This is a genomic window from Streptomyces sp. IBSBF 2435, from assembly GCF_036815005.1.
GTDB lineage: Bacteria > Actinomycetota > Actinomycetes > Streptomycetales > Streptomycetaceae > Actinacidiphila.
Genome location: NZ_JAJSYW010000015.1, coordinates 1 through 45735, shown reverse-complemented (window position 1 = coordinate 45735; position 45735 = coordinate 1). Strand labels below are relative to the sequence as shown.

31 protein-coding genes and 6 pseudogenes are annotated in these 45735 nt (G+C 71.5%); 24 read left to right on the top strand and 13 right to left on the bottom strand.

All coding sequences use genetic code 11. The features are described 5' to 3' along the window. Window positions 1–215 precede the first annotated feature (215 nt). The 8 genes from V7E46_RS05200 to V7E46_RS05165 all read left to right on the top strand — a co-directional run bounded on the left by V7E46_RS05200 (window position 216) and on the right by V7E46_RS05165 (window position 18206). Window positions 216–2855 (top strand): SDR family NAD(P)-dependent oxidoreductase, encoded by a 2640-nt coding sequence (locus tag V7E46_RS05200; RefSeq protein ID WP_443053989.1) that lies wholly within the window; start codon window positions 216–218, stop codon window positions 2853–2855. A gap of 103 nt (window positions 2856–2958) precedes the next feature. Then, window positions 2959–10368, top strand: coding sequence for a beta-ketoacyl synthase N-terminal-like domain-containing protein (locus V7E46_RS05195; RefSeq protein WP_333767295.1), 7410 nt, complete (start codon window positions 2959–2961; stop codon window positions 10366–10368). Window positions 10369–10424: 56 nt separating this feature from the next. Next, window positions 10425–12089 carry a PfaD family polyunsaturated fatty acid/polyketide biosynthesis protein gene (locus V7E46_RS05190; protein ID WP_333767294.1) on the top strand — a complete coding sequence of 555 codons (1665 nt, stop codon included), beginning with the start codon at window positions 10425–10427 and terminating at the stop codon, window positions 12087–12089. After that, a complete protein-coding gene (locus V7E46_RS05185) occupies window positions 12086–13801 on the top strand; it encodes an acyl-CoA dehydrogenase family protein (protein ID WP_333767293.1) in 1716 nt (571 codons plus the stop codon). Before V7E46_RS05190 ends, V7E46_RS05185 begins: the two co-directional genes overlap by 4 nt. Then, window positions 13801–15594, top strand: coding sequence for an acyl-CoA dehydrogenase family protein (locus V7E46_RS05180; RefSeq protein ID WP_333767292.1), 1794 nt, complete (start codon window positions 13801–13803; stop codon window positions 15592–15594). Before V7E46_RS05185 ends, V7E46_RS05180 begins: the two co-directional genes overlap by 1 nt. A 79-nt stretch (window positions 15595–15673) precedes the next feature. Then, window positions 15674–16519: a 4'-phosphopantetheinyl transferase family protein gene (locus V7E46_RS05175; RefSeq protein ID WP_333767291.1), complete on the top strand. Its 846-nt coding sequence runs from the start codon at window positions 15674–15676 to the stop codon at window positions 16517–16519. Window positions 16520–16530: 11 nt separating this feature from the next. After that, entirely contained in the window at window positions 16531–17838 is a 1308-nt protein-coding gene (locus V7E46_RS05170) for an NAD(P)/FAD-dependent oxidoreductase (RefSeq protein WP_333767290.1), read from the top strand. Between the two features lie 182 nt (window positions 17839–18020). Further along, window positions 18021–18206 (top strand): hypothetical protein, encoded by a 186-nt coding sequence (locus V7E46_RS05165; protein ID WP_333767289.1) that lies wholly within the window; start codon window positions 18021–18023, stop codon window positions 18204–18206. 23 nt (window positions 18207–18229) lie between these two features. Here V7E46_RS05165 and V7E46_RS05160 read toward each other — a convergent pair whose 3' ends face one another. Beyond that, on the bottom strand, window positions 18230–18850 hold the full coding sequence (locus V7E46_RS05160; protein WP_333767288.1) for a MerR family transcriptional regulator: 621 nt from the start codon (window positions 18848–18850) through the stop codon (window positions 18230–18232). Window positions 18851–18936: 86 nt separating this feature from the next. Here V7E46_RS05160 and V7E46_RS05155 point away from each other — a divergent pair, with 86 nt between their 5' ends. From V7E46_RS05155 to V7E46_RS05130, 7 genes are all read left to right on the top strand, one after another. Next, window positions 18937–19359 carry a DUF3291 domain-containing protein gene (locus V7E46_RS05155; protein WP_333767287.1) on the top strand — a complete coding sequence of 141 codons (423 nt, stop codon included), beginning with the start codon at window positions 18937–18939 and terminating at the stop codon, window positions 19357–19359. Between the two features lie 204 nt (window positions 19360–19563). Further along, entirely contained in the window at window positions 19564–21093 is a 1530-nt protein-coding gene (locus V7E46_RS05150) for a DHA2 family efflux MFS transporter permease subunit (protein ID WP_333767286.1), read from the top strand. Window positions 21094–21131: 38 nt separating this feature from the next. Then, window positions 21132–21929 (top strand): TetR/AcrR family transcriptional regulator, encoded by a 798-nt coding sequence (locus tag V7E46_RS33815; RefSeq protein WP_443053988.1) that lies wholly within the window; start codon window positions 21132–21134, stop codon window positions 21927–21929. Between the two features lie 850 nt (window positions 21930–22779). Further along, window positions 22780–24129, top strand: coding sequence for an extracellular catalytic domain type 1 short-chain-length polyhydroxyalkanoate depolymerase (locus tag V7E46_RS05145; RefSeq protein ID WP_333767285.1), 1350 nt, complete (start codon window positions 22780–22782; stop codon window positions 24127–24129). A gap of 31 nt (window positions 24130–24160) precedes the next feature. Further along, entirely contained in the window at window positions 24161–24469 is a 309-nt protein-coding gene (locus tag V7E46_RS05140; protein WP_333767284.1) for a hypothetical protein, read from the top strand. Window positions 24470–24498: 29 nt separating this feature from the next. After that, complete coding sequence (locus V7E46_RS05135) at window positions 24499–24846, top strand: transposase (RefSeq protein WP_333767283.1); 348 nt, start codon at window positions 24499–24501, stop codon at window positions 24844–24846. Window positions 24847–25170: 324 nt separating this feature from the next. Next, entirely contained in the window at window positions 25171–26106 is a 936-nt protein-coding gene (locus V7E46_RS05130; RefSeq protein WP_333767282.1) for a S1 family peptidase, read from the top strand. Window positions 26107–26451: 345 nt separating this feature from the next. Here the strand turns inward: V7E46_RS05130 and V7E46_RS05120 are convergent, their stop codons facing one another. After that, the gene (locus tag V7E46_RS05120; RefSeq protein WP_333767281.1) at window positions 26452–27012 is read right to left on the bottom strand and encodes a hypothetical protein; all 561 of its coding nucleotides are present in this window, start codon (window positions 27010–27012) and stop codon (window positions 26452–26454) included. A gap of 439 nt (window positions 27013–27451) precedes the next feature. Next, window positions 27452–27613, bottom strand: coding sequence for a hypothetical protein (locus V7E46_RS05115; protein ID WP_333767280.1), 162 nt, complete (start codon window positions 27611–27613; stop codon window positions 27452–27454). A 239-nt stretch (window positions 27614–27852) separates the two neighbouring features. On the opposite strand from V7E46_RS05115, the pseudogene V7E46_RS33810 reads away from it, so the two are divergent. Continuing rightward, window positions 27853–28254: pseudogene (locus tag V7E46_RS33810) on the top strand (hypothetical protein); the annotation flags it as partial. Here the strand turns inward: V7E46_RS33810 and V7E46_RS05105 are convergent. The 4 genes and pseudogenes from V7E46_RS05105 to V7E46_RS05090 all read right to left on the bottom strand — a co-directional run. Next, window positions 28185–29378 (bottom strand): alcohol dehydrogenase catalytic domain-containing protein, encoded by a 1194-nt coding sequence (locus V7E46_RS05105; RefSeq protein ID WP_333767279.1) that lies wholly within the window; start codon window positions 29376–29378, stop codon window positions 28185–28187. The pseudogene V7E46_RS33810 and the gene V7E46_RS05105 overlap by 70 nt on opposite strands. An 80-nt stretch (window positions 29379–29458) precedes the next feature. Then, window positions 29459–29611 carry a DJ-1/PfpI family protein gene (locus V7E46_RS05100; RefSeq protein ID WP_443053990.1) on the bottom strand — a complete coding sequence of 51 codons (153 nt, stop codon included), beginning with the start codon at window positions 29609–29611 and terminating at the stop codon, window positions 29459–29461. 539 nt (window positions 29612–30150) lie between these two features. Beyond that, window positions 30151–30476 (bottom strand): annotated as a pseudogene (locus V7E46_RS05095) (aldo/keto reductase); the annotation flags it as partial. Continuing rightward, window positions 30477–30657: pseudogene (locus tag V7E46_RS05090) on the bottom strand (IS1380 family transposase); the annotation flags it as partial. 737 nt (window positions 30658–31394) lie between these two features. Between V7E46_RS05090 and V7E46_RS05085 the strand changes: the two are divergent. After that, window positions 31395–31658: a GlsB/YeaQ/YmgE family stress response membrane protein gene (locus tag V7E46_RS05085; protein ID WP_333767278.1), complete on the top strand. Its 264-nt coding sequence runs from the start codon at window positions 31395–31397 to the stop codon at window positions 31656–31658. A gap of 360 nt (window positions 31659–32018) precedes the next feature. Here V7E46_RS05085 and V7E46_RS05080 read toward each other — a convergent pair whose 3' ends face one another. Beyond that, entirely contained in the window at window positions 32019–33734 is a 1716-nt protein-coding gene (locus tag V7E46_RS05080) for a RecQ family ATP-dependent DNA helicase (protein WP_333767277.1), read from the bottom strand. A gap of 346 nt (window positions 33735–34080) precedes the next feature. Here V7E46_RS05080 and V7E46_RS05075 point away from each other — a divergent pair, with 346 nt between their 5' ends. The 5 genes and pseudogenes from V7E46_RS05075 (at window position 34081) to V7E46_RS05055 (ending at window position 37338) form a co-directional block, all read left to right on the top strand. Beyond that, on the top strand, window positions 34081–34377 hold the full coding sequence (locus V7E46_RS05075; protein WP_333767276.1) for a DUF3253 domain-containing protein: 297 nt from the start codon (window positions 34081–34083) through the stop codon (window positions 34375–34377). Window positions 34378–34568: 191 nt separating this feature from the next. Beyond that, window positions 34569–35939, top strand: a complete 1371-nt coding sequence (locus V7E46_RS05070) for a serine/threonine-protein kinase (protein WP_333767275.1) — start codon at window positions 34569–34571, stop codon at window positions 35937–35939. A gap of 17 nt (window positions 35940–35956) precedes the next feature. Further along, window positions 35957–36235: pseudogene (locus V7E46_RS05065) on the top strand (alpha/beta fold hydrolase); the annotation flags it as partial. Next, entirely contained in the window at window positions 36228–36812 is a 585-nt protein-coding gene (locus V7E46_RS05060) for a TetR/AcrR family transcriptional regulator (RefSeq protein WP_333767274.1), read from the top strand. The pseudogene V7E46_RS05065 and the gene V7E46_RS05060, both read left to right, overlap by 8 nt. Before the next feature lies 1 nt (window position 36813). Beyond that, the gene (locus V7E46_RS05055; RefSeq protein WP_333767273.1) at window positions 36814–37338 is read left to right on the top strand and encodes a hypothetical protein; all 525 of its coding nucleotides are present in this window, start codon (window positions 36814–36816) and stop codon (window positions 37336–37338) included. 165 nt (window positions 37339–37503) lie between these two features. On the opposite strand, the pseudogene V7E46_RS05050 reads toward V7E46_RS05055, so the two are convergent. Then, window positions 37504–37635: pseudogene (locus V7E46_RS05050) on the bottom strand (integrase core domain-containing protein); the annotation flags it as partial. 236 nt (window positions 37636–37871) lie between these two features. Further along, window positions 37872–38516 (bottom strand): hypothetical protein, encoded by a 645-nt coding sequence (locus V7E46_RS05045; protein ID WP_333767272.1) that lies wholly within the window; start codon window positions 38514–38516, stop codon window positions 37872–37874. A gap of 681 nt (window positions 38517–39197) precedes the next feature. Here V7E46_RS05045 and V7E46_RS05035 point away from each other — a divergent pair. Then, a complete protein-coding gene (locus V7E46_RS05035) occupies window positions 39198–40463 on the top strand; it encodes a hypothetical protein (RefSeq protein WP_333767271.1) in 1266 nt (421 codons plus the stop codon). Further along, window positions 40451–40675: pseudogene (locus tag V7E46_RS05030) on the top strand (SDR family oxidoreductase); the annotation flags it as partial. The gene V7E46_RS05035 and the pseudogene V7E46_RS05030, both read left to right, overlap by 13 nt. 108 nt (window positions 40676–40783) lie before the next feature. Here V7E46_RS05030 and V7E46_RS05025 read toward each other — a convergent pair. From V7E46_RS05025 to V7E46_RS05015, 3 genes are all read right to left on the bottom strand, one after another. After that, window positions 40784–42319 carry an ABC transporter ATP-binding protein gene (locus V7E46_RS05025; protein WP_333767270.1) on the bottom strand — a complete coding sequence of 512 codons (1536 nt, stop codon included), beginning with the start codon at window positions 42317–42319 and terminating at the stop codon, window positions 40784–40786. Next, window positions 42316–45003 (bottom strand): class III lanthionine synthetase LanKC, encoded by a 2688-nt coding sequence (gene lanKC / locus V7E46_RS05020; RefSeq protein ID WP_333767269.1) that lies wholly within the window; start codon window positions 45001–45003, stop codon window positions 42316–42318. The genes V7E46_RS05025 and lanKC overlap by 4 nt, the downstream gene beginning before the upstream one ends. Before the next feature lie 129 nt (window positions 45004–45132). Beyond that, entirely contained in the window at window positions 45133–45246 is a 114-nt protein-coding gene (locus V7E46_RS05015; protein ID WP_333767268.1) for a class III lanthipeptide, read from the bottom strand. Between the last annotated feature and the right edge of the window lie 489 nt (window positions 45247–45735).

Here is a 45735-nt window from a genome sequence, read left to right as displayed (position 1 = left end):
TCTCGGTGGAGTCCTCTGCGGGTCCTGAGGCGCTGGCCGAACTGCGCACCCTGCGTGACATCGTGGAGTTTGTTGCTGTGCCGGGTGCGGGTGGTGCGGCGGGTTCGGTGTCTGTCGCGGTTCCTGTTGCTGTGGTTGCGTCGGGTGTGGACGCGGGTGCGGTGGAGTCGGCGTTGTTGGGTGTGGTGGCGGAGAAGACGGGTTATCCGGCGGAGATGCTTGAGCTGGATATGGATGTCGAGGCGGATTTGGGGATCGACTCGATCAAGCGGGTCGAGATCATGGGCGTGTTGCAGCAGCGGTTCTCGGTGGAGTCCTCTGCGGGTCCTGAGGCGCTGGCCGAACTGCGCACCCTGCGCGACATCGTGGCGTTCGTGGCAGGGACGGACGCCTCCGCCACCACCCCGTCAGGCACACCCGCCGCCCCCGCGGCCGCCTCCTCCACCGCCTCTGCCGAGCCGCGCGGCCGGATAGGCCGGGCACAGGCTGCCCTGACCACCCTGCCCGAGCCGGACCGGCTCGTCGGCGCCTACCCGCAGGGCTCGGGCGCACTGCTTGTCGACAGCGGCGGCGACCTCACCCCGATACTCGCCGAGCGCCTGGCGGAGCAGGGCTGGAAGGTGCACGTCCTGCGGCTGCCCGGTGTCCCCGAGCGGGCGTCGGGCGTCCAGGACCACGCGCTCACCGGCTGGGGCGTCACCGAACTGTCCGTCCGCGTCGAGGAGGCGCTCGCCGACCGGATCAGCCTGGTGCTAGACCTCACCACCGCCCCCGGCGGCGACTGGACCGAAGGGGTGCGCCGCCTCGGGCACTCGCTGCTGCTGGCCAAGCACGTCGTCGAGCCGCTGACCGAGGCCGCCGCGTTCGGCAGGGCCGCCTTCGTGGCCGTCACCCGGCTCGACGGCGCCTTCGGACTGCACGGTGTGGCAGCGGATTCGACACCCGCCGGCGGTGTGGCCGGGCTCGTCAAGACCCTCGCGGTGGAGGCCCCCGAGCTGTTCTGCCGCGCGGTCGACCTCGCCCCCGCCCTCGCTCCCGCCGCTGCCGCAACCAAGGTGCTCGAAGAGGTGCACGCGGCCGGCACCGAGCCGGTTCAGGTGGGCCGCGACGGCACCCGGCGGGTCGGCCTCACGCTGGCCGACCGGCCGCTGGCCGCGCCGGGCCGGGCGACCGCGTCACTCGGTTCCGACGACCTGCTGGTGGTCACCGGCGGCGGGCGTGGCATCACCGCCGCCTGCGTCGCCGAGCTGGCCCGGCAGCACCGTCCGGGGCTGCTGCTGCTCGGCCGTACTCCGCTCGGCGAGGAGCCGGCGTGGGCCCGGGGCGTGGCGGACGCCGGCCTGAAGGCCGCCGCCGCGGGCGAGTTGAAGGCGGGCGGCGAGAAGCCCACCCCGAAGCGGGTCGAGCAGCTGTACCGCACCGTGGTGGGCATCCGCGAGATCGCAGCCACGCTGGAGGAGGTGCGGGCCGCCGGCAGCGAGGCGGAGTACCTCGCGGTCGACATCACCGACCAGGCCGCCACCGCCGCCGCGCTGGCGCCCTACCGGGAGCGGATCACCGGCCTGGTGCACGGCGCCGGGGTGCTCGCCGACCAGCTCATCGCCAACAAGAAGGCGTCCGAGATCGAGCGGGTCTTCGCGCCGAAGCTGTCCGGGCTGCGCTCGGTCGTCGCCGCGCTGCCCGAGGACGCGCTGCGCCACCTGGTGCTCTTCTCCTCGGTGGCCGGGTTCTTCGGCAACCGGGGCCAGTCCGACTACGCGATGGCCAACGAGGTGCTCAACGCCTGGGCGTCCGCCTGGAAGCAGAGCCATCCGCAGGCCAGGGTCACCTCGCTGAACTGGGGCGCCTGGGACAGCGGCATGGTCTCCCCGGAGATCAAGGCGGTCTTCGAGCAGCGCGGCATCACCCTGATCCCGGTGGAGACCGGCACCCGGATGTTCGCCGAGCAGTTCTCCGCGGAGCACGCCGACGACGTGGTGACCGTGCTCGGCCCGACCACCCCGCTCTCCGAGCGGGAGGCGGTCGTGCTCGCCTCCGACGTCACCGTCGAGCGCGACCTGGCGGGCCTGGCGGGCGACCCGATCGTCACCGACCACGTGATCGGCGCGGACCCGGTGCTCCCGGCGGCTGTGGCGCTCGGCTGGGCGATCGGCGCGGTCGAGCGGGTCGGCGGCGTCCCGGTCGCCCAGGTGCGGGACTTCGCGGTGCACAAGGGGATCGTCTTCGACGGTACGCAGCCCGAGACCGTACGCCTGGTACTGAGCCCGGCGGGCGACGCGGTACGGGTGGCGATCCGTTCCACCGGCGCGGACGGCAGCCTGCGGCCGCACTACGCGGCCGTGGTCGACGCCAAGGCCGAGCCGGCCGAGGCCGCGCTGGCCGGGCTGCCCGCGCTGGGCGGGGGACAGGACGCCGCCGGGTTCTACGCCGACGGCACCCTCTTCCACGGGCCGTCGCTGCGCGGGGTGCGCCGGGTGCTGAGCGAGGCGCGGGACCGGCTGGTCCTGGAGTGCTCGCTGCCAGAACACCGGCCGGCCGGCGGCGCCTTCGGCGGCTTCCGCTACGCACCCGGCACCTCCGACCTGCTGCTCCAGGCAGGGCTGGTCTGGGTGAAGCTCTTCCACGGCACCGCCGGACTGCCGCTCGCGGTGGGCCGGGCCGACCTGTACCGCCGGCTGCCGGACGGAGAGCCGTTCCTGATCGTGGTGGAGCCCGCCGCAGGCAGCAACGGCAACAGCAGCGCGGCCTCCCTCACCATCACCGCCTGCGCCCCCGACGGGCTGGTCCTGGCCCGCTTCGACGCGGTCTCGGTGGTCTCCGCCCCGCAGCTCGCGGCCAAGTTCGCGGCCAGCTGACCGCCCGCATCCGACGGACACGCCTGACCCGGTCGGTCCGGCCGGCGCCCCGATCACGCCTGCCGGCCGGACCGACTGACCCCAGAAGGGACACCCAGTTCCGATGAGCAAGTACGCCATCGTCGGCCTCTCCTGCCTGCTGCCGGGAGCGGAGACCCCCGCCCAGTTCTGGCAGAACCTCCGTTCCGGCACGGACAGCCGCAAGGACGGAGGCGAGGAGGTCTTCGGCCCCGCCCCCGAGGCCGGGGACGCCGATCCGCAGCACGGCATCTACTGCAGTCGGGGCGGCTTCGTCAGCGGCTTCGACTTCGACCCGACCGGCTACCTCCTCGACCCCGGCCACCTCGCCCGCCTCGACCGGATCTTCCACTGGTCGCTGCACGTCTCCAGGGAGGCGCTGCGGGACGCCGGCCACGCGGATCGGCCCGGGACGCTGGCTCGTACCGGGTTGATCCTCGGCAACTACTCTTTCCCCACACCGACTTCCGCGCAGGTCAGCGTACCCCTGGCCCAGGAGGCGGTGCTGGAGGGCCTGCGCAGGGCCGGGCTGCCCGAGCTGGCCGCGCTGCGGCCGGGCGCGCTCGTCGACCCGAACCGCCTGACCACGGAGGATCTGCGGGTCAGCGGCTCCCCGGCCAGCCTCACCGCCACCGCGCTGGGCCTGGGAGGTCCCCGCTACGCCCTGGACGCCGCCTGCTCCTCCGCGCTGTACGCGCTCAAGCTGGCCTGTGACCACCTCGCGGCCGGCCAGGCAGACCTGGTGCTGGCCGGTGGTGTCTGCGCCCCTGACCCGACGCTGATTCACCTGTCCTTCTCCGACCTGCGGGCCTATCCGCGTGACGGCTTCAGCCAGCCCTTCGACGACCGGTCAGGCGGCATCCTCACCGGGCAGGGCGCGGGCATGCTCGCGGTACGGCGGCTCGCCGACGCCGAGCGCGACGGCGACCGGATCTACGCCGTCGTCGACGGCATCGGCCTGTCCAACGACGGCAGCGGTCGCCACCTGCTGGTCCCGCAGAGCAGCGGCCAACTCGACTCGTACGAACTGGCCTACGCCGGTTCCGGGGTCGACCCGGCCGCCATCGACTACGTGGAGTGCCACGCCACCGGTACCCCGATCGGCGACTCGACCGAGGCCGAGTCGGTGGCCGCGTTCTTCGGCGCGCACGGGAAGGTGCCGCTGATCGGCTCGGTCAAGGGCAACATCGGGCACCTTCTCACCGTCGCCGGGCTGAGCAGCATGCTCAAGGTGGTGCTGGCCATGGCGAACGGGCACATCCCGCCGACCATCGGCGTGGACCGGCCGGTGGCCTCCAAGGACGGCCGGGTGGGCGACGGTGTGCTGGTCAGGAACGGCCGCCCCTGGCCGCAGGGCGACGGGCCGCGCCGCGCGGCGGTCTCCGCCTTCGGGTTCGGCGGCACCAACGCGCACGTGCTGCTCTCGGAGCCGGCCGCCGCCCACAGCCCCGGCGCCGCCGAAGGACCGGGCAGCGCCGGCGGTGCCACCACCGGGACCGCCGCCGTGCTGCCCGCGCTCGACGTGGTCGGACTCGGCGCGCACTTCGGCTCGTTCGACAGCGTGGACGCGTTCGAGCGGGCCGTGCACGCGGGCACCGACGCGATCGTCCCGCTGCCCGAACGCCGCTGGCGCGGTCTGGAGCAGACCCTCGGCGGCTCGCTGGAACAGGTCGCCGGCGTCGGGCCGCAGGATCTGCCGCACGGTGCCTTCGTGGACGGGGTCGGCATCGACCCCATGGACCACAAGATCCCGCCGGCCGACCTGCGCACGTACAACCTCCAGCACGCGCTGGCCACCAAGGTCGCCGACGAGGCGCTGCACGACGCCGGCTTCAGCCGGGTCGTGCCCGAGGGCCGCAGTGCACCCGAGCCGCGCCGGATCGCGGTGGTGGTGGCGATGGAGATGGAGCCGTACACCCACGCGCGGCTGACCCGTTACGGCCTCGGCGGCTTCCTGCGCGAGCAGTTCGCGCAGGCCGACATAGAACTGACCGAGGAGCAGCGGGCCGTGCTCACCGCGGTCGGGCGGGACGCGGTCGTCGACCCGATCGTCGCCAACGAAGTCCTCAGCTACATCGGCAACGTGATGGCCAGCCGGATCTCGTCGCTGTGGAATCTGACCGGACCGTCGTTCACCGTCTCCTCCGACGGGTCGGGCACCGCCGAGGCGCTGGAAGTCGCCCGGCTGCTGCTGCTCGACCCCGGCATCGAAGCGGTGCTCGTCGGCGCGGTGGACCTGGCGGGTTCGGCGGAGAACCTGCTGCTGCGGCCTGACGTCGTCGCGGCGGCCGGACTGACCTTCGGCGAGGGCAGCCGGGGACGCCGGATCGGCGAGGGCGCGGGCGCCGTCGTGGTCACCCGGCCCGGCGAGAGCTCCGGCACGGTCTACGCGCGGCTGGAGTCGATCGCAGTGCGGCACGCGGCCCCGGTCGACGGAGCCCTGCCGGAGGCCGACGCCGAACCGCTGGCGGCTGCGGCCACCGCCGCGCTCGCCGAGGCCGGGATCACCGCCGGTGACATCGGCTACCTGGAGGCCCACGCGGGCGGCACCGAGGTCCAGGACCGGGCTGAACTCGCCGCACTGGCCCGGGTGTACCCCGCCGGCGGCAGCGTCGCACTCGGCAGTGCCAAGGCGCAGATCGGCGACGCCGGCTGCGCCGCGGCCATGGCCGGGCTGATCCGCACCGCGCTCTGCCTGCACCATGGCTACCTGCCGGGCACCACCGGCTGGAACCGCCCGGCGCAGGACCTCGGCGCCGACTTCGCCGCCTCCGCGCTCTACGTGCCGCCGACGTCCCGGCCCTGGCTGCGCCCGGCCAGGGGCGCCCGCCGGTACGCGGCGCTCGACCTGATCGGCGGCGGCGGGGCACACGGACACGCGGTGCTCTCCGCCGACCCCACCCGCGGCTCGGTCGCGCCGACCGACTGGCAGCGAGCCGGCGGCCCCCTGCTGCTGCCGCTCGCCGCGGACACCGCCGACGAGTTGCTCGCCTCGGTCGAGCGGCACCGCGACCTGCTGGCCGGTGGCGCCGACCCGTACGGACTTGCGCGTACGGCGGCCGGCGCCCTGGCCGGGAAGCGGCTGCGGGTGGTGCTGGTCGGCAAGGACGACGCCGAGCTGCAGGCACAGGCGCGGCTCGCGGCCGGCGACCTGCCCGGCGCGCTCGCCCGCGGGGACGAGTGGGCCACCCCGGCCGGGTCCTTCTGCACGCCCCGGCCGATCGGCCGGGGCGGCAAGGTCGCCCTGGTCTACCCCGGCGCTTTCAACACCTACCCAGGACTCGGCCAGGACTTCTTCCGCGCCTTTCCCGGCCTGCTCGACCGCTTCGAGGCACAGGCCGACGAACCCGCCCGGCTCTTCCGCGCCGAGCAGCTCTACCCGCGCACCCAGGTCGCCCCCGAGCGGCGCGACCTGATGCAGCTGGAGACCCGGCTCAGCGAGGACATCCCGTTCATGCTCGCCACCGGCACCAGTTTCGCCATCCTCTACACCGACCTGGTCCGAGAGGTGCTGGGCGTCACCGCGCACGGCGGCCTCGGCTACAGCCTCGGCGAGAGCAGCATGCTCTTCGCCACCGGAGGCTGGCAGCCGGCCGGCCGGCGGGACGACCTGATCAGCGGCACCCCGATCTTCCGGGACCGGCTGTGCGGCCCGCGCCGTACCGTGCGCGAGCTGTGGCAACTGCACGACGCCACACCGGACAAGGACGTCTGGTCCACCTTCGTGCTGCTCTCCGCCGAGCAGCCGGTCCGCGACGCGCTGACCCGCCACGACCGCGTGCACCTCACGCACGTCAACACCCCCGGTGAGCTGGTGATCGCCGGCGACCCGGCCCAGTGTGCGGCGCTGATCGCCGAGTTGAAGTGCCCCGCGGCGCGCTCGCCGGTCAACGTGGTGATGCACAACCCGGTGGTGGACGCCGAACTCGACGGCCTCGCCGGGCTCAACGACTACCCCACCGGGTCGATCGGTGACCTGGAACTTTTCAGCGCCTACGACTACGAGGCGATCGCGGACCTGGACCGGGAGCGGGTCTCCCGCCGGATCGCCCACACGCTGCGCTCGACGATCGACTTCCCGCGGCTGGTCCGCACCGCCTACGACCGGGGCTTCCGCTACTTTCTGGAGGTCGGTCCCAGCGCCACCTGCTCACGGTGGATCCGCGACACGCTCGGTGACGCGCCACACGTCGCCGCGCCGGTGGACCGGCGCGGCGTGTCGGCCACGAAGTCCCTCGCGCAGATGATCGCCCGGCTGGTCGGCCACGGCCTGCCGGTGGACCTGACGGCGCTGCTCGGGCCGGGCGCGGGCCCGGACCGCGGCGCCGCCCGCCGCGCCGGCGCCACCCGGTTCCGGGTGGGCGGCAGCGACCCGATGCCTTCCCGGATCGCCCGCGGGGTGGCTGCGGCAGCGTCCGCCGCCGCCCCCAGCACGTCCGGTGCCCCCGGCGCCGCCGCCGGCCCGCGGTCGGCGCAGCTCCCGCCCAGCGTTCCCGTCCTGTCCGCACCGCCGGAGGAGCCAGCACTCATGCCTGCTGATCCGACCCTCGCCGACCCGGAGGTCATCGCCTTCGACGGTGATCCGATCACGTTTTTGCCGTGGGCGCCCCCGGCGCCGGCCGGGCCGTCGCCGAACGCTGCCGCCACCGGGGGCGGCCACGCCGACGCCCCGGTGCCCGCTCTCGTCCGGGCGGTCCATGGCGCGCAGGCCGCGCCCGCACCCCCTCCGGCCGCCGCGCAGGCCGCAGCCCCGGCCGCCCGGCCCACCCTGGCTGCCGCGACGCCCGCGGCCGGCCTGATCCGCGAGCTGCGCGAGCAGATGCTCGCCTCTCACACGGTGGTCATGGAGACCCAACGGGTGCTCCAGTCCGCGATGTTGGACCGGGCCGAGGCGCAGCTCGAACCGGCCGCCGCCTCCGTGCCGGCCCGGGCCGCCGGGCCGCAGCACGCCGCACCGCAGGCGGTGGCACCCGTGCCCGCCCGACTGTCGCTGGCCGCCGCGGTGCCCGCGGCGGCCTCTCCTCCCGCCGTGACCGCCCCCGCCGTGACCGCCCCCGCGTCCGCGTCCGCTGTCGCGGCGTCCACCGCGACGCAGGCTCGGCCGGGCGTGATCTGGGACGAGGCCGACCTGCTCGAGTTCGCCACCGGCTCCGTCGCCAAGGTCTTCGGCCCCGAGTTCGAGGTCATCGACTCCTACGCCAAACGGGTGCGGCTGCCCGCTCAGCCGTACCACTTCGTCACCCGCGTCACCGCGCTCAAGGGCACGACCGGCGTCTTCGAACCCGCCACCATCACCACCGAGTACGACGTGCCGGAAGACGCCTGGTACGCCGTCGACGGGGGTGTGCCGCCGGCCGTCACGGTCGAGGCCGGGCAGTGCGACCTGCTGCTCGTCAGCTACCTCGGCATCGACTTCCGGAACAAGGGGGAGCGGGTCTACCGGCTGCTCGACAGCTCGCTGATCTTCCACGGCGGCCTGCCGCGCACCGGCCAGACGCTGCGCTACGACATCTCCATCGACCGTTTCGTCCACCAGGGCGCCACCACTATCTTCTTCTTCAGCTACCTCTGCTACGCCGACGGCGAGCTGATACTCGAACTCAAGGACGCCTGCGCCGGGTTCTTCAGCCAACAGGAGCTGGACACCCCGCTCGGCGTGGTGATCACCGCCAAGGAGCAGGCCGCGCGGGCGGCGCTGGTCAAGGGGTACTTCAAGCCGCTCGCCGCCACGGACAAGAACCGTCTGACCGCCGCCGACCTGGAGGTGCTTGCCCAGGGCCGGCCCGGCGACGTCTTCGGGCCGCACCACGCGCAGGCCCCGGGCATCAACCCGGCGCTGCGGCTGCCCGACGAGCGGCTGCGGATGGTCGATGACGTCACCATCGACCGCACCGGCGGCCCGCGCGGCCTGGGCAAGCTGGTCGCGACGAAGCAACTCCGGCCGGACGCGTGGTACTTCGCCTGCCACTTCCCGGACGACCCGGTGCTCGCCGGCTCGCTCGTGGCCGAGGGCGCCGTTCAGCTGTTGCAGATCTACCTGCTGCACCAGGGCATGCACCTGACCCTGCCGGACGCCCGCTTCCAGACCATGACCGACCTGCGGATCGACGTCCAGGTACGTGGCCAGATCACCCCCGCGCACCGCGAGATCCGCTACGAGGTCGAGGTGATGGAGCTGACCCTGCTGCCGCGCGCCTCAGTGGTCGCCGACATCCTCGTCTACCTCGGCGACAAGCCGGTGATCCGGATGCGCAACCTCGGCCTCCAGGTGCGTGAGAAGGAAGGCACCCCCTATCGCCCCGAGGCCGGCGGTTTCCCCGCCTTCCTCGGCCGCACCAACCGCGACGGCGAGCCCGCGATGATCAACGAGATGCACCTCGCGCACGCCGCGAAGGGCGACCTCGGCATCGCGATGGGCCCGGAGTTCGACATCTACCGCACCAGCCGGGCGCCGTACATCCCCAACGGGGACTTCCAGTTCGTCGACCGGGTGATGTCGCTCGACGGCAAGCGCGGCGACCTCAGCCCCGGCTCGGTGATGGTCTGCGAGTACGACTCGCCCGCCGACGCCTGGTACTACCGGCAGAACTCCTCGCCGTACATGCCGAACTGCGTGTATATGGAGTCGTCCCTGCAGGCGGCCATCTTCCTCGGCTACTACCTCGGGGCCACGCTCAACAAGCCCGACGAGCAGTACGCGATCCGCAACCTGGACGGACGCGCCACCCTGGTCAAGGACATCGACCTGCGCGGCAGGACCATCCGGCACACCTCCAAGCTGCTGATGACCAGCGCCGTCTCCGGCGCGGTACTCCAGAACTTCAGCTACGAACTGTCCGCGGACGGCGAGGTGTTCTACACCGGCGAGTCCCTCTTCGGCTACTTCAGTGCCGCCGCGCTGGCCAACCAGGCCGGCCTGGACAGCGGTCGGTTCGTACCGCCGTGGATCGAGCAGGAGCAGGTCGCCGAGGACCGGATCCGGCGGATCGAACTGCCCGCCGGCGCACCGGCCTTCACCGACCCCGCCGGCGGTGAGCTGCACCTGCCCGGCGACAACTTCGCTCTGGTGGACCGGGTCGAACTGGTAGCCGACGGTGGTCGGCACGGCGCCGGCTACGTACACGGTTACCGCTACGTCCGCCCCGACGAGTGGTACTTCGACTGCCACTTCCACCGCGATCCGGTGATGCCCGGCTCGCTCGGCGTGGAGGCGGTGCTCCAGGCGCTGCGGCTGTTCGTCATCGAGACCGGGCTCGCCGAGGGCACGGCACAGCCCCGCTTCGCGATGGCCGAGGGGGTCGAGATGTCCTGGAAGTACCGCGGCCAGATTCTGCGCAACGACGGCGAGATGCAGTTCGACGCGCACATCAAGGAGGTGCGCCGCGAGGCTGACCGGCTGCTGGTGATCGCCGACGCCGACCTGTGGAAGCCGGGCCTGCGCATCTACGAACTCGTCGACGTGGCCATCGAGGTCCGGTCCGCGGCCGGCGCCTGACCGCCCCGCCCGTACCTGCCACCGGCCCCGCCCGCACAGCCCGAGGAGCTTCCCCGATGGAGAACCGACCCCCCATGGAGAACCGGACACCCGTGGACCACCGAGACGTCCCGCTCCGCTGGCATGGCGAGCGGCACCCGAGCAGCGACTCGGCCGGGATCTACCAGGCACTGGCCAACCTCGACGAGCAGTGCAGCATCGTCGTCACCCCCGAGGGCATCGGCGCGGTCTCGGGCGGTGCGGCGGTCGCCGGCGGCGCCGGGCTGCCGCTGCTCGCCTCCGTCCCGCCGCTGCCGCCGCACCGGCTGGGTTCTGCGGCCTTCCGTTCCGCACACGGCGTGCGGCAGCCGTACATGGCCGGCGCGATGGCCGGCGGCATCGCCTCCGCCGACATGGTCATCGCGCTGGCCCGGGAGGGGTTCCTGGCCTCCTACGGCGCCGCCGGCCTGCTGCCCGGGGTCATCGAGCAGGCGCTGACCCGGTTCGCCACCGAGATCCCGGGGCTGCCCTACGCGGTCAACCTGATCCACAGCCCCAGCGAGGACCGGTTGGAGCGGGAGGCGGTGGAGCTGTTCCTGCGGCACGGCGTACGCTGCGTCGAGGCGTCGGCGTTCATGGGCCTCACCCCGCACGTGGTGCGCTACCGCCTGGCGGGGCTGCGCCGCGGCCAGGCCGGGCAGGTCGTCGCCGAGAACCGGCTGATCGCCAAGGTCTCCCGGCCCGAGACCGCCGAGCGGTTCATGCGGCCGGCACCGGCCGTACTGGTCAGCGCTCTGCTGGAGCAGGGCCTGGTCACCGCAGAACAGGCCGCGCTCGCCCACCATGTGCCGCTGGCCGACGACATCACCGTGGAGGCCGACTCCGGCGGCCACACCGACCGCCGCCCGCTGCCCGCGCTGCTGCCGACCATCCTGCGGCTGCGCGACACCGTCCAGCACGAGCACCGCTACGTGGTGCCGATCAGGATCGGGGCCGCCGGCGGGATAGGGACGCCGGACGCCGTCGCCGCGACGTTCGCGATGGGTGCCGCGTACGTCGTGACCGGGTCGGTGAACCAGTCCTGCCTGGAGTCCGGGGCGTCCCCGGCGGCCAAGGCGATGCTCGCCGAGGCCGGCATCGCCGACTGTGAGATGGCGCCCGCCGCCGACATGTTCGAGATGGGCGTGGAACTGCAGGTGCTCAAGAAGGGCACGTTCTTCCCGATGCGGGCCCGCCGCCTCTACCAGCTCTACCAGGCCTACGAAGGGCTGGAGGAACTGCCGGCGGCCGAACGCGCCAAGCTGGAGCAGCAGGTCTTCCGGCGCCCGCTGGACGATGTCTGGAAGGACTGCGTCGGCTACTTCGAGCGCCGCGACCCCGAGCAGCTCACCCGCGCCGCGGGCAGCCCCAAGCGCAGGATGGCGCTGGTCTTCCGCTGGTATCTGGGCATGGCCTCGCGCTGGGCGGTGACCGGCGAGCAGGACCGCGCCATGGACTACCAGATCTGGACCGGTCCGGCGATGGGCAGCTTCAACGACTGGACGACCGGCAGCTACCTCAAGACCCCCGGCAACCGGCGGGTCACCGACGTGGCCCACCACCTGATGCGCGGTGCCGCCTTCCACACCCGGCTGGCACACCTGCGGACCGCCGGGGTGACCATCCCGGCCTCCGCCGCCGACTACCGCCCGGCTCCGCTGGACGCGCCCGTCCTCGGCTCCTCCCCGGCAGGCACCCGATGAGCACTGTCGCGACGAGACCCCTCACCCCCGAGGCACTCGAACTCCTCCTCGGCGACCCGGACGACGCCGACAACCCGTACGGCTTCGCGGCCGCCGTGGACCGCGACGAGCGCGACGAGTTCCCCGACGGACTCTGCGAGGCGCTGCGGTCGGCCGGTTTCCACCTCAATTACCTGCCGCAGGAATGGGGCGGCAGCTTCGAGTCCTTCGACCGCAGCCTGACCCTGGTCAGAGCCGCCGCCCGCCGGGACGTCAACGTGATGCCAGGCACGATGTTCAGCATCATCGCCGCAACCTGCCTGCAACTGCACGGCACCGCGGCCCAGCAGCGCAGGGCCGCGCAGATCCTGCGCCGCGGCGGCGCCGTCGCCTTCGCCCTGACCGAGTCGGACCACGGCAGCGACCTGCTCGCCAACGAGGTGCGGCTGACCCCCGACGGGCTGCTGTACGGCGAGAAGTGGATGGTCGGCCTCGGTCTGCGCTGCGACGCCGTCTACGTGGTCGCCCGCACCGGCGAGCGCGGGCCGGGCGCGTTCTCCGCGGTGCTGCTCGACCTCGCCGGCACCCCGGCCGAGCATCTCACCCGGGTCCCCGCACCCCGCACCAACGGCATGCGCGGCATCGACTTCGCCTACCTGCGGTTCACCGGCCTGCCGGTGCCGGAGGACGCCCTCGTCGGCAAGCGGGGCGAGGCGCTGGAGATGGCGGTCAAGGCCCAGCAGGCGGTGCGGCTGATGAGTATGGCCGGCAGCCTGGGCTGCGCGGACACCGCGCTGCGGCTGAGCCTGGACTTCGTCGCCGACCGCCGCTTCGGCCGGACCACGCTCAGCCGGGCGCCGCACTCCCGGCGCGAACTCGCCGTCGCCTCGGCCGCCCTGCTCGCGGCGGACGCGGTCGCCCTGGCCGCGGCCCGTGGCGTGCACGTGGTGCCGGAGGCGTTCAGCGTGTGGGGGCTCACGGCCAAGCACGTCGTGGCCGACGCCTCCGACGACCTGATCCGGCGCTGCGGATCGGTGCTCGCCACCCGCTCGGTGCTGCGCGACGGGCTCTTCCAGAAGCTCCAGCGCGACTCCGCGGTGGTCCGGGTGATCGACGCCAGCGCACTGGCCAACCTCCGTTCCTACGCAGGTCAGCTGCCCACGCTGATCGAGCAGCGCGGCCAGGCGCGGCCCGGCGCGGTGCGCACCGTCTTCACGCTCGACGCGGAGCTGCCGCCGTACGTCCCGGCCCGGCTCGACCTGTTCGCCCGGGGTCTGGACCCGGTGCTCGCCGCCCTGCCGTCGGCCGCCGCGGTCGCGGCCGAGGCGCTGGCGGACCACCCCGAGGACCTCCCAGCAGCTGTCCTGGTAGGCGAGGTGACCGACGCGGTGGCCGGTCTTGGCGCGCTGGCCGAGGAGGCCCGGCGGCCCGGCGCCGACCCCAACGCGCTGGTCGATCTCGCCGAGCGGTACGCCTGGCTGCACGGTGCCGCGGCCTGCGTCCACCTGTGGTCGGCCAACCGGCACCGGTCGCTGTACGGCACCGAGCCCGGCTCCGCCGGCTGGCTGGGCGCTGTGCTCGGCTACCTGCTCGCCCGCGCCGCCGGCGCGGACCCCCGCAGTCGTGCCGCCGCGCTGTCGCCCGCACTCGATCTCGTCACGGCGCTGCGCGACAGCGACCGGCTGTTCACCGCCTTGCCCGTCCAACTGGCCATGAAACGCGAGGAGTCCTGATGCCCAAGGCCGATCTGACCGCGCTGGCGGCCCGGCTCGAAGCGCACCTCGGCGACCCGCACGACCCGGCCGCCCGGATGCCGTTCACCCAGGTCATGGAGTTGGACGAACGCGAGGAGTACCCGCACGAGTTCGTCAACGATTTGCGCCGTTGGGGGGTCCCGGAGTACGCCCTGCCCGCCGAACAGGGCGGTCTGGCGGGCGACGTGGAGGCCGAGTTCAACCTGGTGCGGCTGATCGCCCGCCGCGATCCGACCACCGCGACCGCCCTGATCATCACGAACCTCAGCTTCATGCCGGTGTGGATCGGCGGGAGCGACGAGCAGAAGCAGCGCGTCGTGGACGCCGTCAAGCACGGAACCCGCCTGTCCTGGGGGCTGTCGGAACGCGGCCACGGCAGCGACCTGCTGGCCAACGACATGATTGCCGAGAAGGTGGACGGCGGCTACCTGCTGACGGGCGGCAAGTGGCTGATCGGCAACGCGACCCGGTCCGACGGAATGTGCGTCTTCGCCCGCACCGGCGAGCGCGGCGGCCCCGGCGGCTTCTCGATCTTCGTCCTGGACAAGCGCAGCACCCGGGCCGGCTCGGTGGTGGAACTGCCGCGTGAACGGCTGCACGGGCTGCGGGCGATGGACATCAGCGGCATCGAGGTGGACCGGGTGTTCGTGCCCGACTCCGCGCTGCTCGGCACCGAGGGCCAAGGCCTGGAAATCGCGATCAAGGCGACCCAGACCGCCCGCGCCCAGATCAGCAGCATCGCGCTGTCGGCCGTCGACACAGGCCTGCGGCTCACCCTCGACTTCACCGAGGAGCGGGTGATCCTCGGCAAGGCGGTCAGCGACATCCCCTACAGCCGCCGACAGCTGACGGAGGTCTTCGCGGACCTGATGGTGTGCGACGCGGTGAGCCTGGGCGCGGTCCGCGCCCTTCAGGTGGTGCCGCAGCAGGTCAGCGTCTGGTCATCGGTGGCGAAGTACTTCGTCCCGACCGTGCTGGAGCGGACCATGTCGCAGCTGAGCGTGGTGCTCGGCGCCCGTTTCTTCCTCCGCGGCCACCCTCACTACGGCGTCTACCAGAAGATGCTCCGCGACCTGCTGGTGGCGAACTTCGCCGACGGCAACACCGTGGTGAACCTGCGCAACCTCGGCAGCCAGCTGGACGCGCTGCTCGCCTCGGCCACCGGCGCGGGCGAGGACGCCAGGGCGGCCGCCGTCGGGCGTGCCGCGGTCCTGTACGGCATCGATCGCGAGATGCCGCCGTACCGGCCCTGGGAGCAGGAACTGCACGCGCGCGGTCTGGACGACGCGGTGCTCGCCGCGCCGGACGGCGTCGAGCGGCTGCGGGCGCTGGCGGAGCAGGCCAAGGAGGACGAGCGGGACCTGCTGCTGCGCGCGGCGGAGGTGGCCGCGGAACTGCTCGGCCGCGCCACGTCGCTCGCCGAGAGCAACGCGGCGCTGCGGGCCGGGCAGGGCCGGGAGTACGCGCAGTCGGCGGAGCTGTTCGACCTGGTCAAGGAGTACTGCCTGCTGCACGCGACGGCCGCGTGCGTGCTCACGTTCGTGCACTCGCACGGCGCGCTGGACGACCCGCTGCCGAACGGGGCGCTGCTGCTGCTCCAGTTGGAGCGCCTGCGGCGCCACTTGCGTCCGCACGAGGCGGTCACCGATGCCGCGGTGACCGACGAGGTGATGCGGGTGCTGCGGCTGCTGTACCGCGAGAACAGGCTCTTCTCGCACTGGCAGTTCCCGCTCGCGGAGCGGGTCGGCGACCTGTCGGCGGCCCGTACCTGACCGGCGTCCCCGTGCCCGTCCCCGTGCCCGTATCCCCGCCCCGAGACCCGGAACCGCGACGCAGACCAAGGAGGCCGCCGTGGCGCGACAGGCGACCCGTTCGAACCGGCCGGGCCCCGAGGGGGTTCGGGCCACGACCCCGGAGGGCCCGGACCCGGACCCCACCCGGTTGTGGCTGCTGCCGGAGCACGCCGTGGCGCGGTTCGCCGTCGAGGTAGGCGGACTTCGGCTGCTCACCGCCGAGGAGCGGGCCCGGCACGCCCGGCTGCCCACCGCCGGCGCCCGGCGCCGCTACCTGGGTGCGCGGCTGCTGTCACGGCACGCGCTCAGTGCCGACACCGGACTGCCGCCCGGGGACTGGCGGTTCCGGCGCGGTGTGGACGGCCGCCCGGAGCCCGAACCGGCCGCCGGCGGCCTCCGGTTCAACCTCTCGCACACCGCAGGACTGATCGCGTGCGTGGTCACCCGGAACCGCGCCTGCGGGGTGGACGTGGAACGCACCCCGGCCGCCCCGGAGGCGGTCGGTGCGCTCGGCCGCCGCCTCGCAGCCGCCGAGCGCGCCGAACTGGCCGCCCTCGGCCCGGCGGAGCGGCGCGGCAGGCTCAGCGAGCTGTGGGTGCTCAAGGAGGCGTATCTGAAGGCCCTCGGCACAGGGCTGACCCGGGATCTGGCCGGCTTCTCCTTCGCCCCCTCCGGCGCCGCCGGTTGCACATCCTCCGACCACGGCCCCGGCGACCGGACGACCATCCGTCCCGCCGGCCGGATCACCGTCGACGACCCGGAGCAGGCCCCGGGGGAGTGCGACCGCTGGTGCTTCGACCTGCTCCATCCGGGCCCGGACCACGTCCTGGCCGTGGCCGCAGTCGACGGGCGTCCCGGCGCCCTGCACTGCACCGATCTCTCTGACCTCCCCGCCGGACTGTGAAGGAAACCGCCATGCCGCTGAACTCCGCCCCACGCGTTGCCATCGTCGGTGCCGGTGCCGCAGGGATCTCCGCCGCCTACCACCTGCGCGACCGCGCGCGGATCACCATCTTCGAACGCGAGAACCGCCTCGGCGGCCACGCCAACACCGTCGAGGTCGAGGAGAACGGCAAGGTCCTCGGCATCGACACCGCGTTCGTGGTCTTCAACCGCCCGGCCTACCCGAACATCTACAGGTTCTTCGAGGAGTTGGGAGTGGAGCCGGTGCAACATCTCGGCGGCTTCAACTTCTTCGACCTCGACAGCGGCTTGGAGTACGGCACCACCGAGCTGGCCTGGAGTATGGAGGAGGTGCGGGCGCACTACGGGGAGAAGCACCCGGAGTTCCTCACCGTCTGGCAGGAGGCCCGCCGCTTCCACACCGAGGGCCGCAAGGACTTCGTCCGCAAGCGCGCTGACATCCCGCTGGGCGAGTACCTCGACCGTGGCGGCTACAGCGAGCAGTTCCGCCACTCGTATGTGATCCTGCTCTGCTCGGCGGTCTGGTCGGTGCCGGCCGAGCTGATCTGGCAGATGCCCGCGGCCACGGTGATCGCGTTCTTCCTGGGCCACGACGAGGGCGGACTGGGAGGGCAGCGGGTGGACTGGCGGACCGTCGGCGGCGGCTCGATCTCCTACGTCCGCAAGGCGATCGCCGCGATCGGCCCCGAGTTGCGGCTGGCCGAGCCGGCCACCGGTATCCGCCAGGAGGCCGACGCCGTCACGGTGACCACAGCGACGGGCAGCGAGACCTTCGACTACGTTGTGCTGGCCGCCCACGCCGACGAGTCGCTGGCCCTGCTGGAGAATCCCGACGCGCGCCAGAGCGCCGTGCTCGGCCCGATCCACTACAACCAGTCCCGGGTCGTGCTGCACACGGATCCCTCCGTGATGCCCGGCACCCGGGAGCGCTGGGAGGCATGGAATTACGGCAAGGTCGCGGTCAACGGTGAGGCGGGCACCTACGTCGCCTACTACATGAACAAGCTGCACGGCTTCACCGCGGAGAAGGACTACTTCGTCACGCTGGACTACCCCGGCGCGATCGCCCCGGACACGGTGATCGCCGAATTCCCGTACACGCACCCGATCATCGACGTCCATGTGCGCGACCTGCAGCGGAACATCTACCAGGTCAACGAAGGCACCCGGGTGAAGCTGTGCGGTTCGTACTTCCACTCCAAGCAGCTGCACTGGGATCAGATCGGCTCCCACGAGGCCGCTTTCTCCTCCGGTATGGAAGCGGCGTTCCAACTCCTGCGCGAATTCCCGGGCGCCTAAGGGCTGCCGGGCAGGTCCCCGCGCCGCCGCGCCGCCCGGCACGCACCTGTGCCGCGTTCCGCCGGTCGCCGATGCCCCGCGCCTGCTCCCACCTCCCGCCCTGCGGTCCTGCCCCTGACGCCGCGCATTCCTCCACGCAGATCCGTACGACAGCCCCGGACCACGAAAGGCGGATACGCGACATGACCCGAGACGACACTGCCTACGAGGAGCGGCACCGCCTGCTCACGCTGAGCTGGCGGGAGCTGGTCGGCATGAGCGCGGGCGTGCCCCCGGACGCCTGCGCGAGCGAAGAGGCCGTGCGGGGCAGCGCGGACGACGACGGGGAACCCGCCGGTGGGCGACGCCGGCCGCCCGGGGGAGCGTGATCCGGGCGGCCGCAGCCGGCAGATCACCTGCTGTGCCGCCTCGCGGACTCGTTCTCCTGGGCGAGCCTGCGCAGCGCCAGCAGGGCCGGCTCCAGCAGGATCGTCAACAGGACGGCCTGCTCGGCGCGTTCGAGCAGGTCGTCCTCCTCCTTCAGCTGGTCGAGGTCAAGGACGGCGATCTGCTCGGCGATGCGGGCGTACGGGACGAGGAAGCGCCAGCTGTAATCGGCGCCGAGGGAGCGCATGGTCTCCAGCGTCTCGGCGATGACGCCCTGAGCGGCGGAGCCCGCGGAGATGTCCCAGTCCATCTCCGCCACCAGCTCGTCCACCTCGGACCGGCCGGTTTCCTCCTCGTGCTCGTGATCCGCGTCGACCGGCCTCACCCCCAGCACGAGCCCGAGCACCTGATGGAGATCGGTCTCGTGCTCCGACACCGCGCTCAGCACCTCCTTGGTCTGCTGCACGGTCAGGCCGCGCACGCCGATCAGCGCCCGGATCAGCCGCAGCCGGCGCAGGTGGTGCTCGTCGTACTCGGCCTGGGTGGCCGCGGTGGCGCGTCCGGGCGGCAGCAGCCCCTCACGGAGATAGAACTTGATGGTCGGGTTCGAGACCCCGCTACGGCGGCTCAGCTCAGAGACTCGCAAATCGTCCTGCTCTCGACTGGCAATTGGGTACTGGCACTGTCTATTATAGATACCGCCACTCGCCAACCTAGAAGGGCAGGTGTACGGTGCCCACACTTCCCTGGACGACCCCTAACCCGGCCGCGCCGAACACCGAGGCGTTCGTCATGGCCTCCCGCTTCGAGGTGCGCTCCGCCAGGGACGTACCGCGCTTCTTCGCGAAGTCTCTCGTGGCGTGGCGCCAGGTGCGGTCCGCCCGGGGCGCGCTGGGCGCCTCGCTGATCGCCCAGCCGCTGAAGCGCACCTTCTTCACGCTCTCCGCCTGGGACGACCGCGAGTCCCTGTACGCCTTCGCCAAGACCGCACCGCACCGCGACATCATGACGAGCCTGCGTCCCACATGCCGCGACTCGACGTTCACCTTCTGGACCGTCCCGGTCGACCGGCTGCCGATCACCTGGGACAACGCCAAGCAGCGCCTCGCCGAACAGGCGCGGGACGACGCCGCCAAGAGCGCCGCCGCCCGCTGATCCTGGCCGGCTCCGGACGGTTCGCCACCGGCCCGCCCGCTCACCTGCTCACAACCGCTCACCTGCTCACCTGCAGGGAACCGCACTGCCGCGGGGCGCGCCCGGCGGCCATGCCGTCCTGCCCATGCACCCGGTCCGGGGCTCTTGCCCCCGGGCCCGCCTCACACCGGTCGGCCCACTCGCCGACGCCCGCGAAGGAGTGTCATGAGCACCATAAGCGAAGAGGGCGCGGCATTGCCCTCCGCGGAGCCCGGAGCAGGCAGGCGCAGCACGCCGCTCTGGCTGACGATCGCCGCCTGCAGCGTGCCCATGTTCATGGTCGCGCTCGACAACCTCGTGGTGTCCACGGCACTCCGCACCCTCGCCGTCAAGCTCGACGCGTCCAGCCAGGACCTCCAGTGGTTTGTCAACGCCTACGTGCTGAGCTTCGCCTGCCTGCTGCTGACCGGCGCCGCGCTCGGTGACCGCTTCGGCCGCCGCAAAATCTTCCTGGGCGGCATCACGGTCTTCACCCTTGCCTCGATCGGCTGCGGACTGGCGGACACCAGCGGCCAGTTGATCTTCTGGCGGGTCGTCGAGGGTTTCGGCGGCGCGGCCGTGATGCCGCTGTCGATGACGCTGCTGAGCGCCGCGGTGCCGGCCCGCCGGCGCAGCCTGGCGCTGGGCCTGTGGTCGGCTTTCAGCGGTCTGGCCATCGCCATGGGCCCGGTGGTCGGCGGCGCGGTGGTCGACGGCCTCGCCTGGCAGTGGATCTTCTGGATCAACGTGCCGGTCTGCGCGGTCGCGATCCCGCTGGTGATCTTCGTGCTGGGGGAGAGCAAGGTCCCCGACACCCACCTCGACCTGCTCGGCATGCTGCTGGCCACGGTCGGCCTGGTCGCCGTGGTCTGGGGCATCGTCAACGGCCAGCAGGACGGCTGGACGTCGAACCGCATCCTCGGCGCCTTCATCGGCGGTGCCGTGCTGCTGGCGGCCTTCCTGCTGTGGCAACGCCGGGCGAAGCACCCGCTGCTGCCGCTCCACCTCTACCGCGCCAAGGCGTTCGTGCTGACCAACATCGTCTCGGCGAGCATGTACTTCGGCGTCTTCGGCTCGATCTTCATGCTCTCCCAGTACCTCCAGATCGCCCCGCACCGCACCCCGCTGCACGCCGGCCTGCTGACCCTGGCGTGGACGCTGATGCCCATGGTCATCGCGCCGGTCGCCGGGCTGCTCACCGACCGGGTCGGCGGCGGGCGGCTGATGGCGCTGGGGCTGTTCCTGCAGGCGGGGGGCCTGGCCTGGATCAACCTGGCGGCCTCCGCGAACACCCCCTACTCGCACCTGGTCGGCGGGATGATCATCGGGGGGGCGGGCATGGGCTTCGTCTTCGCGCCCAGCGCCTCGGTGGTCCTGTCCTCGGCCGGGCCGCGCTACCAGGGCCAGGCCTCCGGGGCCAACTCCACCGTCCGTGAGATCGGCGGCGCGCTGGGCGTCGCGGTGCTCAGCACCGTCTTCGCCCGCAAAGGCAGCTACCTCGGCGGCCAGCAGTTCGTCGACGGGCTGCACCCGGCGACGTGGGTCGGCGTCTGCGTGGTCGTCGCCGGTGGGATCTGCGCGCTGGCCATCCCGCGCGACGTGACGCCGCCCGGCGGTGACGCGGAGGCAGCCGCGGACGGAAGCGCCGAGGACGCCGCCGCCCCAGACGGTGCGAAGGTCCTCGGCCTGCGATCGGTGGCCCCCGCGTCGGACTGATCCGGCGCACCCGTTGTCCCTGGCCCGTTCCGAGCCCTGTGGGGTACTGCCGTGCGGATGACCGCCGACGAGCGTCGGTCATCCGTACGGCGCGCGGCCGTCGAGGAATTCTCCCTCCGGGTCTGCACGGCACCTCCACCAGGCGTATCGCGCGGGGCGCCGAGGTCTCCCAGGCGTACCTGTTCCGGTTCTTCCGGAGCAAGACGGCGATCTTCCCGGCGGCAACCGAGCAGTGCGTCGACCGGATCTCGGACACGTTCCGTACCGCTGCCCGCGGTCTGGTCGGCGCTGACGCCGGGCGGGCGATGTGGCGGGCCTGGGAGATGACGGTCGAGGACCGCGAACTGCCGATGATGCTGTTCCAGATCTGCGCTGCGGCCGGCGGCGACCCGGAGGTCGCCCGTCGCCTGCCTCCACGTCCGGTCTGCCGATACATAGGCCATCCTGGCCCAGCGCTCGCTTGGGCGGGCGCCGCGGCCAGTGCGACCAGACCGGTCAGGACCAGGACGGCGGAGCACATCACGGCAACCAGGGAGCGACGCCGGGAGCGGCGTATCAGGCGTAAAGGCCAGGCTCTGCGAGAACGGGAAGACCTCACTGTCTCTCCTGCCGGTCCGCACCGCGACGGCGGCAACCTGCAGGCCCCGGGAAACCGCCACCGCCCGGTCCGGACGACGCGCGGCGTCAGGCCCGAGGAAGGGGCCCACCCGGACTCAGGCCGGCCGACTTCGGATCCGATGCTTGTGCGGTGCGGTGCGGTGCGGTGCGGTGCGGTGCGGTGCGGTGCGGTGCGGTGCGGTGGGGCGGGAGCGGCGGGTGTCCCGTCGCCCATATGAGTGGAGGCGTGATGACTGCGTGTGCCCGATGGATCCCCGTCAGTTGGGCCAGTTGGGCCGGGCGGGCGCTAAGACGGCGGGACAGTCGGCACCGCCGGTCAGGCCGTGCCCGACCTTCCGAGGGCGTTTGACGCTCGCTTCCCCGGGCCTGCGCCGCAACAGGTCTGTGCTGCACACCCCTTGAGGTATCGCGGAGGGATGTGTCAGATTCATTGCGGCATTCCATCCGGCACTGCCCGGGGTGCCCGACTTCACACGCCTGTCCCGCCACGCAGAATGTGAGCGCTCACTTTTCTGCGGGCCTCGTATTCTTCTCCGTCAGGAGTGTCCCTGTGAACCGAGGCACGGCTTTGCCCTGGCTCCACCATCCGTCTCTTCCGCCAGGAAGCGCGGGGAACCCGCGCGGGCGGCCGCCGCGCTGCTGACCCTTCCGCCACTGCTGGTGCCGATCCGCCATCCGGCCCGGTCGGGAGACGCGGTGGTACTCGTGGAGGGTCCTTCCGAGCCGACGTTCGCGTGGGAGATGTCCGAGCGGAGCGCTTCGCGGTGAGCCGGGCGTGGCCCCGCTGCCCGTCGGCGGCCCCGGCAGCTGTCCCACGACGCGAAGAGCGGTCAGCCGCCGGACGTCCGCGGGGCGACCGGCCGCCAGAACCGGCACCTCGACCGGCTGCCCTGGACGCACGAGCCCGGTAACCACCAGAACCGCACACCCTGGTGTCCGACCTGTTCCGCGATGACCTCATCGACGTCCTTCACCTGCAGTGCACCACGACGCGGAACCCCCTGTGGGGAGTCGAGGGAAACCCGCACACTCCCCGCACCACCAAAACTCCGTGAAGGAAGAGATCCCATGGTGCGATCCTGGTACCTGAAGTCCCGGCTGCTCGGCCTGCTTCTGGCGGTCGTCGCCGCGCTCGGGGTGGGTCTGCCCGCCGCGCGGCAGGCCGCGGCGGCCTCGTTGACCCAGGTGACGAACTTCGGCGCCAACCCGACCAATCTGCAGATGTACGTGTACGTGCCGAACAGCGTCAAGGCCAATCCGTCGATCCTGCTGGCCCTGCACGGGTGTCAGGGCTCGGGGCCCTATCTGTACTCCAGCACCGACTTCGGATCGCTGGCGGACCAGAACGGGTTCATCGTCATCTACCCCTCGACCAATCCCGGCGGCGTCTGCTGGGACGTCTCGTCCAACCAGGCGCTGACGCGTGGCGGCGGCAGTGACCCGGTCGGGCTGATGTCGATGATCACGTACACCGAGCAGCACTACGGCGGGAACCCCAACGCCGTGTACGTCACCGGTGAGTCGTCGGGCGGGATGATGACCAACGTCATGCTCGCGGACTACCCGGACGTGTTCAAGGGCGGCGCGGCCTTCATGGGCGTGCCCTACCACTGCTTCTACACCAACAGCGTGCGTGGCTGGAACGGGCCCTGCGCCGGGGGCCAGGTCTCCATGACCGCGCAGCAGTGGGGCGACCTGGTGCGCAACGCCGATCCCGGCTACACCGGGCCGCGCCCCCGCGTCCAGCTGTGGCACGGCACCGCCGACACCACCTTGAACTACAACAACCTCGGCGAGGAGACCAAGCAGTGGACGAACGCACTCGGAGTGGGCCAGACAGCGTCGTCGAGTGACACCCCTGTCGCCAACTGGAACCGGGCCCGGTACAACAACAGCTCCGGCACCCAGGTCGAGACCTACAGCATCGTCGGCGCCGGCCACCAACTGCCTATCCAGGGAACGCAGATGGCCGCCTATGCCATCCACTTCCTGGGACTGGACGGCAGCGGCACCACCACCGGCACCACGGGCGCGCTGCACGCGGTGGGTGCGGGCAAGTGCCTGGACGACCCGAACTCGGTAACGACACCGGGTACCCAGCAGCAGATATACAGCTGCAACGGCCAGGCCAACCAGACCTGGACGCACAATTCGTCGAACGAGCTGACGGTCACGGTCGGAGGCGCCACCCTCTGTCTGGACGCCAACGCCAAGGGCACCGCCAACGGCACCAAGGCGATCGTCTGGTCCTGCAACGGCCAGCCCAACCAGCAGTGGAACATCAACTCCAACGGCACCGTCACCAGCGTCCAGTCCGGCCTGTGCCTGGACGTGACCGGAGCTTCCACCGCCAACGGAGCCCTGGTGGAACTCTGGTCGTGCAGCGGCGGCAGCAACCAGCACTGGACTCTCGGATAGCCGGTTCAGGGGCAGGCTTCTCGTCCTGAACGTGGAGGTCGCCGCACCCACGGTCTGGGAGATCCTCAGGAACGCCGGCTTCGACCCTGCGCCCGAGCGGGCCTCCAGCACGTGGGCGGACTTCCTGCGCTCCCAGGCCGACGCCATTCTGGCCTGCGACTTCTTCGAGACTGTCATCTTGTCCGGGGCGCGACTGTATGGGTTCGCGGTGATCGAGCGCGCCAGCCGCAGGATCCGGATCCTCGGCGCCACCGCCCACCCGACCGCAGCGTGGGTGACACAGGCCGCGAGGAACCTGGTCATGGACCTCGATGACGCCGACTGCCGGCAGGGTTCCTGATCCGCGACCGGGACTGGAAGTTCCCCGCCTTGCGCGACACCATCCTCAACGGCGCAGGGACCCGGGTCGCACTCAGCGGCATCCGAACCCCGCGCATGAACGCGATCATGGAACGGTGGGTCCATTCCTGCCGCCGCGAACTGCTGGACCGCACCCTCATCCGGAACCGACGACACCTGCTGCGCACGCTCCGGGAGTTCGAACAGTTCTGCTACGAGCACCGGCTGCACCAGGGCATCGCCAGCGCCCGACCACAGCACTCATTACCCCCTCCGATCACCGATCCGCGCCAGATCGACCGCCTCGACATACGAAGGCGCGACCGATCGGTGGCGTCCTCCACGACTACCAACACGCAGCCTGACCTGAACGGATGACGTTCGGCAAGGACAAGGCCAGGCGCAGTAGCACGACCGATCATGATGCCTTCCCGCTCTGCGCAGCTGAACGTCGAGGGCGACGAGCAGCACGACAGGAGACCGGCGATCAAGACCGTGACCTGGGCGGATGATCTATCGGCACCCGCAGTGTGAGCGAGGCCGCCGGGAGAGCGGCGCCGACATGGACCCGCTGGAGCAGTCCGGAATAGCACTGCTGTCTGCGGCAGGTCCATGGGAACCTGAAGCCACCACCCTCCATGGCTGGAGGCACACATGAATCCTGACCGTTTACGCCCCCGCAGATACAGAACCAACCGACCGGTGCACGCCACCGCGTCGGGGCGGCGCAGGCTGCTCACCGCGCTGACCTGCTTGTTCACCTTGGCCGTCGTCCTCATACCCAGTGTTACGGCCCAGGGCGCGCAGCGGCCCCGGGCCGCCCGTACCTTCAGCGCGACCCAGCTCACCGCCGTCGGCGACGCTGTGCGCGACGCCCATGTCACCGGCACCGCCTGGACGGTCGACCGGAAAGCCGGCCGGGTCCGGGTGATGGTCGACGAGAGCGTCGACGCGTCCGGCATCGCGAAGCTCCAGCAAGCGGCCGGCGACCGCTCCGGCGCGCTGCTCGTGGAACGCACCCCGGGGCACCTGGCGCTGCGCGGCCCCCTGCCCGGGGACCTGACCTACGACGTGAACCTCATCCCGTGCACCATCGGATACAACGTTCGCATCGGAGGTGTCTACTACTGGCTGACAGCAGGGCACTGCTTTCACATCCAACTGCCGCAGCTGTACGTCCAGAAGTGGCCGCCGGGTGACCCGCCCCCGCCCGACCCGCTCGGCCAGCTCATCAACGTCTCGTTCCCCGGCAACGACTTCGGGCTCGCCAGGTACTACAGCACGCCGGCGGACACCCAGGGCGTCGTCGACCTCCACAACGGCGCCGTCCAGGACATCACCGCTGCCGCCAACCCGGCCGTCAGCACGAGCGCCTGTGCCAGCGGCGGCGCGACCGGTGTGCACTGCGGGCAGGTCACCGGGCTCAACTACAGCGTGAACCTCGCCAATGGCACCGTCAGCGGACTCATCCGCGCCAACATCTGCTCGGAGGCCGGTGACAGCGGAGGCCCGCTGTACGCGGGAAGCACGGGCCTCGGGCTGACCTCGATCGGCACCGGCAACTGCACCACCGGGGGCACCACCTTCTACCAGCCCCTCGTCGAAGCCCTCAACGCCTACGGCGCCCAGCTCTACTGACCCACGCCCACGGACGTCCCGTCCCGTCGTCCACGCGGGGGACGGGACGGCGCGGCTCACGGCCGCAGGCCCCTCACACGGAGTTAAGCGAAGCAGGGCGCCGTCGAGGAGGGCGTGCGTAACGCCCACACCCAGCTCGCCTCGCCCGGCCCCTCGCCACTGGCCTCCGCGGCCATGGGACAAGCCCGCCCCACCGCACAAGCTCACCGCGGCCCGGGTACGCCGAGGGTTCCGGAGCCCAACGCCACATCGGCGTCGACACACCCGGCTTCCTCCTGGCCGTGCTGGTCACCGCCGCCAGCGTCTCCGACAACGCCGGCGGCATGCATGCGCAGAGCGGCGCCGTCACCAGGTCCTGGACAGCATCTTCTTCGCCATGCCCTTCTTCTGCTGCGACGGCCGCTGCTGCTCGCCGTGCACGGCATTGAGCACCACGATCGCCCCGGTCAGGACGGGAAGCAGCCACTGCACCACGGCAAGGTGCTTCTGCGCCTGGTCCAGGTCGAGGGGGTGTTTGCCGGATTTCTCGCGGTGCGCGGGGTCGTCGGACGACGCGAGTGCGATCTTCGCGCCCAGCACACCGCTGTACGCCGTCGCGGCCATCGCAGCAGCGGTCACCACCGTTTTCGCAATGGTCGACGCGGCGACGCCCTGCTGGGATTTCACCCGGGCCGCGTTCGCAGCGAGGATCCCGGCACCCCCGATGAGGTGCGCGGCGATCGCACCGGCATTGACCGGTGCCCACCGCTTCCACCCTGTGGCGGCGATTCTGGCGGTGTCCCTCTCGGTGCCGCCCTCCGATCCGGCGGCGCCGTTGAGGCCGACACAGCCCATGAGGGACCCGCCGAACCACGCGGCGGCACCGAGGTCGTGGAGGCTGCGGAGGATGGTGTTGCGCTCAGACATGACGGGGGCCTTCCTGGCGGCGTAGGGGGCACCGCCCACCTTCAGGCCCGGGCGGGCAGCACACCACCGGGGGAGGGCATCGGGGTGATCGCCGCCCGGCCCGCGCCCGGCCCGTGATCCGGTTCGGGACCCCGCCCCTGTTCGGCCGGCGACGTCCTGAGCCGTCAGCGCAACTTCGTACGAGCCGCGGCCGGGGCCGCGCTCGCCCGCCGGCCACGTGCGGCACGCCGGGCCTGCCGCCCCTGTGGAATCGCCCGGGCGCGGTCCTCGATCGCTGCCAGTACCGCTGCAGGCAGGGGTGGGGTCTGCTCTGCCGCGGCCGCGCACCCGGAATTCTCGCAGTGCGTGGGGCTGGCCTGTACTCCGGAAGCCGGGTACAGCATGTCCTCGGGCGGCAAGTAGTGCACGCCGCAGTGCACGCACACGTACACGGGGCGCATCAGCCGACCGTCCCGGAGCCGTGGCAGGTCCCGCACGAGCCGGTCCAGGACCGTACGACGGGCGTCTGCGTGCCGTCAGGACCGGTCTGGACAGTATGTTCGGCGTGCTCGGTCACGCCGCTGCCGCCGCACGCAGCACAGCGCTGAGGGTCGGTACTCATGCTCCCAGAGTGGCACGTGCGGGCGGCTGACGGCAGGGGTGCCGTTCCGGTCACTCCCAGACAGCGGGGCCGCCGCGCCACTCAATCAAGCGGCATTCAGTAGTGTCCGGGTCCTCAAGGCCGACCCGCCGACCACCCGGTCAGGGCGGGTGTCGGCCAGGTCGCGAAGGGCTTCGATCTGACGGGGACCGCGGAGCGCGACTGGGTCAAGCAGTCCGAGGCCGATGCCGGTGAGCGGGGTCACCGCCGCCAGCGTTTCCGACAACGCCGGCAGCATCCACCTGCTCTCGCGCATAGCCGACGCCCACCCCCGCATCACCAAGGCCTGGGCCGGACGTCGAGGTCACCCGCCGCGCCCCGACCACAGGGGTTCGAAGTGATCCCCCGGCTGGGTCGTCGAGCGGACCGTCGGTTGGCCCATGAACCACCGCCGCCCCGCCCGCGACCACGAAACCCGCCCGCACCGTTCCGAAACGATGATCCGCCTCCCTCGTCACCGAACTGGGTACGCAGGACCAGGGAGGTCAGATCATCGGGCTGAGCAACACCCTCGCCACGACAAAACGCTCCTTTATGCGGGAATGAGGTCGTGGGGGTCGATGATGTACTTCTCGGGTACTCCGGTGTCGAAGGTCGCATAGGCGTCGGGGGCGTCGTCGAGGCTGATCACCTTCGTGTTGAGCATGGCGCCCAGGTAGGGCATGCGGTCCCACAGGATCGCCATCATCAGCTCGCGGTTGTAGTGCATGATCGGTGCCTGCCCGGCGGAGATCCGCGGCGACTTGATCCAGGCCTTGCCGAAGTCGATGGGGTACGTTCCCTCTTGCTCGGCCTTCGACCTCGCGAGCGGGTCGGGGCCGTAGACGCCGATGACTCCGGTGGCTCCGCCCGCGCGGGTGGCGTCGATCACCTGGTTGATGGCGTAGGCCGGGTCCATGTCCCCGCCTTCGCGGCCGATGCCATGTGCCTCGGTGCCGACGTAGTCGACTGCGCAGTCGACCATGGGTTCGCCCAGGATGGCCTCGATCTGGTCGGTGAGTGCTGCGTCCTGCCTCAGGTCGATCGTCTCGCAGCCGTTGTTCTCCACCAGCTCCAAACGGTCCTTGCTGTAGTCGCCGACGATGATGCAGGACGCCCCGAGGAGGCGCGCCGCTGCTGCGCCGCAGCGGCCGACCGGGCCGGCGCCGGCGATGTACACGGTCGAGCCCGGCTTGGCACCGGCCTCCATGAGACCGTGGAACGCGGTGGGCAGGATGTCCGAGAGCAGCGCCAGGTCACGGATCTTCGCCATGGCCTGGTCCCTGTCCGGGAAGCGCAGGAGCTGGAAGTCGGCGTACGGGACGAACAGGTACTCGGCCTGGCCGCCGGTCCAGTCGCCCAGGTTGAAGCCGTACGCCCCGCAGGACGCCTCGGGGTTCGTGGTCTCGCAGACGTCGGTCCGGCGCGCCCTGCAGTTGCGGCACCGGCCGCAGGCGACGTTGAACGGGACCGAGACGAGGTCGCCCTCGCTGAGGAACTCGACGTCGGGGCCGACCTCGATGACCTCACCGGTCATCTCGTGCCCCATCACCATGCCCTGGGGCACCGGGAAGGACCCGCGGTAGATGTGCAGGTCGCTCCCGCAGATGTTGGTGGCGACGATCTTCAGGATGACTCCGTGCGGAGCCTTCTTCCCGTTCGGCATCTGGAGCTTCGGGAAATCCAGGGACTCGACGCGCATGTCCTTCGGGTTCTGGAAGGTGACGGCGCGGTTGCTGCTTGCCATGACGATCTCCTCTGCTGATCCATGGGGCCTCGGCCGTGGGAGTGCCGGATGCCGTCTCGGTGGCTCGCGGCTTCCCCCGGTCAGACGGGTTGCGGCGTGCTGGCGAAGCGTCCGACGACCGCCTCGCAGAAGGCGGGGAGGTCCTGCGGGCCGCGGCTGGAGATCAGCTGGCAGTCGACCACGACCTCCTCGTCGGCGACCTCGGCGCCGGCGTCGCACAGGTCGGTGCGAATGCTGGGTCACGAGGTGACGCGGCGACCGCGCAGCACGGTTGCGATCTTCCTGCCGTGCAGTCCGCCGGTCATGGGTGCATGGTTCCTTCCGGTGGCCGGCGGGGGACCGCCTGCCCCGTCCTCACGGTCCGGTGGGCACATCACCGTGGACGGAGTGCCGCACGAAAAGGCCCCACCACTCCCACTGTCCCACCTCCGCAAGGCATGTCAAAACGGTCGAATCGCCATGCGTGGCCAGTGGCGCGCCTGAAATCCGGCAGGCGCTGAGTCATGCCCGGCCCAAGTCAAACCGCTACCGGTCACTCGGCGGTCGGCCCGTCGTCGCACATCGAGGCACGATGCCCGCGGGTACGCACTTCGACGTCGTCCCAGGGCGCGAGCCCGGCGGGTATACGGCCGCAGCGCGTGCCTCCGAGCTGGGCCTGAACACCACCGCCGTCGAGGCCGAATACCAGGGCGGAGCACCGATGACGATCGTCTACGGCGTGGCGTATGGCCACTGGGCTGATCCACGCCGCCCCGGGCGCGATGCAGGGGTGTCACAGCATCTCCAGCGGCCGTTTGCCCTCCGGCGGCGGGAACGCCCGGTCCAGGGCCGCGAGGTCCTCTGCGGTCAGGTCCACCTCCAGAGCTGCCCGGTTGTCCTCGACGTGCGCGCGCGAGGACGCCTTCGGGATCGCGATGACGTCCTCGTGCCGCAGGACCCAGGCCAGCGCGATCTGCGCGGGCGTCGCACCACGGGCGGCTGCCACCTCCCGCAGCCCCGGATGACCCAGCAGACGGCCCTGCTCGACCGGCGAGTACGCCATGAGGGGGGGATCGACAGCTCACGGCACCTGGGCAGCAGACCGTACTCAGGGCCTCTGGGACGGGGCCGTTCCCCGCGGACAATCAGCCGCATGCCCCTCGGCCAGCCGGTCCAGGACGTCGCCGGTGAGCTCAGCCGCCCAGGCTCCGTCCCGGAACCCGCCGCCGGTCTCGACGGCCGCGTTCCAGGCCGAGGCCGGAACCCCCGGCATGCGGCTGTGGATCGGCTCGGTGACAGTCGGTGCGGGTCAGCGCTGTAGGGGTTGTCGTGGGAGACCCCGGCGATCGACCAGATTCTCCAGGGCCCCGGCACCCCGGGCGGCCCGCCACTCCTTGACATGCGGGTGGTAGAGCCGCTCCCGGCGCAGGACCGCGCCCACACTCTCCGGCACAGTGGGGACACAAGGGCCCGCGACCGACTACCACCCGTCGCCGACCAACAGCCCCCCACCGTATGCGACCTAGCGGGGCGCCGACCCGTCCGCACGCGCATCCTCACTGGCGCCGTCAACGAACACCGTTACACGGCCTGACCTGCTGCGAGGACTTTCCGAGCCCCGCAGGGTCGGACGGAGGAGGCCACGCTTTCCCGCCTTCTTCGCAGGGGTTCGGCCGGTGCGTTGCCTACCAGCCCGCGGGCCGGGAAAGTCGCGGTCTTGCCGGATCCGGAGGCCGGGATCGGGATCCCGCGCTGCCGCCGTGCCGGGCCGTCCTGCCTGCTCGCCGGGCGTCATCGGCGTTCGGACAGGGATCGGATGGGTGGTGCTGCCGGTCGCGGGACGCCCACGGGGGAGGGGAGCAGCGGTCAGGCCGTGATGACGGCGGCTGCTGTGCTGAGGCGGTGACCGGTCGAAGGGTGACAGCGGGTCAGAAGACACCGGGCGACGTGAGGTTTGGAGGCGGTGGTTGCGTCCATAAGGTGATCGACAGGAGTCAGTCGACAAAGGCATGACAGCGCAAAAAGAGGAGCACTGCCGTGGGTATCATCGCGTGGATCATCATCGGGCTGCTGGCCGGGGCCATCGCCAAGGCGCTCATGCCGGGCCGTGACCCGGGCGGCGTCATCATCACCATGCTCATCGGCGTGGCCGGCGGCCTGCTGGGCGGCTGGCTCGGCAAGGTGATCTTCCACGTCCACTCGATCAACGGCTTCTTCCACCTGTCGACGTGGATCGCCGCGATCGTCGGGTCCATGATCCTGCTGGCGATCTACCGCGTCATCACCGGTCGCCGCGCCTGACCGGACCGTGTGACAGCGGCGGTTCCCCCAGCCCCGGTACCCGGGCGGGGGAACCGCCGCTTCTCGCTGGCCGCCGCCCCGCGCACACCGAGCGCGGGGCGAACGGGTGCTCGCCGCGACGACGGCAGGAAACCTCTTTCGGCCTCGGCGGGAACTCCGGGTCCTAGTCGGCTGTCCCGTGGCACGCGACCACTCACCAGAGAAGTCCGCGGTACATCAGGAAGCAGTCCCCGTCTCGCTGCGCCGGTGTCTGAAAGGCCGGTGCCGGGGGCCCGCCCGCCGGAGCCTCCGGCAGCCGGTGCGACGACGGCCCCCGGCTCCCGCCCGAGGTCAGGGGCCAGAGGACCAGGTGCCAGGGCGTCAGGACTCAGGGGTCACCGTGAGCAGGCCGTTCTCCTGGACGACGGCCAAGGACAGGGTGCGGTAGCCGACCGTGTCGAAGAGCACGGTCAGACGCTCGTCCTCCTCGCTCATCACCGAGCCCTCTCCCCAGTGCCCGTGCCGGACGTGGGTGCCGGGAGGGAAGGAGCGCCGGTCGTCGCCGCCCGGTACCGCGGCGCGGGGCGCGGGGATCGGGCCACCGGTGCCGGACAGGACCGCGGGACCGCCGCCTCCACCATGCTGGGCGAGTTCGGCCGCCGCGCACCGGTCACAGGATCCGCATCCCTCGGACCGTTCTTCGGGCTGCCCGAAGTAGCCGAGCAGGAACCGGCGGCGGCATCCGGTGGTCTCCGCGTAGCCGCGCATCATGTCGACCCGTGACCGCTCCAACTGCTGGTGGGCGTCGCCGAGTTCGACCGCCTGTTGTGCCGCGCTGGCCGCGGTCCTGTCGCCGGTCGGCTCCAGGTCTCCGCTGTCGGTGGTGCGGACCGCGTCCACCTGCTCCAGGAGGTTGACGACCGCGGTCAGCCGGCTGGCCGTCAGGTGGGTCTCCTTTCGAAGGTCGCTCGGGTGAACCGGCTCGTCGTGCTTCTCCAGGGTGCTCGCCACCTGGGAGACGGTGTCCGGGTCCGGCCGGCCGGCCGCGAAGAAGCGCTGCATCCCGAGGTCCTGCGGTCGGTAGGCGAGGATCGCGCGCGAGGGCTCCCCGTCGCGGCCTGCCCGGCCGATCTCCTGGTAGTAGGCGTCCAGAGATCCGGGAACGGAAGCGTGCAGGACGAAGCGCACGTCCGGCTTGTCGATGCCCATCCCGAAGGCGGATGTCGCGACGACCACGTCCAGCGCACCCGACATGAACCGGTCGTGTACGGTGCTGCGATCGGTCCCCGGAAGCCCGGCGTGGTAGGCGGCCACATCCAGCCCGAGTGCGCCGAGCTCGTCCGCGTACTCCTCCGCCTCCCGGCGTGTCGCGGCGTAGACCAGGCCCGGTTTGGGCTCCGCCGCCGCGCGTTCGATCACGGCCCGCTTCTTGACCTCGGCGTCCCGGAAGGGGATCACCTCCAGGTGGATGTTGGGACGGTCGAAGCCGGTGACGACCTCGTGCACGTCGCGCATCCCGAGCTGGGCGATGACGTCAGCCCGCACGGGGGCGGCGGCACTCGCGGTCAGGGCGAGCACGGGGGGACGTCCGAGCCGGTCGATGACCTGCCCCAGGCGCAGGTACTCGGGGCGGAAGTCATGCCCCCACGACGACACGCACTGGGCTTCGTCCACCACGAACAGGGCCGGCTTCGCCGCCGCGAGCTGCTCGATCACGTCGTCCTTCGCCAACTGCTCCGGTGCCAGGAAGAGGAAATCGACGTCACCCGCGCTGATCCGGTCCCAAACCGCCGCGTTCTGACTGCCGCTCTGGGTGGAGTTCACCGCCACGGCGTCCGCACCCGTCCGGGCCAACAGCCCCTGCACCTGGTCCCGCTGGAGGGCGATCAGTGGAGAGACCACGACAGTCGGCCCCGGCATCAGCAGACCGGGCACCTGGTACACCGCGGACTTCCCCGCACCGGTAGGCATCACCACCAGCGTGTCCCGCCGCTCCATCACCGCTTCCATCGCCAGCAACTGCTCGGGCCGCAAACGGTCCCAGCCGAACACCTCACGCGCGCTGCGCTGAAGACGCCGCGATGACGCAGTGGCCATGATGCTCCTCGTGCTCGGTTCAGCCGGAGGCAGCGAACCCGCCCCCGGTGGCCAACCGGATACCCCCGCGGGCGCGTCGTAGCGTCCAGATCCCCTTCGGGTTCCTGCGTTGTCCTGGGGACGGCGGTCGCGTTTGCCGGGCAGCACGGCTGAGCTACGCACCGATCGTCCCGTGCTCCGTCGATGCGTCGGTGGCAGGACTCGGATCTCGAACCATGAGCGGCGATGAATCCCGACTCCGGCCCACGGGGCCGAGGCTCCCTCGTCCGCGCCAACGCCCTGATCCGTGTGGCCCCCCTCGCCAAGGCGGCTGCCACATCTGCGGCGGCGGAGCGATACTCGGAGGATGGCGGAAGACCAGGAGGAAGTCGGTGGGATTGTCGAGCGTGCCATTGTGGATCTGCTGGAGCGCCGAGACCCGACCTCGTCGATCTGCCCTTCCGATGCCGCGCGAGCGGCGTACACGGGAGAGGGCGACGGATGGCGCGCGCTGATGGAGCCGACACGTCAGGCCGCGTGGCGGCTGGCTGCGGCCGGTGTGATCGAGATCACCCAGGGTGATCGACCTGTCACACCGGCAGAGGTCCGCGGCCCGATCCGTATCCGTCGGGTCCGACAGCGAAGAGGGCCACGACCAGCATGATCAGCGTGGCGGCCCAGCCACGACTGAGCGGTTCGCGCTCCGGCCCCTCGGTCCACCATGCCCGATTCTGACCCGGGCCGTGGCACCGCCCGCCGGCGGGGCGGCCCCGGGGCCGCCCGTCTGTCCGTCCGAATGCACCACCAGGTCCGGGGTAGGAGGCGGGTCACGTCTTCGTCGTCTACGGGGGTCGCATGTCCGCCATTCAACGTCCTGACGGCCCTGCGGGCCCGCGGACCGGCGATGTCCTCGACGACCGGTACCGGTTGGACGAGATCCTGGGCACCGGCGGGACCGCCGACGTCTTCCGGGCCGCCGACCTGAGGCTGCGACGGGAGGTCGCGGTCAAGGTGTTCCGCCCGGGCGCCACCGCGGTCTCCGCCGACCGATTCTGCGAGGAGGCCATCCTGCTGGGCCGCCTGTCGCACCCGGCGCTGCTCGCGGTCCACGACACCGGCCGCTACCTCGGCGGCGCCTACGTGGTGATGCACCTGGTGAACGGCATCACCCTGCGCGAGCGCATCCACGGCGGGGCCCCGCTGACCGACGCCGACGTGGCGCGGCTGGGCGAACAACTGGCGCTGGCGCTGGCGCACGCCCACGCGGCCGGGATCGTCCACCGCGATGTGAAGCCGTCCAACGTCCTCCTCGGGCCCGGCGACATCCCGTATCTCGCCGACTTCGGGATCTCCCGGCTCATCGACGACCCCACCCGCGCGGAGCCCGGCACGGTGGTCGGCACGGTGCCTTATCTGGCCCCGGAACAGGTTCTCGGCAGAGGGGCAGGTCCGGCCAGCGACATCTACTCGTTGGGACTGGTCCTGCTCGAAGCGGTGAAGGGCGAGAAGGAGTACCAGGGAGCGCCGCTGGAGGCGAGCGCGGCCCGGCTGCTCCGGTCGCCGGAGATCCCCCGGTGGCTCCAGGCTGAGCTGGCACACGTCATCGAGGCGATGACCCGCAGCGAGCCCAGGGAGCGACCTGACGCCCGCCGCTGTGCCGAACTGCTGCACCGGGCGGCCGCCTCCCGTTCACCGCGGGCACTCGCCGCCATGGATGTCCCCACCCGGCCCAGCCGGACCGTCGTCCATGGCGCCCTCGCGCACCCGGAGCGCCGGCGGCGCGCGCTGGTCGCCGGCCTGACCGCCGTCGTGGTGGTCGGCGCCACGGCGGCAACGCTACTGGCCATGGACGGCGGCCCGGCCACGCCGGACACGGGCAGCCATCGCTCCGCTCCGGCCAGTGCGACGGCCAGCCCGTCCACACCGACCGGCGAGGTCAGCCCGGCGCGGGTCGGCCCCTCGACGGCCGGCCCGCCCTCCGCCCGGTCCCGGCACCGCATAGCGCCGAATCGGTCCCTGCCGGCCGCCCATCCGGCCTCGCCCGCGCCGGCACTCCGGCCCGCACCGCACGGCAGGCAGGACCCCCCGGGCAAAAAGAAGCCACCCGCACCCGCGCCCCGGAAAGCCGCGCCGCCGCATCCGGCCGGGGAAGAGAAGAGCGTGGCGGCCCCGAAGGCCGCGTCCGGGGCCGGCCCGGGCAACGAGGCCGAACCGGGCCGGCCCTAGAAGACTCATGAAGATCTGGTGGGATGCGGGCGATGCAGAAGATGGGGCGGTCCGCGCCGACCGACGCCGGCGCCCAGTTGGGCAACGTGCGGTGCCCCGCCCTGATCGTCCAAGGTTCGCTCGACCCCGACTGGGCCGATCCGCGCGCCGAGGGCGAGGCGATCGTAGCTGCGATGCCGGCCGGTGTGGGAGAGCTCGCGATGGTCGAGGGAGCCGGCCACTACCCGCACGACCAGTACCCCGAGGAGACGGTGACCCTGATGCTGGCCTTCCTGGAAGCACACGCCCGTGCCTAGGGCAGGACTCGATACGAGCACCGTCGTCGCGGCGGGAGCGGCGCTCGCCGACGAGGTCGGTTTAGCGGGCCTGACCATGGGTCTGCTGGCCGACAGGCTCGGCGTACGGCCGCCGTCCCTGTACAAGCACGTCAGCTCCCTGCAAGAACTGCGGCACGGCATTTCCGTCCAGGCCAAGCGTGAATTCGGCCATCAGCTGGCCCGGGAGTCCGTCGGCCGTTCCGGCCCGGACGCGGTCCGGGCGTTCGCCAACAGCTACCGCCGCTGGGCGCTGGAGCATCCCGGCCGCTACGCCGCCACCGTCCCCGCTCCGGCGGCCGGTGACGAGGAGGACCGCCGCGTCAGCGAAGAGGCCTTGCAGATTCTGCTCGATGTCCTCGCCGGTTTCGGCCTGCCCGACGCGCGCGTGGTCGACTCCGCAAGGGCGCTGCGGTCGGCGCTGCACGGGTTCGTCACCCTTGAGGGGGCCGGCGGCTTCGGGATGCCCCGCGACGTCACGCGGAGTTTCCACTTTCTCATCGACACCCTGATCGCCGGCTTCCGGGCCGACCCCCCTGATCACGACTCCGAAGGATGACATGGCCGCCACCGATCCCTCCGTGTCCACCCCGCAGCCGCCGGTGAACAGGAGAGCTCCGGCCGAGCCGTTGTCCGAGGCACCCTTTGCCGACGGAGGCCGGAAGGCCGCCGTCGGCACCGTGAGGGCCACGACGCAACGGCCGGGGCACGACTACGTCCGAGGCGGTATGCGCTTCGCCGGCGAGGTGGCCGCTTGGGTGTGCACTCCCTGGGCCCTGTGGCCGTACTCGGTGACGCTGGCGATCTGCGCCGTCCTGCTGCTGATCGGGCTGCCTGCCGTCTTCAGTACCCCGGGTGACCGGCCCGGCGGAGACGCGCCCGTTGCGGTGCCGGGCATCGTCACCATCTTGCTGGTCGTGCTCCAGCTGGTGGCGGCGGCAGCTTCTGCGTGGGCGCTGCGGGCGACGTGGATCGCCGCAACGGTGACCGTCCTGTGCCTGGTCGTGCCGTTTGCGGAGCTACCGCGCTGGCGAGTCCTGCTGAGCGCGAACCGCGATCGAGCTGGGCTCCCCGCGCACGGGTGATTGCGGAGACCTGGGTCCTGTTCCGCACCACGGCCGTGCAGGTACAGGCCGGAGCCGCACAGACCGGTCGTCGTCACCTTGACGACGATGTCCGAGCGGTCCGCGTCTCAGCCGCCGCTTCGGCCCGCCCGCGCCTTGGCAGCCCTCCCGGCCGCCGACACGGAACAGGGTGACGGTTTCGAGGAAGTCGCAGACCAGGAGGGCCTCGACCTGGGAGCGCAGAAAGTCTGCCCATGTACTGGAGGACCGCTCGGGTGTCGGTGGGATGCCGGTTCCCTTCGGGATCTCCCCCGCAGTGGGGCCGGGACCGGGCCGCGTGCCGCCAGGCGATCAGATCACTCAGATCCTCAGGATCCAGCGGCCCGTGTGTCCAGGATCCGGGGTGTCGAGGCCGGTCGTGCTTGCTCCGGCCGACAGGGTTCGGACCTGTCAGGTCTCCTTTTCAGAGCCCGCACGATGCCCTGCAGGGCCGCCTCAGGGGCGCCGGCCGTTGCCGGGAGCGGCCGTGCGGAGCGCCACGGCCGCTCTGCGGGTCAGGAGATCCGTTGCAGGCTGGCGGTGTCGATGTCGGTGGTCCCGCCGTTGGGCGACGGGTAGATCTGGAACCGGAGGGTGCCCGTCGGCACCGGCACGCCGTAGATCAGCACATAGTTCTGGTAGCCGGTCGCGGCGTCGACGCTGTAGTTGCTGCACAGGCTGTTGTTGGTGGTGTAGATGCTCCACAGGCAGAAGGTGCCGGTCGCGGTGCCGGACGCCGAGGAGAGCCACACCGAGGCCTCGTACACCCCGCCGGCGCCGTAGGGCGACACCACGTCCTGATAGACGGAGCCGCCGGCGGTGTCGGAGTTGGTGGCCAGGTATCCGGTGCCGTCGTGGGCCGGGGACGGGGCGCCGGCCGACGTGTCGTAGTCGGCCCAGTTGACGACCGCGCCCGGGGGCGTCAGCCGCTGCCAGCCGGCGATGCTCTGTTCGAAGGATCCCGCGGACAGCAGGTTGGGGCTGACCACCTCGGGCCGGGCGGGCTTCGTCAGGTTGGTTGCCACGTGCTCAGGGGCCGCGGAGGCCGCCTGCCCCGGAGCCGTGGCCTGTGCCGGGCCGGCGGCGATCAGCCCGCACAGACCGACAGCGGTGGCCGCGGGGATCACGAGGGCTTTGAGGCCGGGAAACTTGCTGCGCATGATGACGTCCTTGTCGCCGATCGAATGGGACCGTACGCGCGCTGGGCGTGCTGTGGTGGCGCAGACGCCCGCCGGAGGGCGAGCCGTTGCCACGATGGCACCGGAGAGCGATCGAGAGCAACAGCGCCACGACGAGTACGGAGCGAACAAGCCGTTCGGTGCGCAGCGCTGACGAACGGCGCCGCGGCCGTCATCATGCTCGGGCACTTCCACGTACCGGTATGGCGGGTGGGCGGGTCCGGTGGCCGGCCGTCGTGGACCGGGCGCGGGTGCGGCCGGTCCACGACGGCCCCTGGCCGCCGTCGATGTCGTCGCCGCGGTGTATGTGATGGGCGGCGCGTTCGCCTGCCGGCATCTGCTCGCCGGAGCCCGTCGGCACCTCACCCAGACCCTGCGTGGCCGCCGCGCCGAGCCGGGCCTGGACCGGGGAATCGTGCAGACGGCCATCGACGGCTCCACCCGGCCCGTCGGCCGCGGCCGGGAGACGACAGCGAACCTGCAGGCGCTGTACCCGCGTGAGAACGCGGACCAAGCCGTGGGTGCGCCCGCCTACCCGGGCCCGCTCCAGGCCTCGCCGCCGGTGGCGGGGCGGGTAGCAGTGCCCGTCACCGTGCGAAAGCCGTGGCGGACATCCGCCGTCCGCTCACGCCCGGGATCGGAATCTGCCAGAGTGTGGGGCTCATGAGGACGTATTGGTTAGCGCGCTGGGTCCGCGTGATCGCCGCGACGGTCGCCGTGGCCGGTGCCCTGGCGGCCTGCGGCGGAGACCCGGTGCCGCCCCCCGTCGACACGTCCCCGGGCGCGCACGGCGGCGCCGAGCCGCAGCCGGAGCTCCAGGACCCGCCGCGGGCCTTCGCGCCCGACCACGCCTCGGTCCTCCAGGGGAACTGGTTCTCGTCGGTGCGCAACCAGGATATCGACGAGGTCATGACGGTCGGCGACGGACGCGCGTACGCGTACGACACCAAACTCGTCGGCGTCACCGGCCTGCGGCTGGCGGACGGCGGAACCGCCTGGCGTACCCGGGTCCCCGACGCCGACACGCTGGTGAGCGCGCCGCGCTTCGGCGGCGGGATCGTGGCCGGCGCCTTCCGTACCGACATCGCGGGGACCGGCACCGCCGAGGACCGGGCCGCGAACGTCGTCGTCGGCTTCGACGCGGCGAGCGGCAGGACGCTGTGGTCGCAGGACGTCGGCGGTGCCGAGAACGACGACAGCGACATGCTGCTCGCCCAGGACGACCCGGTGCCCGAGGTCATCGACATGGACGCCGAGCACGTCCTGGTCACCGTCGCCTCCCAGGGCTACTCCGAGACGCCGGCCAGGTCCGTGCTGCTCGACGCCCGTACCGGCAAGGTGCTGTGGACCGACGACGACCTGACCGCCGTCGACCTGGACGGCTCCGCGATCGACGGCCTCCGCCGTGACGGCGCCTATGCGGGCGTGTCCGTGGCGGACGGACACCGGCTCTGGGAGCGCAGCCTCGGCGTCGGCGAGGCGCAGACGTCGGACGCGGGACCCGGGCTGACGCTCGCTGTGGCGATCGAGTTCGACCTGCTGATCGACCCGGCCACCGGCAAGGTCGTCATCGACTTCGGCGACACCATGATGACGCGCTGCGACTACGACGGCAGGGACACCACCGTCTGCTCGGGCCGCGGCGCCGATCAGGGCGCGGCCGTGTGGGCCGTCGACGTCCACACCCACCAGGTGCTGTGGCGGCTGCCGGACGCGGCCGCGCACCGCGAGGCGCCGGGCGTGACGGCGGCCTGGCACGGCGTGGTCTACGGCGTCGGGCACGACCCGATGACGCTCGACGCCAGGACCGGCAGGGACCTACGCGCCACCACGGGCCTGGACGACTCGCCCTTCCTGGTCACCGCGGGCTACGGCCTGGTCTACGACGACCTGTCGCACTCGGTCACCGTCTACCAGGCAGCCGGGTGAACGGCATCACCCCCGGCGGCACCGCCACGGAGATGATCGACGCCTGGGAGGCGGTGTCCCCGGGCGTCATCGAGCGCAACAACGCGGCGACCCCGCTCGGCCGCATGGCCGAGCCCCGCGAGGTCGCCGAGGTGGCCGCGTGGCTGCTCAGCGACCGCGCCGCGATGGCGACCGGCGCGCTCGTGCCGGTCGACGGCGGCGTCGGTGCCTGAAAGGGAGAACGTGGGGGAGCCGTGACGGCTCCTCAGCAGCGGCCCAGGGCCCCAGCGAGCGAGAACGCACAGGTCCTAGCATGATCAGCACGTCACGCCGGTCATCGCTCAGATGATGGCGGCCCCCAGGCCGGCCCGGGAGAGGGTCACCACCCGGTCGAAGGAACTGTCGAGTTCCTCGTCGCCGTGGTGCACGACCAGCAGGCCGCGACCCCGGGTGCGTTCGTCCAGGGCCCGCAGCACCAGCCTTCTGCCGTGCTCGTCGAGGTTGGCGAAGGGTTCGTCGGCGAGGTAGAGGTCCGCGTCCTCGCTCAGCAGGGCCGCCACCGCGGTCCGCTGCCGCTGGCCCGAGGACAGATCCGAGGGCAGGTGGCCGGCGAACTCGCCCAGACCGAGTGCCGTCCGCAGCGGTTCTTCGGGCACCAGCTCCCCTACCGGCAGCGGAGGCAGGTGGACCGGGGCGGTCAGGCTCGCCACCCGGCCCGGCCGCGTGACCGCACCGGCGTCCGGGGCGAGTGTCCCGGCGATGACGTGCAGCAGAGTGGTCTTGCCGCAGCCGTTGGGTCCGCGCAGCAGCACGTGCTCGCCCGGATTCAGCCCGAAGTCGTCGAGTGCGACGCCTTCCCCGCTGCCGTCTCCGTACCGGACGAGAACCCGGCGCACTGACACCATGGCTCCCTCGTCGTGGTAAGGGGCTGTCCTCTCTCCGCGCAGTGTCTGGATCCGTCTGAGTACGGCGGTATTGCGACGGGCCTGCGGGACCACATTGACGAGGTCGAAGATGCCGGTGACGGCCCGCCACAGGGAGTTGACGAAGGCCAGGAAACTTCCGAAGGACATCCGGCCGGCGAACACGAAGTAGGCCCCGATGAGCATCGACGCGGTGTCGGAGAGGTTCATCACCAGGCTGCTCAGCGTGCTCTGCTTCTGGGCGAGCCGGAAGTTGGCGAGTCCGATGCGCAGGAAGCCGCGCAACGCGACCCTGTTCTCGGTACGGGTGCCGGGCATGAGCGAGGGCAGGCCGCGCAGGGCGTGAAAGGACGCCAGCGTCCGGGTCAGCGTGTTGACGTACCGGGCCTCTGCCTCGCGTTCGGGCTCGGTGTTGTCCTCGATCCGCTTGGCCGTGCGGTTGCTGACGAACACCAGAGGCGGCACGATGACCAGAAGGATCAGGCTGGCCTGCCAGGACAGGTACAGCAGCACAACGATGAACGCGGCCGAGGCCACCGCCTGCCGCGCGATCCGGATCGAGACGTCGACCGCCGGCAGGACGCCTTCCTTGACGTCGTTGTGGATCCGGCTGACGTAGGAGGCGTTGCCGGACTCCGCCATCCGGCGTCCGTCCAGCGCGATCGCCCGGTCGAGCAACTCCATCTCCAGGGACAGCACCAGCGTGTTCTCGAACCGCTTCCGCCACCAGGCGAGCCAGTAACTCCCCAGGTTGAGCGTGAAACCCAGCAGCGCGTACAGGGCCGCGAGCCGGGAGAACCGGTGGAAGTCGCTGGTCAGGACTGCCTGGTCGAACAGCGCCTTGAGCAGCAGCGGATGGAGCAGGGCCTCCGCCCCGCACATGGTCGCCTCAATCGCCATGATCACCGAAAACGCGGTCCTGTGGCCGCGCAGAATCCGCCACAGCTCTTTCACGTCGACACCTCGTCGAGCAGGAAATCCGCGGTGCCGCCGTGGTTGGCGCGGTGGAGTACGCGCAGGACTCCGGCCGAGCCGGTCGCGTAGTCGCACGAGCAGCGCAGGAGCCCTTCGCCGGGGACGCCCAGTGGCGCGGTTCCGTCCTGACGGGTCAGGCCGAAGCGGGCGGCGGGCTCGAAGAGGAAGACCTCGCGGACGAAGTCCAACTGGCGCAGTGCGGTGTCCCGGTAGGAGGAATCACCGGTGAACGCTGCGGCGTCCAGCAGCGCGTCCGCGATGCCGCTCATGCCGAAGGTGTAACCCGGCAGTACCGACTGGCCCACGTCCAGGGCCCGCAGCACCTGGCGGGCGGCTTCGAGGTCGCCGTAGCGCAGCAGCACCTGTGCGACACCGGCGTTGCCGACCTCGACGTACGGCTCCATCGTGCCCTCGTGCGCGAACATCGGCACGCCGTCGACCGGCTCGGCATGGTCCATCTCCCAGGCCAGTGCGCCGCGTCCCAGGCGCAGGAAGGACGCGTCGCCGGTGACCTGGTGCATGCGCAGCAGGAACAGCGCGACGCCGGCCTGCCCGAAGCCGAGTCCGGTCAGCGGCTGGTGGTTGTCGCTTCCGGAGTAGTCGTTGAGCCAGAAGGTGTGCCGGCCGTCGTGGTGGGCGCGCTCGCGCAGGAGCTGGGCGCACTGCTGAGCGGCGGCGAGGTCGGTGTCGTGTCCGCTGGTGAGGTGGAAGCGCAGGTTGGTCATGCCGAGCCCGGCCAGGCCGTAGTAGAAGGTGTGGTCGCCGATGCCGGGGGCGCGGCGGTTGGCCTCGGCCAACAGGCGGCGGGCTTGCGGGTGCAGGCCCAGAGAACCGGCCGCCCAGGCGATGCCTGCCAGGCCGTTCATCAGGCCGTCGGGGTAATGGGCCGGTTCGGCAGTGTCGAGCCGGTCGCGCAGCCAGTCGCGCCACTGGGGGCGGACGGGGATGCCGGAGGCGTTGAGCGCCCACAGGACACCGGCGGCTCCGAAGCCGAGGCTGAGCGGGTTGGTGACGTGGGCGAAGGGGTCCACCGGGAAGAGGGTGGTCCGCCCGGTGTCGGCGACCGCCGTCACGAACGCGGCCACTCCGGCCTGTACCCCCGGCAGCCCGAGCCGCTCCTCCACCACCGGGCGCCGAGGCGCGACCGCCACCTGGCCGAGTAACTCCTCCTCGTCCGCGAGTGCGCCGAGGACCTCGGTGAGGGTGGTCCGCGCCTGCGCCAGCTCCATGATCAACTCGTGGACGCGGGCCGGCCAGCCCAGGCTGTCGGTGAAGACGCGGAAGAGGCCGAGGACATCCTCGCGCAGGTACGACATCGCGGCGATCGGGAAGACGAAGTACGCCATGGTGGTTGCCAGCCCGTACAGGTCGTCCTCGGGGGCAGAGGCCCGGAAGCGGCGCTTGGAGTGGCTGAAGCCGGGGGTGAACAACTCGACCTGCTCCGCCAGGTGTGCGTCGTCCTGCGAGTCCGCCTCGGCCAGCCGGCACGACTCCAGGTCGATGACGGTGACGTCGAAGGTCTCGGCGTCGACCACCAGGTTCGCGGCGGTGAGGTCGCCGAGGATGACCTTTCGCTCGTGGGCGGCCCGCACCGCCCGCGCCAGCCCGCGGAACACCGCCAGGTAGATCCGCAGGAACTCGCGGGACCTGTCGGTGTCGATCACCGGGCGGGCGAGCGGATTGTGTTCGAGCAGTACCGAGCGGATGTCGGTGCCGCCGATGTGCTCCTCGGCGACGAAGTGGTGCTCCCAGTGGCGGAACGCGGCGACCGGGGTGGGGAAGCAGTCCAGGTCGCCCAGCCGGTTGATGAAGGTCCACTCACGGGCGAGGATGTGCACCGCGTCGTGGTCCAGCCGCGGATTGAGGTTCGTGTGGGGACGGGCCTCCTTGAGTACGACGACCCGGTCGTCGTCCGCGGTGTCCTCCGCGGTGTAGACCCCGCCGCTGTTGGAGAACTGGATCGCCCCGGTGACCCGGAAACGGCCGCCGAGCAGCCCGTCGCCCTCCGTGGTCCCGGCCGGCTTCCAGTCGCTGAACGGCCAGGACACCCACCACGGGTGGGCGTGGCCCGGGCGACGGTCGTCGTCGACCGGCCCGTCGGGCCCGGTGATGTACGGCACCCGCCGGCCCATGACGTCGACGGTGTGGGTGTCCAGGAACTGGCCGTAGCGGAAGTAGAGGGACCTGTTGTCCCGGAAGCGCAGGTCGGACAGGACATAGGCGCCCTCGGCCCCGTCCAGCAGGCGGTCCAGGTCGGCCAGGCAGCTGCGGAACTCGTCGTCGTCGTGTGGGTAGACCGTGATGAATTTCCCGCCGCTGCCCCGGGCCATCGCCTTCGAATTGAGCATTTCAAGGATGTTGGGGTCGAGAGCGATCTTGAAGTCGATGTCCCGGGCCGTGAGGTACCCGATCGCCGTGTCGGCGATCTCCTGCGCGTTGCGGTGGTGCCCCGACACATGGATCTTCCAGCCCTGGGCAGGCAGAGCGGGATTGTGCCGATGACTCCACCAGATACCGCTGCGGACAAAACGCGCACGAGTCCGTTCGTCGAGCAAAGCGAGGAAATGGTCCCGTCTCGGCTTGTAGAAGACGTCCAGCGGGTCGAAGAAGAGCGTATTGTTCCAGGCGTAAAGGAATCGGTTGACCCATCGTTCGTCGCGCATCTCCGCCTCCGTGGGCCCGTGGAGCACCTTCGTGCGGTCACCCTCACGCGCTCTGGCGACCGCTGGCGCCGCGCGCTGCCGGGAAACGGACCGGGCGGCGGGAGCCCGGGGGTCCCGCCGCCCGGTCCGTCAGCCCTCTTCCTTCACGTCGCAGCAACTGCTGCTGCTGCTGGTCAGGCTGACAATCGCCGGCCTGTTCGTCGATACGCTCGGCTGCAGCGTCTGTAGATCGAGCACGCTCATGACGGCATCTCCTCTCTATGCGGCGGGGGACTGCGGATCACGAAAAAGGCCTTGCCGCGTCCGGGTGTGTACCTCTCGTACGCCATGCCGATCAAGACGTACGACTGCCCGGTGGGACAAGGCTCAGCTTCTCCGGTCGATCTGCCGACCGTGAGACGAAACGGTCGCCGAGAACGCTGTTCGGCGTCAAGTGGAAGGGCCTGCGAAGCAGATACGTCATTGTGATGAGGTGGCGGAACCGTCCAGCTCCGGGCGGTGCACAAGCCTGGATATCCTCTTCTGGCCGGAAAGGCAGACTTGACGGGCCGTCGATATCCCGGCCGGGCCGGCCCGGCCGGAGCCCCACGGAACCCCTTCGCCCCGACCGCCTCATGCCACCCTCCGGCGTGGCGGCGCCACGACGCCCCGGCGTAGATGCACACCGTCGCACGACGGATGCACGCGGGGACGCCGGGGGGGTGCCCCGCCCGCACCCGGGTGGGCGGGCGG

Bases quoted from the DNA above. Each gene is read 5' to 3' on its own strand.
- V7E46_RS05200 (WP_443053989.1), top strand. From the start codon at position 216: ATGCTTGAGCTGGATATGGATGTCGAGGCGGATTTGGGGATCGACTCG.
- V7E46_RS05195 (WP_333767295.1), top strand. From the start codon at position 2,959: ATGAGCAAGTACGCCATCGTCGGCCTCTCCTGCCTGCTGCCGGGAGCG.
- V7E46_RS05190 (WP_333767294.1), top strand. From the start codon at position 10,425: ATGGAGAACCGACCCCCCATGGAGAACCGGACACCCGTGGACCACCGA.
- V7E46_RS05185 (WP_333767293.1), top strand. From the start codon at position 12,086: ATGAGCACTGTCGCGACGAGACCCCTCACCCCCGAGGCACTCGAACTC.
- V7E46_RS05180 (WP_333767292.1), top strand. From the start codon at position 13,801: ATGCCCAAGGCCGATCTGACCGCGCTGGCGGCCCGGCTCGAAGCGCAC.
- V7E46_RS05170 (WP_333767290.1), top strand. From the start codon at position 16,531: ATGCCGCTGAACTCCGCCCCACGCGTTGCCATCGTCGGTGCCGGTGCC.
- V7E46_RS05165 (WP_333767289.1), top strand. From the start codon at position 18,021: ATGACCCGAGACGACACTGCCTACGAGGAGCGGCACCGCCTGCTCACG.
- V7E46_RS05150 (WP_333767286.1), top strand. From the start codon at position 19,564: ATGAGCACCATAAGCGAAGAGGGCGCGGCATTGCCCTCCGCGGAGCCC.
- V7E46_RS05145 (WP_333767285.1), top strand. From the start codon at position 22,780: ATGGTGCGATCCTGGTACCTGAAGTCCCGGCTGCTCGGCCTGCTTCTG.
- V7E46_RS05120 (WP_333767281.1), bottom strand. From the start codon at position 27,012: ATGTCTGAGCGCAACACCATCCTCCGCAGCCTCCACGACCTCGGTGCC.
- V7E46_RS05115 (WP_333767280.1), bottom strand. From the start codon at position 27,613: ATGAGTACCGACCCTCAGCGCTGTGCTGCGTGCGGCGGCAGCGGCGTG.
- V7E46_RS05105 (WP_333767279.1), bottom strand. From the start codon at position 29,378: ATGGCAAGCAGCAACCGCGCCGTCACCTTCCAGAACCCGAAGGACATG.
- V7E46_RS05080 (WP_333767277.1), bottom strand. From the start codon at position 33,734: ATGGCCACTGCGTCATCGCGGCGTCTTCAGCGCAGCGCGCGTGAGGTG.
- V7E46_RS05075 (WP_333767276.1), top strand. From the start codon at position 34,081: ATGGCGGAAGACCAGGAGGAAGTCGGTGGGATTGTCGAGCGTGCCATT.
- V7E46_RS05070 (WP_333767275.1), top strand. From the start codon at position 34,569: ATGTCCGCCATTCAACGTCCTGACGGCCCTGCGGGCCCGCGGACCGGC.
- V7E46_RS05055 (WP_333767273.1), top strand. From the start codon at position 36,814: ATGGCCGCCACCGATCCCTCCGTGTCCACCCCGCAGCCGCCGGTGAAC.
- V7E46_RS05045 (WP_333767272.1), bottom strand. From the start codon at position 38,516: ATGCGCAGCAAGTTTCCCGGCCTCAAAGCCCTCGTGATCCCCGCGGCC.
- V7E46_RS05035 (WP_333767271.1), top strand. From the start codon at position 39,198: ATGAGGACGTATTGGTTAGCGCGCTGGGTCCGCGTGATCGCCGCGACG.
- lanKC (WP_333767269.1), bottom strand. From the start codon at position 45,003: ATGCGCGACGAACGATGGGTCAACCGATTCCTTTACGCCTGGAACAAT.
- V7E46_RS05015 (WP_333767268.1), bottom strand. From the start codon at position 45,246: ATGAGCGTGCTCGATCTACAGACGCTGCAGCCGAGCGTATCGACGAAC.